The sequence below is a fragment of the Sphingobium sp. TKS genome, assembly GCF_001563265.1.
Classification (GTDB): domain Bacteria; phylum Pseudomonadota; class Alphaproteobacteria; order Sphingomonadales; family Sphingomonadaceae; genus Sphingobium.
In genome coordinates, this window is sequence record NZ_CP005083.1 from 2,825,828 (window position 1) to 2,881,675 (window position 55,848).

The window sequence follows — 55,848 nt, forward strand, 5'->3', positions numbered from 1 at the left end:
CCGCCCCGCCATTCCCATCAGCGTGACATTCAGGCCGTCCAACATCCCCTGGCGCTGAACCAGCGCAATCGCCAAAACGCAAAAAAGCGCGAGAGCCAAAGCTCCCGCGCCTTTTACGACGCCCAAATGCCGATCAGATATGGAGCGCGCGCCCATAAGCGGCCAGCACGCTTTCATGCATGGATTCCGAGATGGTCGGATGCGGGAAGACGGTATGCATCAATTCCGCCTCGGTCGTCTCCAGCGTCTTGCCGACGGTGAAACCCTGAATCATCTCTGTCACTTCCGCGCCAACCATATGCGCGCCCAGCAATTCGCCGGTCTTTGCGTCGAACACTGTCTTGGTGAAGCCCTCGGCCTCGCCCAACGCGATCGCCTTGCCGTTGCCGATGAAGGGGAACATGCCGACCTTCACCTCATAGCCCGCTTCCTTGGCCTTGGCTTCGGTCAGGCCCACAGACGCGATCTGCGGATGGCAATAGGTGCAGCCCGGAATGTTGCGCACGTCCATGGCGTGGGGATGCTTGCCCGCAATCGCCTCGGCCGCGATCACGCCCTCATGGCTCGCCTTGTGCGCCAGCCATGGCGGCGCGGTGACATCGCCAATGGCCCAGATGCCGTCGACATTGGTCTTGCAGGCGGGATCGGTGATGATATGGCCGCGCTCGGTCTTCACGCCCAGCGTCTCCAGTCCGATATTCTCGGTATTGGGGACGATGCCGATGGCGACGATGACATGGCTGTACTCGCCATTGACGATCTTGCCGTCCTTGCCCTTGATCGCGGCCTTGACGCCGTTCGCGCCGACTTCCAGCTTCTCGACGCCAGCGCCGGTCATGATGGTCATGCCCTGCTTCTTGAGCGCCTTTTCAAGGAAGGCGGAAACATCGGCATCCTCGACCGGCACGGCGCGGTCCAGCATCTCCACCACGGTCACATCCGCGCCCATATCATTATAGAAGCTGGCGAACTCGATCCCGATCGCGCCCGAACCGATGACCAGCAGCTTGGTAGGCATTTCCGGCGGGGTCATGGCATGGCGATAGGTCCACACCCGCTTGCCATCCGCCGGGGCGAAGGGCAGGTCGCGGGCGCGGGCGCCGGTGGCGACGATGATGTTCTTCGCCGTCAGTTCCTCGGTCTTGCCGTCCTTGGTGACGCTGAGCTTGCCTTTCGCGACCAGCTTGCCGTCACCCATATGGACGGTGATCTTGTTCTTCTTCATCAGATGCGTGACGCCCTGATTGAGTTGCTTCGCCACGCCGCGCGAACGCTTCACCACCGCCTCGATATCGGCGCTGATCTTCTCGGCGGCCAGGCCATAATCCTTGGCATGCTGCATATAATGGAAGATTTCCGCCGAGCGCAGCAGCGCTTTGGTCGGGATGCAGCCCCAGTTCAGACAGATACCGCCCAGATTCTCGCGCTCAACGATGGCGGTCTTCAGACCCAATTGGGCTGCGCGGATCGCGGCCACATAGCCGCCGGGGCCGGAGCCCAGAACGATGACATCGTAATTCTCAGCCATGATCAAACTCGCTTTTCTTTGAAATATGTCACGCCGCCGGAGGGGTGAAGGGCGGCACGGAACGGGGCTGGCGATCCTCTCCGATCGCCACGAAGGTGAAGGTCGCCTTGGTCACGCGGTAGGACCGGTCATCATGGCGCGCGCGCCGCCAGGCCTCGACGGCAATGCTCATCGACGTCCGCCCGACGGAAACCAGCTTGGCGAAGACCGACACTTCATCGCCCACGACGACGGGACGAAGGAAGGACATGCCTTCCACCGCGATCGTCACGGCGCGCCCATGGCTATGCCGGGCGGCGACGGAACCCGCCGCCGAGTCCATCAGGCTCATCAGCCAGCCACCGAAAATATCCCCATAGGGATTGGTGTCGGAAGGCATGGCGATGACGCGCACCGCCGGGCTGTCCGCCGGCGGCTGCTCGTCCTGTCCAGCCATCAGGCCAGCATGCCGATCGGGTTTTCGACCAGCTCCTTGAAGACCTGCATCAGGCGGGCTCCGTCGGCGCCGTCGATGGCGCGGTGGTCGAAGCTGCCGGTGGCCGACATGACGGTCGCGATCTGGAGGGAGTCATCGATAACGAAGGGCCGCTTCTCGCCCGCGCCGATGGCCAGGATCATGCCCTGCGGCGGGTTGATGACGGCTTCGAACTGCTTGATGCCGAACATGCCCATGTTGGAAAGCGACGCGGTGCCGCCCTGATATTCCTCCGGCTTCAGCTTGCCGTCCTTGGCGCGGCTGGCGAGATCCTTCATCGCGGTCGAAATCGCGGCGACGCCCTTGCTGTCGGCGCCGGTGATGATCGGCGTGATCAGCCCGCCGGGGATCGACACGGCCACCGAAATGTCGGCGCGCTGGAACTGCAGCATCTGGTCGCCGGCGAACTGCACATTGCACTCCGGCACCTGGATCAGCGCGACGCCCAACGCCTTGATCAGCAGATCGTTGACCGACAGCTTGACGGCCCGCGATGCCAGACCCGCGTTGAGTTCGCCACGGAGCCTCAGCAGCTTGTCGAGCTGAACGTCCACGGTCAGGTAGATGTGCGGCACCTGCTGCTTGGATTCGGTCAGGCGGCGTGCAATCGTCTTGCGCATGCCGCTGAGCTTGATGACCTCGTGCGGGATGCCGAAATCCTGCGCGGCTGCCGGGGCGACCACCGGGGCAACGGCCGACGCGGTGGCGGGAGCCGGAACAGCAGCCTTTGCAGAGGGCGCAGCGCCCTCAAGATCGGCCTTCACGATACGGCCATTGGGACCGGAACCCGCCAGAGCGGAGAGATCGAGACCCTTCGCCTCCGCCAGACGGCGGGCGAGCGGACTGGCCTTCACGCGGCTGTCGACGGCCTGGGCAGGCGCGGGATCGGCCTTGACCGCAGGGGCAGGCGCGGCGGCCTCCGCCTTGGCGGGGACGGGATCGGCCTTGGGCGCAGCCGTCGCCTTGGGAGCGGCATCGCCCTTCGCGGCTTGCGACACATCCTCGCCTTCCTCGGCAATGATGGCGATCACGGTGCCGACCTTCACGCCTTCGGACCCTTCGGCCACCAGGATCTTCGCCACGATGCCTTCATCGACGGCTTCGAATTCCATCGTCGCCTTGTCGGTCTCGATCTCGGCCAGCAGATCGCCGGACGAAACCGTATCGCCCTCCTTCACCAGCCACTTCGCCAGCGTCCCTTCTTCCATGGTCGGGGAAAGGGCAGGCATCTGGATCGTTTTGCTCATGGGTGGACGGCCTCTCATTTTTATCGGGCATGGGGCAATGAGGTTCGTTTCGGCGCTTTGGCCGGAACGGTCAAGGCCAAGCCTTGCGTGCAGGCCGATAATCAGCCACATTTCACCAGTCTGGTTCATGGCTAACCATATGGGTTCAGCACAAACCCGTGACGATGAAGACCAAACGGTCGTTACCCTATGAGGACGCAACAGATGCGGACATATCTGGTTGTCGTGGACGAATCGCCCGAGGCGGAAACCGCGCTCCGCTTCGCTGCCCGACGCGCCGCCAAGACGGCGGGCGCCGTCCGCATCCTGGCCCTCATCCCGCCTGCCGAATTCGTCCAATGGGGCGGCGTGCAGGCGACGATGGAGGATGAAGCCCTGCAACGCGCCGAAGCGCTGGTGACGAGCGCGGCGGGTACGCTGACCGACGAGTCCGGCATCCGCCCCAGCATCACCGTGCGCCAGGGCGATCCGGTGACGATCGTGCGCCATACGCTGGAGGAGATGGACGATGTCGCGGCGCTGGTGTTGGGCGCCGCCGCCAGCGGTCATCCGGGCGTTCTCGTCTCCCACTTCGCGGGCGCCGACGCAGGCAAGCTGCCCTGCCCGATCATGGTCATACCCGGCGGCCTGGACGCCGAAGCCATCGACCGGTTGAGTTAGCACGCGCCTATTTTTTGAGGCGGTAGCCCGTCCGGAACATCCAGCCGATGACGCCAAGGCAAAGCGCCAGCATCCCCGCGATGAACAGCAGGCTGAACTCTATCCCCACATCGCCCCGCCCGAAAAAGGTCCAGCGGAAGCCGGAGATCAGATAGACGATCGGGTTGAACAAAGTGATCGTCCGCCACGGCTCCGCCAGCATGTGGATCGAATAGAAGGCGCCGCCCAAAAATGTCATCGGCATGATGATCAGCAGCGGGATCACCTGCAACTGCTCGAAACTCTGCGCCCAGATGCCCAGGATGAAACCGAACAGGCAGAAGCTGATAGCGATCAGCATCATGAAGGCCATCATCGCCAGCGGATGGGCGACATGGATGTCGACGAACAGATGCGCGGTCACGAAGATGATCGTGCCGACGATCAGCGACTTGGTCGCCGCCGCCCCGACATAGGCGATGATCGTTTCGACTGCCGAAACGGGGGCCGACAGCAATTCATAGATGGTGCCGGTGAATTTCGGCATATAGATGCCGAAGCTGGCGTTGAAGATGCTTTCGGTGAACATCGACATCATGATGAGGCCCGGCACGATGAAGGCCGCATAGGGAATCCCGTCGATCTGCGTCATGCGGGAGCCGATCGCGCCGCCGAACACCACGAAATAGAGCGAGGTGGTGATCACCGGCACCAGCAGCCCGGTCAGCAGCGTGCGGCGGAAGCGATGCAGTTCGAAGCTGTAGATCGACCAGATCGCGCGGTGGTTGAAACGGCTTACGCTCTGGGGATTGAAGCCGCTCATGCCACCTTCTCCTGGTGGACCAGGCTAACGAAGATGTCCTCCAGGCTGCTCTGCTCGGTATTGAGATCCTTATAGACTATGCCGAGATCGCCCAGCTTGCGCAGCAGCGACGACACGCCGGTCCGCTCCGCCTGGGTATCGAACACATATTCGATCTCATGACCGTCCGCCTTCAACGCGACCTGCCATTGGGCAAGCTCCGGTGGAACCTCGGCAAGCGGCTCGGCCAGCACGATGGTCAGCGTCTTCTTGCCCAGTTTCTTCATGAGCGCGGTCTTTTCCTCGACCAGCACCAGTTCGCCCTTGTTGATGACGCCGACCCTGTCGGCCATCTCCTCCGCTTCCTCGATATAATGGGTGGTAAGGATGATGGTGACGCCGGTCTGGCGCAGTTCCCCTATCAGCTTCCACATGTCGCGGCGCAGTTCGACATCGACGCCCGCGGTCGGCTCGTCAAGGAACAGAACGCGTGGTTCGTGGGAGAGCGCCTTGGCGATCATCACGCGGCGCTTCATGCCGCCGGATAGTTCCAGTATCTTGCTGTGGCGTTTGTCCCACAGCGACAGGTCGCGCAGAATCTTCTCGATATAGGCGTCGTTGCGCGGCTTGCCGAACAGGCCGCGGGAGAAGGTGACGGTGTCGATCACCCGCTCGAAAGCGTCGGTATGAAGCTCCTGCGGCACCAGCCCGATGGCCGATCGCGACCCGCGATAATCGCGGATGACGTCATGTCCGGCCACGGTGACGCTGCCGCTCGTGGGACGGACATTGCCGCAGATGATGGAGATCATGGTGGTCTTGCCAGCGCCGTTCGGGCCGAGCAGCGCGAATATCTCGCCCTCCTCAATCTTCAGGTCGACGCCCTTGAGCGCCTGAAAACCCGAAGCATAGCTTTTGGTCAGGCCGGAAACGGAAATGATGGACGCCATGCGCGGCAGTGCCCCCTTGTGCTGAGGCGCAAAGATAGGGTGCCGCCCGCGCAGCGCAACCGGCGCTATTCGCTCTTGCGGAAAAAGCGGAAAACCGTGGCAGGCGGGAAGTTGCGGACGGTCTGCCCGGCGCGGACGACATCCAGCGCCAGCGCATCCAGAATTTCCCGGCTGACCGGCGGGCGCAGGGAATAGGTGAACTGAATGAAGACCCCGCCTGGCCGAAGCATGCGGAAGCTTTCGGACAGGATGTCGGCATGCATCTGGCGGTCCATGGCCAGCAGCGGCAGGCCGCTGATGACCGCCTGATATTCCCCCTCCTCGCCCGCCGCCGCCCTGGAGACGATCTGCGCGGGGGTTTCGAGCACCGAGACATGGGGGAAATGACGCCGCAATCCGCGCGCGAAGGCAGGGTTGATCTCCACCACCTCCAGCTTATCGGACGGCAGGCCGGTGCCCAGGATAGCGCGGGTGAAGACACCCGTGCCGCCGCCCAGTTCGATCACGCGGCCATCTTCAGGATTGATATGCTCGACCATCAGCCGGGCGAGATAGCGGCTGCTGGGTACGACCGAAGCCGTCTGGCGCGGCTTTTTCACCCAGGCGGCCAGGAAATCCAGATATTCGGTCGCCCGGGCGCGAAACTCGCCATTAGGCAGGGCGACCGCCCGGCTGCACTTTGATTTATGCTGCATGAGCGAAATGCGACCATTTGCGTGTCATGAAGACTCCCTTAGCGGGCCGGACAAGCGGCGTCGATTGGTTTTAGGAACGCTTTTCGGCCATTTGGCGCAAGGCGCTCACGCTTTCAAGGTTTCGATACGTTCCTGCAACCACAGCGCGACCGCCGCGATCCGGGGCAATTTCTTGAGGTCGCCATGGGTGACGAGCCAGAAACTGCGCATGATCTCCACCTGATCGGCCATAACCGGCACCAGCGTGGTGTCGCCTGCCGCGATGAAATCCGGCAGCACGCCGATCCCCGCCCCTTCCGCGATCATGCGATGCTGCATATTGATGCTGGTGGCGCGCAGGCTGGCTTCCAGCCCCGCCTCCACCTCGTCCAGATAGTCGAGTTCGGGCGAAAAGATGAATTCGGGCACATAGCCCACCAGCACATGGTCGCGCAGCTCGGCGGTGCTGCGGGGGGTGCCGGCCTCCTCCAGATAGGCGGGGGACGCATAAAGGTGCAACCGATAGTCGCCCATGCGCCGGACCGAAAGCCGCCCCCGCTGCGGCCGCGCCAGCATGACCGCCATGTCGGCTTCCCGCTTCGAGGGGTTGAGGAAGCCCGAGGCAGTGATGAGGTCCAGCCGGATGCCGGGATGGCGGCGGCTGAAATCGGAGAGGCCCGGCGCCAGCACCCAGGTCCCGAAGCCCTCGGCCACCGACAGCCGCACCTGGCCGCTCAGATGATGTTCCCGACCGGTCGCCTCCTCCATCGCCGCGAGAGCCGCACTCTCGATGCTTTCGGCATGGCTGAGCAGCGCCTGGCCATGGGCGGTCAGCGTCCGTTCCCCTGCCCCCACCTCAAACAGCTCGGGGCCCAGCGTCCGTTCCAGCCGGGCGAGCCGCCGGGCGATAGTCGTCGCATCGATGCCCAGCGCGCGCGCCGCCGGAGCGATCTTGCGCGTGCGCGCCACCGCCAGAAAGACCCTGAGATCGTCCCAATCGAACATTCGTTGCCCACCAAACTGCAAAATCGCTGCAATGCTATGCAGAACTGCGTTGTTGCGTGCAATTCCGCATTATATCTAGAGGAGAGTTTAAAGTGCACGTCGCAGGAGAGCTTGTGAGCCAGTTCGATCTCACCGAGGACCAGTTGGCCATTCAGGAGATGGCGCGCCGGTTCACCGCCGATGCGATCACGCCCTATGCGGCGGAGTGGGACGAAAAGCATATCTTCCCCCGCGACACCATCCGCGCGGCGGCGGAGTTGGGCTTCGGCGGCATCTATGTGTCGGAGGAAGCGGGCGGCATCGGCCTTGGGCGGCTGGAGGCGGCGCTGATCATGGAGGCGATGGCCTATGGCTGTCCATCGACCAGCGCCTTCATCTCCATCCATAATATGTCCGCCTGGATGATCGATCGTTTCGGCAGCCAGGCGGTGAAGGACAAATATCTGCCATCCATGGTGCCGATGGAGCGGATCGGCAGCTATTGCCTGACCGAAGCGGGATCGGGATCGGATGCGGCTGCGCTCAAGACGCGGGCGGTCCGGGACGGCGACCATTATGTCGTCACCGGCTCCAAGCAGTTCATCTCCGGCGGCGGCGAGAATGAAATCTACGTCGTCATGGTCCGCACCGGCGATGAAGGGCCGAAGGGCATTAGTTGCCTTGTCATCGAGAAGGACATGGCGGGCGTCAGCTTCGGCGCGCAGGAACGCAAGCTCGGCTGGCATTCGCAGCCGACGGCGCAGGTCAATTTCGACGGCGTCCGGGTGCCTGTCGAAAATCTGGTCGGTGGCGAGGGCGAAGGCTTTCGCATCGCGATGATGGGGCTGGATGGTGGGCGGCTCAATATCGGCGCCTGTTCGCTAGGCGGGGCGCAGCGTTGCATCGATGAGGCGCTGACCTACACCAAGGATCGCAAGCAGTTCGACCAGAGCATCGCTGATTTCCAGAACACGCAGTTCATGCTGGCGGACATGGAGACGGAATTGCAGGCGGCGCGCACGCTGCTCTATGCGGCGGCGGTCAAGGTGACGGAGAATGCGCCCGACAAAACGCGCTTCGCCGCCATGGCCAAGCGGCTGGCGACCGACACCGGCTCCTCCGTGGTCGACCGGGCGCTGCAACTGCATGGCGGCTACGGCTATCTGATGGACTATCCGATCGAACGCTTCTGGCGCGATTTGCGCGTGCATTCGATCCTGGAAGGCACCAATCAGGTGATGCGCATGATCATCGCCCGCGACATGCTGCGGCAATGAGCGCGGGAGGCGATATGACTGATCAGGTTCTGATTTCCATAGACAATGGCGTGGGGCGCATCCGGCTCAACCGGCCCAAGGCGATCCATGCGCTGACCACCGAAATGTGCAGCGCCATCATTGATGCGTTGCTGGCGTGGCGGACGGATGACGCCGTTGTGGCGATCATGCTGGATCATGCGGAGGGACGCGGCTTCTGCGCGGGCGGCGACATCGCCATGATCGCCAACAGCGCCAAGGGGGATTGTTCGGAAGCCGAGCAGTTCTTCTTCATCGAATATCGGATGAACCATCTGCTGTTCGTCTATGAAAAGCCGGTCGTCGCCTTCATCGACGGCATCGTCATGGGCGGGGGCGTCGGCATTTCCGACCCGGCGCGCTACCGCGTGGCGACCGAGCGAACCACTTATGCCATGCCGGAAACGGGCATCGGCCTGTTTCCCGATGTCGGCGGCGGCTGGTTCCTGCCGCGCATGCCGGGGCGGACCGGGGCGTGGCTGGCGACGACAGGCGCGCGAATCAAGGGCGCGGATTGCGCCGCCATCGGCATCGCCACCCATTATATGGCCTCTGACAAGCTGGAGGCGGTGAAGGCGCGGATCATTGCCGATCCGGACGGTCTGGCTGAGATATTGGACGAAATGGCCGATGCACCGCCCCCCTCTGCCGTGGCAGCGCATCGGGACCAGATCGACCGCCTGTTCGCCTCGGATCGGTTTGAGGAGATATTGGCGGCGCTGGAGGCGGACGGATCGGACTGGGCGCGGGAGCAGCTTGCCACCCTCGCCACCAAATCGCCGCAGACCATCAAGGTGGCGCTGCGCCAAATGGTGGAGGGCGCGGCCTCTACCGACTTTGCCGACAATATGCGCAACGAATATCGCATCGGCCATCATGTCATCCGCCGCCCCGATTTCATCGAAGGCGTGCGCGCGGTGATCTTCGACAAGGACAATGCGCCACGATGGAATCCGGCGCGGCCGGAGGATGTGACGGACGAACTGGTGGACAGCCTGTTCGCGCCCCTGCCGCCCGAAAAGGAATGGACGCCGCTGCCCGAATTGCGCGGTTGAAGATGCTTGTTTTCCGCGATTTCCGAGCCGTCAGATGGTCCATATGACTTGAAATCGCTCTAGAGGAGTGCCTGAAATGAGCCAGACCATCGCCTTTATCGGCCTGGGCAATATGGGCGGCGGGATGGCCGCCAACCTGCTGAAGAACAGCTTTGCCGTGCGGGCGTTCGACCTGTCGGAAGAGGCTCTGGCCAAGGCCGTCGAGGCAGGCGCCGCGCGCTGCGCAAATGTGGCCGAAGCGGTGGCGGGCGCCGATGCCGTCGTCACCATGCTGCCCGCGGGCAAGCATGTGGAGAGCGTCTATTCGGGCGAGGTCTTCGCTGCGGCCAAGGCGGATGCGCTGTTCCTCGATTGCTCGACCATCGATGTCGCCACGGCGCGCCGTGTTGAGGAGGCTGCCGCCGCCAAGGGCTTCGAGATGGTCGACGCGCCGGTTTCAGGCGGCATCGCCGCCGCCAATGGCGGAACGCTGACCTTCATGGTCGGCGGCACGGACCCGGCTTTCGGCCGGGCCAAGCCGATATTGTCCGCCATGGGCAAGGCGGTGATCCATGCCGGCGGCGCGGGTAATGGGCAGGCCGCCAAGATCTGCAACAACATGCTGCTGGGCGCGACCATGGTGGCGACCTGCGAGACCTTCGCCATGGCGAAGAAGCTCGGCCTCGATCCGCAGACCTTCTACGATATTTCCAGCGTATCGTCAGGGCAGAGCTGGTCGATGACCAGCTATTGCCCGGTGCCGGGCGTCGGGCCGCAAAGCCCTTCGGACAATGGCTATCAGGGCGGGTTCGCCGTGGGACTGATGCTGAAAGACCTGAAACTGGCGAGCGAAGCTGCCGCTTCGGTCGGCGCGAGCGTGCCGATGGGCAATACGGCGGAGTCGCTTTATCAATTGCTCGCCAATCAAGGCGAAGCGGCACGCGACTTTTCGCTGATGATCGAGATGCTGGAGGGGAAGTAAGGGTTTTCCGCTCTTCCCCCACCGTCATGCTGAACTTGTTTCAGCATGACGGTTTTCTTTTCGGGCGACCTTTCCCCTACAAATTGAGGTAGATCGCCCCTAATCTCAGCGCCCCTTCCAGACTCCCGGACGCTTGGCGACGAAGGCTTCCATGCCTTCCTTCTTGTCCTCGGTCGCGGTCAGGATCTGGAACAGGCGGCGTTCGGTCAATATGCCCTGGGCCAGCCCGGTTTCGAACGCCAGATTGACCATTTCCTTGTTCACCATCGCGGCCATGGGCGGCATTCCGGCAATGGCGGCAGCGGTCTTGAGCGCATCGTCCAGCAGCTCGGCCGCCGGGACGATCCGCGCGACCAGGCCAGCGCTTTCCGCTTCCTCGGCGCCCATCATGCGGCCGGTCAGGCACATTTCCATCGCCTTCGCCTTGCCGACGGCGCGGGTCAGCCGCTGCGATCCGCCCATGCCCGGCGCCACGCCCAGCTTGATTTCAGGCTGCCCGAATTTCGCGGTGTCGGCGGCCAGAATGAAGTCCGCCATCATCGCCAACTCGCACCCGCCGCCCAGCGCGAAGCCCGCGACAGCCGCGATCCACGGCTTGCGGGTGGCGACGACGTTGCTCTGCCAGCCGGAAAAGAAATCTTCCAGGAAGAAGTCCGCCGCGTCCTTTTCCACCATTTCCTTGATGTCGGCGCCGGCGGCAAAGGCCTTTTCGCTGCCGGTGAGGACCAGGCAGCGTTGCGACGGATCGGCGTCATAGGCGGCGAAGGCCGCGCTCAGATCCTTGAGCACTTGGCCGTTCAAGGCGTTCAGCGCCTGAGGACGATTGAGCGTGACCAGCGTCACCGCGTCGCGCTGTTCCACCAGGATCGTTTCATAAGCCATTGCCGTCTCCATTCATTCGACCATTTGCGATCCGCTCTATGCAGCGCGACGGCCCTTGACCAGCCCCGGCAAGCCGCATCTTCGCAGCCCCTACCGGCACAGATGCATGAAGTCCCTATCATAGCTGCGCAGATGCGCGCCTCCGTCGATATAGAGCGTCTGCCCGGTAACGGCGTCGGCGCCGGCCAGATACAGGACGGCTTCGGCAATCTGCTCCGCTTGCGGCAGACGCTCCAGCGGCATCATCTCGGCCAGCCGCTCCATCTGGCCATCATCATAATCGGGCGTCGCGATGGTGAGGCCGGGCGCGATGGCATTGACCCGAACCTGCGGCGCCAATGTCGAGGCGGACAGCCGCGTCAGCCCCGCCAGCGCCATTTTCGAAAGCGTATAGGCCAGTTGGTCGCCATGCGGATGGTCGATCCGCTGGTCGAGGATATTGATGATGCACCGATCCCCCGTACCCGCCGGGATGGTGGCAAAGGCCTTGGTGAGCAAGGTGGGCGCAGCGCAATTGACGGCATAGTGACGCATCAATTCATCGGCGCTGACGCTGTCCAGCCGGTCCTGCCCAAAGATCGCGGCGCTGTTGACAAGGACATCGGGCGGACGGCCGAAACGCTCGGCAACCAGGGCCACCAGTTCTTCCGCGCTCTCCGGATCGGTGAAATCGACGGTGAAGCCGTCCCATTCGGTCGCATTCTCCTCCAGCGTCAGCGCCAGATGGGAATCGAGCCGGGTATCGTGGCTGCCATGGATCGCCAGCGAATAGCCTGCCCGGGCAAAGGCGGCTGCGATGATGCCGCCCAGCCGCCGATGACCACCAGTCACCAGCGCAAGCCGCTTTTGCGCCAGAGGCCGCGCACCGGCCTGCTCCGGGCGCTTCCTCGTGCCCCCCAGGGGGCGATAGGCGGGGACTTCCTCTTCGCTCACGCGCCGATCAGCTTCAACACTTCTTCGCGGCTCTTCACATCCTCGCGGAAGACGCCGAGCATGCGGCTGGTCTTCATGACGACATTGGGAGTCCGCACCCCCCGTCCTGTCATGCAGCCATGGGTCGCTTCGATCACCACGGCCACGCCTTCGGGCTTCAGATTTTCCCAGATGCAATTGGCGACTTCCGAAGTCAGCCGCTCCTGCACCTGAAGGCGGTGGGCGAAGGCGTGCAGCACGCGGGCCAGCTTCGATATGCCCACGACATATTGGCCGGGCAGATAGGCAATATGCGCGACGCCGACGATGGGCGCCATATGATGTTCGCAATGCGACTGGAAGGGGATGTCCTTCAACAGCACGACGTCGTCATAGCCGCCGACCTCATGGAAGATACGCGAGAGATGATAGGCCGGATCATCGTCGTAACCGCGGCAATATTCCTTCCACGCGCGCGCAACGCGTTCGGGCGTTTCCAGCAGGCCTTCCCGCTCCGGATCGTCGCCCGACCAGCGAATCAGCGTACGGATCGCGTCGGCAACGTCTTTCGGAACCGGGATCTTGACCGACTCGCCCGCAGCTTCGGCATCGGGATCATATTCCATGGACGGCACCACTCCTTAGTTGCTTGGCGGCATATGGCGACTGATTCGCAGGAACGCCAGCCCCTTCGCCCTGCTGGACACGACAACATAGCGGTGGCACATGGATATCAAACCGGATGAACCGGGTCGCTATCATCATCCACAGGGGAACCATGCGGACCGAACATATCGCCGCCGTCCTCCTTGCAGCGGGCACTTCCTCACGTTTCGGGGAGGAGGACAAGCTGATGGCCGACTGGCGGGGCAAGCCGGTCGCTGTCCACGCGCTGGAAACCATCGCCTCCATGATATTTGCCGAACTGGTGGCGGTCGTACGGCCCATCGCCCAGGCGCCGGTCCTGCATCGCAGGCTGGAGCGGCGCGGCTACACGATTCTGGTCAACGACCGGCCGGAGGACGGCATATCGGGCAGCATCATCCGGGCGGTCGAACATGTCATGCCGATCCGGAAATGCCGTGGCATATTGATCTGCCTGGCCGACATGCCCGATGTGCCGCAGACGCATTACAACCGCATCTGCCTGGCGGCCGAGGACATCCGGTCCGTCGTCGCCAGCACGGACGGTTTTTCCTCTTCGCCCCCGGCCTTTATCGGGCGGAAGCATTTCCCCGAACTGCTGGCGCTGCGCGGGGACCAGGGCGCCCGCGCGCTGCTCAGCCATGGCGTGCAGATAGAAACCATGGGCGCCTGCCTGCGGGACATCGACACGCCGGAGGATCTGGCCGAGCGGCGGCCCGAATAGCAAATTAGCTGGAACGAGTCGGATCGGTCATGGGATCGCCCATCTCGCGCGGGTCGGCAGAGCGTCCCAACGGCAGCGAACCGGTCTGCCGTTCCACCATGCGATGGACGACCGGCGGATGGGGGCCGCGGTGCAGCGCGTTTATGGCTTCGCTGTTCGCCCGGTCGGCCACGGTCCGGCGGCTGTTGTGGCGGACATAGTCCAGCCAGGTCGACACATGATAGCGCTCCACCCATAATTCCGGATCGCCCAGATCGCGCAGCAGCGACCAGCCATGGGCGCCGTCACGACGGCGGATGCGGCGGCGCTCGCTCATCGCCGTCAGGAAGGGAACGACCGATCCGGCGGCTATGCGATATTCTATGGTGACGACCACAGGCCCGCTGCGGGGCTCGATCGGAACCGCCGTCTCGGGCTCCCGCCACAAATTCTGAAGGTCGAGATTTTCCTCGCCCGCCTGCGACAGCGGACGCACATAGCCGATGAGCGCTGAGACGAACTGGACGGCCGCGGCAATATAGAGGGCGACGACGACGCCATGGTCCTCCGCCAATGTGCCGAACAGCCAGGCGCCACCAGCCATGCCCCCAAAGGCGATCATCTGATACATCGCGACCGCGCGGGCCACGACCCAGCGCGGCGCCGACATCTGAACGGAAACGTTGAAGGTCGAAAGCGCGATCACCCAGCCCGCACCAGCCAGCAGGAGCCCCGCCAACGCCACGACCAGCCAGTCGCTGATCGCCATCAGCGCCGTGCCGACCGCGAGCGCCATGGCGGCGCAGCGCACCATGGCCTCGACGGAAAAGCGGCGGCGCAATTGCCCCGTCAACAGCGCGCCCGTCACCGCGCCGATGCCGAAGGCGCCGCTGAGCGCCCCGAAAGTCAGCGCTCCGCCGCCCAATATATCGCGCGCCACCAGCGGCATCATCGCTGAAACAGCGCTTGCGCCAACGCCGAAGGCCGCGCTTCGCAGCAGAACGAGCTGGATATTGGGGGACATGGTGACATAGCGGACCCCGGCCCGCATCGCGACGCCCATGCGTTCGCGCGGCAGAAGCTGGGGAACGCTTTCGGGCCGCCACCGGGCCAGCACCGCGACCAGGCCGATATAGCTGACTGCATTGACCAGAAAGGCGGTCGCCGCGCCGGCGGCAGCCACGATGACGCCGCCCAGCGCCGGGCCGATGCTGCGGGCCATGTTGAAGCCCATGGAATTGAGCGAAACAGCATGGGGCAAGGCCGCTCGCGGGACCATGTCACCCACAGAAGCCTGCCAGGCTGGTCCGTTGATGGCCGTGGCGCAGCCGATCAGAAAGGTGAAGCCCAGCAACGCCCAGGGCGTCACCCATCCCATCCAGGCGAACAATGCCAGCAGGGCGGAGACGGTGAGCATGAACAACTGACAGAGCAGCATCACCACCCGCCGGTCGCTATTGTCCGCCACCGCCCCGGCCCACAGCGACAGCAGCATGATCGGCAGGGTCGTCGCTGCCGGAACCAGCGCGATCATCTGGGGCGAGGCGGAGAGCGAGGTCATCATCCACTGTGCGCCGACCGACTGGATCAGCCCGCCGAAGTTGGACGCAAGGCTGGCCCACCAGATCGCCCGGAAGATCGGGATCGACAGGGGCGATGGCGGCGGAGGGGAATCTGATTCAGACACGAAATGCCATGAAGCCCAATTGGGGCCGAGGGTCAAATCAGCGAATCGGAAAATGGCGCGAATCCATGAATGAAGTAGTGAGTTGCCCATACTCTGGAAGTTGACGTTACGGTCGGGCGGGACTGTCGATTGAGACTTGCACTTTACGTAAACGTAAATACATTTGCGGGCGTATCCGGCGCTCGCATGCGGCGGGCCAGAGAGGAAAAGCCATGGAAGCCTATATTTACGACGCCGTCAGGACGCCCCGGGGCCGGGGCAAGGCCGACGGGTCGCTGCACGAGATCACCCCTATCCAACTGGCGACGCAGATGCTGGAAGCGGTGCGCGACCGGACGGAGATCGACACCGCCGATGTCGACGACGTGATCCTGGGCTGCGTCAGTCCGGTGGGCGAACAGGGTGCCGACATTGCGCGCGTCGCGGTGCTGAACGCCGATTATGCGCAGACCGTGCCCGGCGTGCAGGTCAACCGTTTCTGCGCTTCGGGGCTGGAGGCCGTGAACATGGCCGCCGCGAAGGTCTATTCGGGTGAGGCCGGTCTCGCCATCGGCGGCGGCGTCGAGTCGATGAGCCGGGTGCCCATGGCCTCGGACGGCGGCGCCTGGGCGATGGACCCGGCGGTCGCCTACAAGACCTATTTCGCGCCGCAGGGCATCGGCGCCGACGTGATCGCCACCAAGTTCGGCATCAGCCGCGACGATGTCGACGCCTATGCCGTGGAAAGCCAGAAGCGCGCCAAGGCCGCCTGGGATGAGAAGCGCTTCGCCAGATCGATCGTGCCGGTGAAGGATATCATCGGGCAGGTCGTCCTCGACCATGACGAGCATATGCGGCCGGATGCGACGATGCAGTCCCTGGCCGCGCTCAAGCCGAGTTTCACGGCGCTGGGTGAGGACATGCCGGGCTTCGACACCATCGCCCTCCTCCGCTATCCCGAACTGGAAAAGGTCAATCACGTCCACCATGCCGGCAACAGCAGCGGCATTGTCGACGGCGCTGCGGCAGTGTTGGTCGGCAATCGGGAGATGGGCGAGAAATATGGGCTGAAGCCCCGCGCCCGGATCAAGGCCATGGCCTCCATCGGGTCGGAGCCGCTGATCATGCTGACCGGGCCGGAATTCGTGGCGGGCAAGCTGCTGAACCGGGCGGGCATGAGCAGGTCCGACATCGACCTGTGGGAACTCAACGAAGCCTTCGCCAGCGTGGTGCTGCGCTACATGCAGGCGATGGACCTCGATCATGGCAAGATCAACGTCAATGGCGGCGCGATCGCCATGGGCCATCCGCTGGGCGCGACCGGGGCAATGGTGCTGGGCACGGCGCTGGATGAGCTGGAACGCACCGGCAAGGGCACGGCGCTCATCAACCTGTGCGTCGGTGCGGGCATGGGCACGGGCATCATCATCGAGCGCGTTTGAACATTGGAGCCGTTCGTCCTGAGTAGCCATTGAGCCCGTCGAAATGGCGTATCGAAGGATCAATGCTTCGATACGGGTCTTCGACAAGCTCAGCCCCTACTCAGCACGTACGGAGGTAGGAAAGGTTGCCTCAAATGCAGACCATCAATTTCGACATCGACGCCGACGGCGTCGCCACGCTGACCATCGACGTGCCCGATCAGTCGATGAACGTCATCGGCCCGGATTTCCTGGCCGATCTGGACGCCGCGATCACGCGCATTTCTTCCGAGGACGCCATCAAGGGCGCGGTCATTGCATCGGGCAAGGACAGCGGCTTCATGGCGGGCATGGACCTTAAATATTTCGGCTCCATGCTGGTGAGCGAGAATGGCCAAAAGGACAATGCGCACCCCTCCCCCGCCGAAATATTCGACAAGGTTTTCGTGCTGAACCAGTTGTTCCGCAGGCTCGAAACCTGCGGCAAGCCGGTCGCCTGCGCCATTGAGGGCACCTGTGTCGGCGGCGGGTTCGAACTGGCGCTGGCCTGTCATCGGCGGATCGTGGGCGACAGCCCCAAGACCCAGCTTGGCCTGCCCGAAATCCTGATCGGCCTGTTCCCCGGCGGCGGCGGTTCGCAGCGTCTGCCGCGCATCATGGGCGTGCAGGCGTCGCTCATGTACATGTTGCAGGGCAAGCTGTTCCGCCCGGCTGAGGCTGCGATGATGAAGGTCGTGGACGAGGTGGTGCCGCAGGGAACTGCGGTGGCGAAGGCTAGGGAGTGGGTGAAGGCCAATCCGTCCGCCTCCGTGCAACCATGGGACCAGAAGGGCTTCAAATTCCCCGGTGGCGCGGGCGGGTTCAATCCGGCCTTCGTGCAGACCATGGCGGGCGCGCTGCCGATGACGCTCAAGCAGACGCAGCGGAACATGAACGCGCCGATCGCGCTGCTCTCGGCGGTCTATGAGGGCGCTTTCCTGCCCATCGACCGGGCGATCCGGGTCGAGAGCAAATATTTCGCCAAGGTCGCCGCCGATCCACAGGCGGCGAACATGATCCGCAGCCTGTTCGTCAACAAGCAGGCGGCGGAACGCGGTGCGCGGCGGCCCAAGGGTGAGGCCAGGGCGCCGACGAAGAAGCTCGCCATGCTGGGCGCGGGCATGATGGGCGCGGGCATCGCCACCGTGGCGGCGCAAGCGGGCATCGAGGTCGTTCTGTTCGACCGCGATCAGGCCTATGCCGAAAAGGGCAAGGCGCATGTCGAGGACGTGCTGAAGAAGCGGCTGGGCCGGGGCATGACGCCCGAGAAGATGGCGGAGACGCTGGCCCGCGTGACGCCGACGACCGACTATGCCGCGCTGGCTGGAGCGGACTTCGTAATCGAGGCGGTGTTCGAGGATGTCGCGATCAAGGCGGAGGTGACCAAGAAGGTCGAGGAAGTGCTGGGCGCGGACAAGATTTTCGGGTCCAACACCTCCACCTTGCCGATCACCAAACTCGCCAAGGCGTGGAGCAAGCCGGAGAATTTCATCGGCATCCACTTCTTCTCGCCGGTCGAGAAAATGCCGCTGGTCGAGATCATCCTCGGCAAGCAAACCGGGCCTGCGGCGATCGCCAAGGCGCTGGATTTCGTGAGCCAGATCAAGAAGACGCCCATCGTCGTCAATGATTCGCGTGGCTTCTACACCTCGCGCTGCTTCGGCACCTATGTGCAGGAAGGCGTGGAGATGGTGGCGGAGGGGATCAACCCCGCACTTATCGAAAATGCCGGGCGGCAATTGGGGATGCCGGTGGGGCCGCTGGCCGTAGGCGATGAGGTGTCCATCGAACTGGGCCACAAGATCGTTGTCGCCGCGCAGAAGGAACTGGGCGACGCCTATGTCGCGCAGCCGTCCGACGCGGTGATGGCGCAGATGATCGAACTGGGACGCCTTGGCCGCAAGAGCGCCAAGGGCTGGTACGACTATCCCGAAGGCGGAAAGAAGCATCTGTGGCCGGGGCTGGAGGAGATGTTCCCCCGCGCCGCCGTGCAGCCCGATGTCGAGGAAGTGAAGGAGCGGCTGCTTTATCGCCAGCTCGTCGAATGCGCCCGATGCTTCGAGGAAGGCGTGCTGGAGACGCCGGAGGATGGCGATATCGGCGCGATCTTCGGCTGGGGCTTCGCGCCCTATACCGGCGGGCCGTTCAGCCATATGGACACGGTCGGCATCGGTCATGTGGTGGCCGTGCTGGAGCGGCTGGCGGCAACGCATGGCGACCGTTTCGCGCCGACCGTGCAGTTGCAGGACATGGCGGCGAGCGGCGCGACTTTCTATCGCCCCGTTTCGTCCCGCGCCGCGGCATGAATGGGGTGTAAATCGTTGGATTAGTGGTTTAGGCCTTCCCGAACATTTCCGGGGAGGCCTTTTTTTTGAGGGTCTCCTGTCGAAAATGAATAACGTGCTCCTGCGAAGGCAGGAGCCCAGTTCAGACGGCGGGACTGGACTCCTGCCTTCGCAGGAGCACGTTGCAGCTAAGACAGACAGGGCGAAATATATGAGCGAAAAGCCGACGGTTCTGGTGACGGGTGGGGCCGGCTATATTGGCAGCCACGCCGTTCTGGCGCTGCGGGATGCGGGCTATGGCGTCGTGGTGATCGACAATCTGGTGACGGGCTTTCGCTGGGCGGTGCCGGACGATGTGGCGTTCGTTCAGGGCGATATTGCCGATCAGCCATTGGTGCAGCAGACTTTGCGCGACCATGGGGTGAAGGCCGTCATGCATTTCGCCGGATCGGTGGTGGTGCCGGAATCGGTCGAGAATCCGCTGAAATATTATCATAACAACAGCGCCAAGACCCGCGACCTGATCGAGAGCGTCGTGACGGTCGGCGTGCCGCATTTCATCTTTTCCTCGACAGCGGCGACCTATGGCATTCCGGAGGAAAGCCCGGTCAAGGAAACGACGCCGCAGCGGCCGATCAATCCCTATGGCATGTCGAAGCTGATGACCGAATATATGCTGCGCGACGTGAGCGCGGCGCATGCGATGAATTTCTGCGCGCTGCGTTATTTCAACGTGGCGGGCGCCGATCCGGCGGGGCGGACCGGGCAGTCGACGGCGGGCGCGACGCATCTGATCAAGGTCGCGGTCGAGGCCGCATTGGGCAAGCGGAGCCATGTTTCGGTGTTCGGCGCCGACTTCGACACGCCCGATGGAACCGGCGTGCGCGATTATATCCATGTCACCGATCTGGCGGCGGCCCATGTACTGGCGCTGGAGGCGCTGATGGCGAAGCCGGAGCAGAATTATCTGCTCAATTGCGGCTATGGCCGCGGTTTTTCCGTGCTGGAGGTGCTGGACGCGGTGGACCGGGTGACGAACCTGAAGATCGACCGGCGGATGGAAGGGCGGCGCGCGGGCGATCCGGATGCGCTGATCTCCGACAATCGGGCGATCATGGGGGAATTTCCCTGGAAGCCGCAATATGCCGATCTGGACCAGATCGTGACCCACGCCCTCGCCTGGGAACGCAAGCTGACGGAGATTCGGGGCGAATGAGCGCGGAGTCCGTTCGGGCCTTTTTCTCCACCCATGCGCCGGATGTCGCCATCATCGACCAGGGGGTGAGCACCGCCACGGTCAATGAGGCCGCGGAGGCTTTGGGCGTGGTTCCCGCCCGGATCGCCAAGACCCTGTCGCTGCGTGTAGGGGATGAGGTCGCGCTGGTGGTGGCGCGGGGCGATGCGCGGTTGCATAATGGCAAGGCCAAGGCCGCGCTGGGAGCCAAGCCGCGCATGCTGGGGCTGGAGGAGGTCGAGGGATTGACGGGCCATCCGGTCGGCGGCGTGTGCCCCTTTGGATTGGCGGCGCCGCTGCCCATCTATTGCGACGTATCGTTGCGCGATTTCGACACCGTGTTTCCGGCGGCGGGATCGCGGACGACTTCGGTGGAACTGACGCCGGAGCGGCTGGCCGAACTGACCTGCGCGCGGTGGATCGATATTTGCACCCTTCCGGAAGGGAATTAAACGCTCATGCCTACCGAACATCTTTTCGTCGATGGCGCGCTGGCGGCGGCGGACATGGCGCGGCGGATCGCCATGATCCTGGGCGACGCCATCGCGGCGCGGGGCGTGGCGACGATCGCGCTTTCGGGCGGGCGATCGCCAAGGCCCGTTCTGGAGGCGCTATCGGACGTGGCGCTCGATTGGGACAAGGTGATCGTGACGCTGGTCGATGAGCGATGGGTCGCGCCCGACCATGCCGACAGCAATGAGCGGTTGGTTCGCGAAACGCTGTTGCAGGGGAAGGCTGCGGCGGCGCGCTTCGTGCCGATGAAGAATGACGCGGCGGACGCCTATGCCGGGCAGGCCGGATGCGAGGCGGCTTTTGCGGCCCTGCCCTGGCCGCTCGACATCGTGCTGCTGGGTATGGGCGAGGATGGGCATACCGCCTCGCTGTTTCCGGCGGCGAAGGAACTGGCCGAGGGGCTTTCGACCGAAGCCTTGACGCTGGCGGTCACGCCGCCTGCCGCGCCGCATCAGCGCATGTCGCTGAGTGCGAAGGCGATCCTGGCGAGCAGGCATGTGTTCCTGCAAATCGGCGGGGCGGCGAAGAAGGCGGTTTATGATCGGGCGCTGGCGGACGGGCCTGTCGAGGAACTGCCGATCCGGGTGGCGCTTTGCCAGCATGCGGTGTCGGTCGAGGTCTGGATTTCGGAGTGAGTTTTCAATCGCGGGGTTTCTGTTTCGAGAAGAGATAGCGCCATACGCCGACCAGATTGATCGCAAGCAGCGCGATGTTCTGAAAGCCTATGCCCTCGCTGTCCTTGGCGAGGAAACCCCAGCCGATCAGCGCGATCGAGGATGTCACGAACAACACGAACGCCCAGCCGGTGATGCGGCGGCCCAGGTTCAGCGATACGATCAGGGCGGCGATGGTGGCGGCGGCGGCGCCATAATATTGCAGCGCGTCGAGGATGGTTTCGTTCACGTCTTTCCCAACGCGGCGATTGTGACAAGGTTGCGGGGCGGGTAAGAGGCGGCGCATGGTTGCCAACATCGATCCTTTTCACGCCATCGCCATCAGCCGGGAAGCGCACAAGCTGGAGGCCGAGGGGCGATCCATCCTGCATATGGAGTTCGGCCAGCCTTCGACCGGGGCGCCGTCCGCCGCCATTGCCGAGGCCCATGCCGTGCTGGACAGCGACCCCATGGGCTATTGGGAAAGCCCGGCGCTGAAGGAACGGATCGCGCTGCATTATCGCGAACGCTATGGCGTGGCGGTGGAGGCGGAGCAGATATTGCTCACCTGCGGCGCGTCGCCGGGGCTGGTGCTGGCGCTGACCAGCCTGTTCGCGCCGGGTGCCAGGGTGGCGACGGCGCGGCCGGGCTATGTGGCGTATCGCAACACGCTGAAGGCGCTTTATCTGGAACCGCTGGAGGTCGATTGCGGGCCGGCGGAGCGCTATCAGATCAGTGCGGCGGCGCTGGAGGCTTTGGAGCCGGCGCCCGACGGGGCCATCATCGCCAGCCCGGCCAATCCCACCGGGACTATCATTCCGGCGGAGGAAATGGCGCGAATCGCGGAAGTTTGCCGGGCACGCGGCATCAGGATCGTGTCGGACGAGATTTATCATGGCCTGAGTTACGGCGAGCCGGCGCGGTCGATGCTGGAATTCGCGCCGGACGCGGTCATCGTGAACAGCTTTTCCAAATATTTTTCCATGGCCGGGTGGCGGCTGGGCTGGGTGGTGTTTCCACCGGAGCTGATCGACACGGCGCGGGCGCGGATGGGCAATTTGTTCCTGACGCCGCCTTCCCTTGCGCAGCATGCGGGTCTGAAAGCCTTTGACTGCATCGATGAGCTGGAGCGGCATGTCGCGACCTACCGGCGGAATCGGGAGCTGCTGCTGGCGGCCCTGCCCGCGCTGGGATTGAAGGAGATCGCGCCGCCGGATGGTGCCTTCTACATTTATGCGGATGTCGGGCATCTGACCAATGACAGCCTGTCCTTCTGCCAGAAATTGCTGCGCGAAACCGGCGTGGCGACGGCGCCGGGGATCGATTTCGATCCGGTCGACGGGCATCGGCACATCCGTTTCAGCTTCGCCGTTTCGACCGATCGGGTGGAGGACGCCATTGCCCGCATGATTCCCTGGTTCGATGCACAGGGCGCGGCAAGAGATTGATCCATTCCCAATAAGAATGAAAATTTATCTGGTATAATAATGATTTGCGGTTAATCGCTGCGGCGCGACCCGAAGCTTTTACATTGTGAAAGCTCACCTGCCCGGCAGCCACGGCTGTCGGGCTCTTTTTGCTCGCCAGTGCGCAAAACAACGAACCCTTTAGGGTTCGCAAGGCCGAACGGCCGCCCGAGCTTATGCGAGGATAGCCAAGCCGACGGATGTCGGCGCCGGCGCCCGAGGCCTAAAAAATATGGTGCGGGCGGTCGGAATCGAACCGACACTCCTTTCGGAACCGGATTTTGAGTCCGGCGCGTCTACCAGTTTCACCACGCCCGCGTGCCCTTTACCGCGTTTTCTTAAGCCAGAAGATGATTCCATCATCCTTGAAAACGCTAGGGTGGAGCGCCAATGGCAAAATCGGCGGCCAGCGTCCAGCCAAAAATCAACGGTTTCATCTTCTCGCGGTTGCGAGATGAACCTCGCGGCGATAGCCTGCTTGCGTAACGAGCGCCGCAGGGTATAAAGGCGGCATCGTGCAGACCTGAAAACATCGGACAACCGGCCCAATTGCATTGGACCGGCCTGTCCGGTTCTTTGTCACCGCGATTTCCGGCCAGCGGGCATCCGCCCTCTTGGAAATCGCTCAAGCGGAAAAGGGACAACCTTTGACCGAACCGTCTGCCACGTTTCTGTTGTTCGGCGCCACCGGCGATCTGGCCCACAGGATGATCTTTCCCTCGCTCTACAATCTGCTGGCCGATGGCCTGCTTCCGCAAGATTTCCTGATTATCGCTTCAGGCCGATCCGAATTCACCGACGAGCAATTCCGCGCCGATATCGACAAGGCCTTGCGAAAATTCCTCGCCGCCGACCGCTATGATGCCGACATGGCCGAGCGGCTGTGCGACATCATCGTCTATCAGCCGGTCGAGGCGGGCAATGCCACGCAGTTCAAGGCGCTGGCGGAGCGGCTGGATGGCCGACTCGACAAGGGCGTGTCCGTCTATCTTTCGACGCCCCCTTCCCTCTTCGCCCCCACCGCGCAGGGGCTGGCCGAAGCGGGCCTGATCACGCCCAAGACGCGAATCGCCATGGAAAAGCCGATCGGGAAAGATCTGGCATCTTCCAAAGAAGTGAATGACGGCATCGGCGCCCTGTTCGCGGAGGGCCAGATTTTCCGCGTCGACCATTATCTGGGCAAGGAAACGGTCCAGAATCTGCTGGCCCTGCGTTTCGGCAATGTGATGTTCGAGCCGCTGTGGAACGCGACCGCCATCGATCATGTGCAGATCACGGTGGGCGAGACGGTGGGCCTGGAAGGCCGCGTATCCTATTATGACGGCGTGGGCGCGCTGCGCGACATGGTGCAGAACCACGTCCTCCAGATCCTGTCGATCATCGCGATGGAGCCGCCCGCGCGGATGGACCCGACCGCCGTGCGCGACGAGAAGGTCAAGGCGCTGCGTTCGCTCCGCCCAATGACGGCGGAGACCGTGAAGACGCATAGCGTGCGCGGCCAATATACGCCGGGTGCGGTCGGCGGGCAGATCGTGACCGGCTATGCCGACGAACTGGGCAAGCCGTCCGAAACCGAAACCTTCGTGGCGCTGAAAGCCTATATCGACAATTGGCGCTGGCAGGGCGTGCCCTTCTACCTACGGACCGGCAAGCGGCTGCCCGCGCGCCAGTCGGAGATTTTGATCCAATTCAAGCCGGTCCGCCATTCGATCTTCGGGCGGAATGGCGGGTCGGGGCTGGAGCCGAATACGCTCATCATCCGCCTGCAACCGGAAGAATTTATCCGCCTGCTCATCATGAGCAAAAGGCCGGGGCTGGAGCGCGACGTGCATCTGGAGGAGGTGACGCTGGACGTGTCGCTGACCGCCGCCTTTGCCGGGCAGCGCCGCCGCATCGCCTATGAGCGGCTGATCCTCGATCTGCTGGCGGGCGACGCTACTCTGTTCGTGCGCCGCGACGAGGTCGAAGCTCAATGGACCTGGATCGATTCGATCATCGAGGGGTGGAAACAGGCGGGCGTGAAGCCTTCGCCCTATTCTTCAGGGAACTGGGGGCCGTCCTCAGCCATTGCCCTTATCGAACGTGACGGAGCAAGCTGGAATGACTGATCTTCATCCGGTGATCGCCAAGGTCACCGAACGCATCGTGAAGCGCAGCGCCGCTTCGCGTCTCAAATATCTAAGCCTGATCGAGCGCGGGCGGGACGCGGGGACCAACCGCGATCAGCTTTCGTGCGGGAACCTTGCCCATGGCTTTGCCGCGAGCGGCGAAGACAAGGCTGTCATCCGCACCGGCGCGGCGATGAATTTCGGCATCGTCACGGCCTATAACGACATGCTTTCGGCCCATCAGCCCTATGGCCGCTATCCCGAGCAGGTCAAGCTGGCGGCGCGCGAGGTCGGCTGCACCGCGCAGGTCGCGGGCGGCGTACCGGCGATGTGCGACGGCGTGACCCAGGGTCAGGCGGGCATGGACCTGTCGCTTTTTTCCCGCGACACCATTGCCTTGTCGACGGCGGTTTCGCTGTCCCACGCGATGTTCGAGGGCGCGCTGCTGCTGGGCATTTGCGACAAGATCGTGCCGGGGCTGCTGATCGGCGCGCTGCGTTTCGGGCATCTGCCGACCATCCTGATCCCCGCCGGGCCGATGCCTTCGGGCCTTGCCAACAAGGAGAAGGTGCGCATCCGCCAGCTCTATGCCGAGGGCAAGGTGGGCAGGCAGGAACTGCTGGAATCGGAGAGCGCCAGCTATCATGGCGCGGGCACCTGCACCTTCTACGGCACGGCCAACAGCAACCAGATGATGATGGAGATGATGGGGCTGCACATGCCCGCCGCCTCCTTCGTCCATCCGGGCACGAAGTTGCGGCAAGAACTGACGCGGGCGGCGGTGCACCAGCTTTCACGCATCGGCTGGAACGGCGATGACTATCGGCCTTTGGGGCATTGCGTCGATGAGAAGGCGATCGTCAACGCCATCATCGGCCTGATGGCGACCGGCGGGTCGACCAACCATGCCATCCACCTGCCCGCCATTGCGCGGGCGGCGGGAATCCATATCGACTGGACTGATTTCGCGGAGATTTCCGATGTCGTGCCGCTGCTGGCGCGGGTCTATCCCAACGGTTCGGGCGATGTGAACAATTTCCATGCGGCGGGTGGCGTGAGCTATGTGATCCGGGAATTGCTGGGCAACGGCTTGCTGCATGGCGATATTCCGACCGTGGCGCGCCGGGGGCTGGCCGATTATGGGCAGGAGCCGGTGCTGGAAAATGACGCGCTGGTCTGGAAGGATGTGCCGGAATCGCGGGATCGGGCGATCCTGCGTCCCGTGTCCGATCCGTTCAGCCCGGATGGGGGGATGAAACTGCTCTCCGGCAATCTGGGGCGCTGCGTCATAAAGGTAAGCGCGGTCGACAAGGAACGCTGGACCATAGAGGCGCCAGCGGCGGTGTTCCACGATCAGGACGATGTGCTGCGCGCCTTCAAGGCGGGCGAGCTGGAGCGCGATGTCGTCGTCGTGGTGCGGTTCCAGGGGCCGCGTGCCAACGGAATGCCGGAATTGCACAAGCTGACCCCGGCGCTGGGCGTGTTGCAGGATCGGGGGTTCCGCGTGGCGCTGGTCACGGACGGGCGCATGTCGGGCGCGTCGGGCAAGGTGCCCGCGGCGATTCACCTCTCGCCCGAGGCTTTGGGCGGTGGTCCCATCGGCAAGCTGCGCGATGGCGATGTCGTCCGGGTCTGCGCGGAGACGGGAGAGATCACGGCGCTGGTCGACGCGGCGGAGTGGGACGTGCGGGAGGTTCCAACGCCCCCCCCTGCTCCCTATGACACCGGCCGCGAGTTGTTCGCTCTGTTCCGCCATCATAGCGACCTAGCGGAAAGCGGCGCCTCGCCCATTCTCGCGGCGATGGAGACCGAACTGTGACGCAGTGGTTGTACCCCATTTTGGTCATTCCCGCGAAGGCGGGAATCCATCTCCCGACTTAGCAGTTGGGACAATGGCAGGAGATGGATCCCCGCCTTCGCGGGAATGACGTATCTATATACCCAAGGTACCAAATATGACCGAAATCATCGCAGCCGATATCGGCGGCACCAACGCCCGTTTCGCCCGCGCAAAGCTGGATGCGCGGGGTGTGCCGACGCTCGGCAAGGTGCGCAAATATAAGGTTGCGGATTATCCCAGCCTTCAGGCCTGCTGGGCCGCATTCGTCGAGGATGAAGGGGGTGATCTGCCCACCTCCGCCTCAATCGCCTTCGCCACCGCCATCGGGCGCGAGGTCATCAAGCTGACCAACAGCGCCTGGGTGATCCGGCCCTATACGCTGGACGAGGAATTGGGCCTCAAACATTTGCGGCTGGTCAATGATTTCGAGGCGGTGGCCCATGCCGTGGCGCGTCTGCCGCAGGAAAATCTGCCGCTGCTGTTCGGGGAGGACAAGCCCTTTCCGCGTGACGGCGGGGTGACGATATTGGGGCCGGGCACAGGGCTGGGCGTCGCGATGATCGCCTTCGACGATGGGCAGCCGCATGTCATCGCCACCGAGGGCGGGCATCTGGACTTCGCGCCGCTCGATCCGCTGGAGGAGAAGATCCTCGCCTATCTGCGGGACAAATTCCTGCGCGTGTCGACCGAGCGGATCGTGTCGGGGCCGGGCCTCAACAATATCTACAAGGCAATGGCGACCATCGGCCATGATCGGGTCGTGTTGATGGAAGATGCCGAGCTTTGGCAGGCGGCCATTGATGGCACGGACGAATTTGCGCGGGCGGCGTTCGACCGTTTCTGCATGTCCTATGGATCGGTCGCGGGTGACTTGGCGCTGGCGCAGGGGCCGCATGCGGTGGTGCTGGCGGGCGGGCTGACGCAGCGGATGCGCGGATTGCTGCCGCAGAGCGGGTTTCATCAGCGCTTCACCGCCAAGGGACGGTTCGAGAGCCTGATGAAATCCGTGCCGATCCGCCTCGCATTGCATGACGAAATCGGGCTGTACGGCGCCGCCGCGGCCTTTCGGGAGAAGAAATAATGTCCTTGAGCGTGGAACAGGTGATGGAACTGGCGCCGGTGATCCCGGTGCTGGTGATCGATCGGGTCGAGGATGCGTTGCCGATTGCGCAGGCGCTGGTGAAGGGCGGGCTACCCGCGCTGGAAGTGACGTTGCGGACGCCGGCTGCTCTGGATGTGATCCGGGAAATGGCGAAGGTCGAGGGCGCGGTGGTGGGTGCGGGGACCGTGCTCAATCCCGCGCAACTCGATGCCGCGATGGAGGCGGGGGCGCGCTTCATCGTCAGTCCCGGTCTCACCGAACCATTGGGCAAGGCGGCGATTGCGGCGGGGATTCCCTTCCTGCCCGGCACCGCGACGGCGGGCGACATCATGCGCGGGCTGGATATGGGCCTTTCGCATTTCAAATTCTTTCCGGCGGAAACTTCGGGCGGTTTGCCTGCGCTCAAGGCTCTGGCGGCGCCCTTGCACACGGCGCGTTTCTGCCCGACCGGCGGGATCACGGCGGAAAGCGCGCCGAAATGGCTGGCCGAGCCCTTCATCAAATGCGTCGGCGGCAGTTGGGTCGTGCCCAAGGGGCCGGTCGATCCGATGAAGATCGAGGCGCTCGCCCGCGAAGCCGCATCGCTTCCGCGCTAAGCTTGCCTCCGCGCCAACGCCATCCTAGATGCGTTTCATGAACCTGCGTCGGCTGCTTCCATCCCTGGCCCTGTTCCTGTCCGGTTGCGCCAGCACCTTTCAGGGCTATCCCTCACTCGCCAAGCGGGCGATCGAGGGTGCGCCCATTGCCGAGGCGGCGCCCCAACCCTCGCCGGTCGCGCCGGAACCGGAGCTGGTCCAGAATGTGGAGCGGCTGACGGCGCAGGCTCAGACGGGCGGATCGGCTTTCGACAAGGCCTGGCCCGCGGCGGACAGGGCGACGCGGGCGGCTTCCGGATCGGCGGTTTCCAGCGAGGCCTGGGTGGCGGCGCAGACGGCGTTGAGCGCGCTCGAATCGGCGCGCAACGACAGCGTGTCGGCGCTGGCGAGCCTGGACGTGCTCTATGTCGAGCGCAGCAATGCGGTGTCCGAAGGCAAGGCCAGCGGCGGGATCGAGGCGATCGATGCTGCGCGCGGGGTGGCGCTGGCGATCGTCGACGGGCAGAATGACCGGCTGGACGTGCTCAAGGGCCGGTTGGCTCAGCCTTGATCCTGAGCATTTCGCATTTCGTGCTCCTGCCTTCGCAGGAGCAGGATTCATATAAACCTTAGGCTGCTTCAATCCGACGCGAACGCCGCCTTGACCGCGCCCTTATGCGCCTTGCCGTTATGGACATAATGTTCGACGCCTTCGCGCATGTCGATCAGCACTTCGTCGGATAGATCACGCATATATTTGGCGGGGCGGCCTGCCCAAAGCTGGCGGTGCGGCACCGTCTTCCCCGGCGAAAGCAGCGCGCCCGCCGCGAGCATGGCGTCGCTTTCCACCGTGCACCCGCTCATGACGATGGCGCCAAGACCTACGAAAGCCCGGTCCTTCAGGATACAGCCATGGACCATCGCCATATGGCCGATCAGCACATCTTCCCCGATGACGGTCGGCCAGCCTTCGGACGGGCGGCCGTCGATATGGTCGCCGGGGCTGTCGCAATGGACCACCGTGCCGTCCTGGATATTCGTCCGCGCGCCGATATGGATGAAATTCACATCCGCCCGGATCACGCAATTATACCAGATGCTGACATCGGGACCGATCTCCACATCCCCGATGATCCGGCAGCCGGGCGCGATGAAGGCGCTGGGGTGGATCTTCGGCGTCTTGCCGTTGAAGGGGATGATGGAGGCTTCGGGGTGATCGGTCATTTCAGGCTCCCAGCAGGCGGGCGGCGTGAAGCGCGTGATAGGTGAGAACGCCCGAGCAACCGGCCCGCTTGAACGCCATCAGCGTTTCCAGCACCAGCGCGTCGCGATCCCCCGCCCCTACGGCGGCGGCGGCCTCCAGCATCGCATATTCGCCCGACACCTGATAGGCGAAGACGGGCACTTCGAACCGATCCTTCACTCGGGCGATGATGTCGAGATAGGGCAGGCCCGGCTTCACCATCACGCTGTCCGCGCCTTCGGCAATGTCTAGGGCGACTTCGCGCAGCGCTTCCTCGCTGTTGGCGGGGTCCATCTGATAGGTCTTCTTATTGCCTTTCAGGAGGCCGCTGGAGCCGACCGCATCGCGGAACGGGCCGTAAAAGGCGCTCGCATATTTGGCGGCATAGGCCATGATCTGCACATTGGCATGGCCTTCCTCCTCCAGCGCCTCGCGTATCGCGCCGACGCGGCCATCCATCATGTCGCTAGGCGCGATGATGTCCGCGCCCGCCGCCGCCTGATTGAGCGACTGGCCGATCAGCACGTCGATGGTGGCGTCGTTGACGACATAGCCCGCTTCATCCAGCAGGCCGTCCTGGCCATGGGCGGTATAGGGATCGAGCGCCACGTCGGTCAGGATGCCGATCTCCGGCACCGCGTCCTTGATCGCCCGGATGGCCCGGCACATCAGATTATCGGGATTGAGCGCCTCTTCACCATCGTCGCTGCGCCGTTCGGGCTGGGTGTTGGGAAAGAGGGCGAGGCAGGGAATGCCCACCGCCTGCGCTTCCCGTGCGCGTTCCACCATCAGGTCCACCGACCAGCGGGAGACGCCGGGGAGCGACTTGATGGGTTCTTCCACCCCCTGCCCTTCGGTGACGAACAGCGGCCAGATGAAGTCGCTGGGGCTGAGGCGATTTTCGGCGTGCATCGCCCGGCTCCAGGCCGAGGCGCGGGTGCGGCGCAGGCGAAGCGCCGGATAGGAGGCGTGAGTCATGGCCGGCTGTGTAGGCCGCCCGGACGGGGGGATCAAGGTTCCGGCGATGCGACCGCTATGATAGGGCGCGGGCATGCGTGCCATCCATCATATCGCGATCATCTGTTCCGACTATGCGCGGTCCAGAGCCTTTTATGTCGACATTCTGGGCTTTGGCGTGATCCGCGAAGTGTGGCGCGACGAGCGGCAATCGTGGAAATGCGATCTGGACGCGGGCAATGCCCAGATCGAACTTTTCTCCTTTCCCGCGCCCCCGCCCCGTCCGACCCGGCCGGAAGCCTGCGGCCTGCGTCACCTCGCCTTCACGGTCGACGATCTGGACGGGGAAGTCGCGCGGCTGGCGGCGGCGGGGATCGCCTGCGAGGAGGTCCGGATCGATCCTTACACCGGACAGCGCTTCACCTTTTTCGCTGATCCGGACGGGCTGCCGCTGGAATTTTATGAGGCATGATCCCTATTGGGCTCAGATCCTATTTCACAAAGCGGCGGAAGAAGCTGTCCCCGTTCCATTGCGGCCGTCCCGGCGCATTGGCGACGCGCAGAGTCACGGCGGCGACATAGTCGTTGAGCTTCACCGATTCCGCCGGCATCACCGGCTGGTTCGCATCGTCCCTGGGCGAATGGTAGATATTGGCGCGCCAGGCCTTTTCAACCGCCGCCTCCGGCGTGTCCGCCTTGAAGCCATATTTGAAGAATAGCGCGGGGATGCCCGTGCGGATGAAGCTATATTGGTCGGAGCGGATGAAGACGTTCCGGTCGGGGAAGGGATCGGGCGTGATCGGCAGGTTCATCTGCGCGCTCACCGCTTCGGCATCCTTCCCCAAGCTGCTCTGATCGTAGCCGATCGGCGTAACGCTGGTCAGCGGGAAGATCGGCAACGCCATGTCGAAATTCAGGTCCGCCACCATCGCCTTGTGCGGCACGGTCGGCCGCCGGGCGAAATAGGTGGAGCCGAGCAGCCCCTTTTCCTCCGCCGTCACGAAGGCGAACAGGATCGATCGCCTGGGCTTCACCTTGCTCTCGCGCAGGGTGCGGGCGATTTCGAGCAGGCTGGCCACGCCGGAGGCATTGTCGATCGCGCCATTATAGATCGCATCGCCCTTGATCGGCGTGCCGACGCCATAGCCGTCGAGATGGGCGGACAGGATGACATATTCCTTTCGCAGCGCCGGGTCCGTTCCGGGCATGAGCGCGATGATGTTGGGCGATGAGATGTCCGAGCGTCTGGCCGCCACCTTCGCGTCCAGTCGCCGGGCAAGCGGGAAAGAAGGCACGGGCGCGGATTTGTCGGCGGCGGCGGCGATCTCCGTGAAATCATGACCGGAGCCCGCAAAAAGCAGCGCGGATTTGGCGGGATCGAACTGCGCGCTCAGGAAAGGCGCGGCAGTCTCTCGCAAGGCCTGGTCGCGGAAGAACAGAGCGGGTTGGCTGGCCAGGGCCATGCGGCGGTCCCAGGGAATCTCGACCTGCTTGGGCGTGACCAACTGGATCAGGCCGAGCGCGCCCTGTTTGGCCAGCCATGCGGCGCGTTCCGAGCGTGCATGGGATTTGAGCGCGCCGGAAATGGTCGAGGGGCCGCCGGAAACGACCACCACGATCTTGCCCTTAAGGTCGAGCCCGGCGAAATCGTCATGGTTCACTTCGGGCAGATGCAGGCCATAGCCCGCGAAGACCAGCGGCGCGCTGACGGTTGGCGGAACGGGGCCGCCGCCACCCGAGAAAATGATGTCGGCGGGCACGGCAAGCGCCGTTTCGCCCTCCGCTCCGGTCAGGCTGGCGCTGCTGTCCTGCGACAGGATCACCTGCTCCGTGAAGGCGATGGGCTGTTTATAGCCATGCGTGCCCGCTGGCTGGAGGCCGAGCGCCTGAAGCTGAGCGATCACATAGTCGGCTGCCTTGTCATAGCCCGGTTTGCCGGTGCCTCGTCCTTCATAAGCGTCGCCGGCAAGGGTGCGGACGTGGCTCCACCAGGCTTCCGCCCTATTGTCAGGTGCAGCCAGGGCCGTCGTGCTGATCAAACCCAGAAGAAGTCCGGAAAATAGTTTGCGCATCAGCCACATGCCCTCTTTTGGAAACCTGACGATCTTGCCCGATCCGGTGCGACGAACAAGGGGGCTTGGAACCGCTACGCCCTATTCGTATCAGGATCGCGATAGAGGTTGGGAGACCGTCATGCCGCTTCCCCGTTTTCTTGTTCTTCTGACCGTGACGATAGCGGGATTGGCGGCTCCCGCAGGGGCGGCGACGCGGGGCTTCACCCTCTCCAGCTTCGATGCGATCCGGGTGGATGCGCCGATAGAGGTCGTGATTACCACGGGCGCCGGAGCTTCGGCGCGGGCGGAGGGTGATCAGGCTGTGCTGGACCGGCTGAAGCTGGACCTGTCCGGACGCCTGCTGGCGGTGACGATGGAGCGAGCGCAGCCGGGCGAGAAATCCGGCGGGCGGGCGGTGCTGCGGCTGTCGACCGGCGATCTGGGCCGTGTCGTGCTGACCGGGGGTGGATCGGTTTCGATCAGCCGGATGAAGGGGCTGCGCGGGGAGATCGTGCTGGGCGGCAATGGCGACGTCAGCGTGGCGGCGGTGGATCTGGAGCAGCTCCATCTGGGCGTGGTGGGGGCCGGGCGGGCGAATCTGGCCGGGCGGGTCGGTGTCGCGACCGTGCGGGTTACTGGTCCGGGCGCGGTGGCGGCGGAGGGACTGCGGGCGCGGCAGGCCGTGGTCGCGAATGACGGGCCGGGGAATGTGGCGCTGACGGCGGAGGTGACCGCCAAGGTGACGGCTTCCGGGTCGGGCGACGTGACGGTGGCGGGAAAAGCGGCGTGCAGCGTCGACAATCGCGGGACGGGGCGGATCAGTTGCGGGGGTGCGGCTTATTAGGATGGGATTGGAGGCAGGCTCCCTGATATATCAGGTTAGGCAAGTCTTTACTTCGCATGCGTTACGACGGGCCGAATTCTGGCTGGATTGTTTGATGCGTCGTCTGCTTGCCCTTCTTCTTCTTTCCGCGCTGATCGCGCCCGAAACCGCGATGGCGCAGGTCGCCGTGGCGGATAGCGGCGATACGGCGTGGATGATCCTGTGCGGCGTGCTGGTGCTGCTGGCGGCTTTGCCGGGACTGATGTTGCGTCATGCGGGATTGGTCCATGCGCGCAGCGCCCTGTCGGTGGGCATGCAAGGGCTGGTGGTGGCCGCAGGGATTTCGCTGCTCTGGGGGATCATCGGTTACAGCCTCGCCTATGCGCCGGGAAGCGGCTGGCTGGGCGGGCGGGCGCATATATTGCTCGCCAATCTGGGGGCGTTGCGGGATGGGCTGACCGTGCCGGAATCGGCCTTCGCGCTGTTCCAGATGGGGCTGGCCGTCTTCGCCGCCTGCCTGTTGCCCGGTGCGGTGGCGGAGCGGGTGCGTCTGGGATGGATGACGGCCTTTGCCCTGCTCTGGCTGTTGCTGGTCTATGCGCCGGTGGTGCATTGGGTCTGGGGTGGCGGATGGCTGGCAGGCCTGGGCGTCATGGATTTTGCGGGCGCGCTGGTCGTGCATCTCTGCGCGGGTTTTTCGGCGCTGGCGCTGGTGCTGATCGTGGGCAAGCGACGGGCGGTTTCCGGGGGGCATGCGCCGCTTCTGAGCCTTGCAGGTGGCGTGCTGCTGTGGATCGGCTGGGCGGGGATTGTGGGTGGCTGGGCCTTTGGCGCGACGGACAATGCCGCGACGGCCATTCTCAACGCCCATTTCGCGGCCTGCGCGGGCGCTTTCGGCTGGATGCTGGTGGAGCGGATCGATCTTGGCCGGGTGACGACGACCGGAGCCGTGTCGGGAGCGTTGGCCGGGCTGGTGGCGATTTCCGCTTCGGTGGCCCTGGTCGGACCGGGCGGGGCGATGATGATCGGGCTGATCGCCGCGCTGCTTTGCCGGGTGGCCAAGGCGCTGCTGGGTGCGCGGATCGACGATGCGGCGGATGTGTTCCTGATCCACGGGCTGGGTGGGCTGATCGGGGTGTTGCTGCTGGTTCCCTTCGTGCTCCCGGCGCTGGGCGGAGTCGGCTTCGCGGCGGGGATCAGCCTTGGCGGCGCCATCGTCGCGCAGGTCATCGGCATAGTGGTGGTGGCGCTGTGGGCGATGGCCGGATCAGCGATCATCGCCCTGATGCTGTCGGTGATCGTGCCAGCCCGGATCGGCGCGCGGGAGGAGGAGGAAGGCCTCGATCTGACGCAGCATAAGCAGCAGAGCTGGGATTTTCGCTAAAGGTGGGCATCGCCGTCGGCATATTCGCGCATCAGGAGGAACGGCGGATCGGGCTGTGCCTGGCGTCCCTGCCGCTGGACCGGGCGGACATCGTCTTTCATGTGCTGGTGAACGGGTCGACGGACGCCACTGCGGCGCGGGCGCGGGAGGCGAGCGGCGGACGAGCGAATGTTATCGTCCATGACATGGCCGCCGGTGGCAAGGCGCGGACATGGAATCATTTCGTCCACGACCTGCTCCGCGGCGATGAGGATGCCGTCATCTTCATGGATGGCGATGCCGAAATCGTCGCCGGGTCGATCGACGCGCTGACGGCGGCGTTGGCGGCACGGCCCGATGCCAATGCGGCTGCGGGGATGCCGGTCAATGGGCGGTCGGTCGAGGTCTATCGCCAGAGCCTGCGGGATGAACGGGGGCTGTTCGGTGATCTTTATGCGCTGTCCGGACGGTTCGTCGCAGCAGTCCGGGCGCGAGGCTTGCGCTTGCCAGAGGATCTGGTGGGAGACGATGGGCTGGTGGCCGCCTGGGCGCATACCGATCTGGGGCGTGATGCCGATTGGGATCGGGAGCGGGTGCTGGCGTGCGAGGATGCGGGCTTTCGCTGCGAGGCGGTGAGCCTGCTGCGGCCCTCCACGCTTCACATGCAATATCGGCGGATGATCAATTATTCGCTGCGCTATTTCCAGAACCGGATCATTTCCGACATCATGGCACGTGACGGAGTATCGGGGTTGCCGGTTCGCATGGATGCGCTTTACGGCGAATGGTTGCCGCGTTTTCGGCCCCGGCCCTTGCCGACAGGATGGTTCGATCGCAGGGCTTTGGCGCGAATGAGGGGGAAGCGATAAGGCCTCCCCCCTTTCCTTCTCAGCGGTCGCGGGCCGCCAGTTCCTTGTTGACGTAGAGCGCCACCATGGTCGCCACCGCGCCCGAGAGCAGGTAGATGCCCGAGGCGGCCAGACCGAACTTCACCGACAGCAGCAACGCCACCAGCGGAGCGAAGCCCGCGCCGACCAGCCATGCAAGGTCGGAGGTCAGCGCCGATCCGGTATAGCGCGCTTCGGTGGCGAAGTTGGACGCGACCACGCCGGAGGACTGGCCGAAAGCCAGGCCCAGCAGCATGAAGCCCAGGATCATGAAGGCGACCTCGCCCAGATCCCCGCCATTCAAGAGCAACGGCGCCATGACGCTGAAGATCGCGATGCCGAGCGCCGACCATGCCAGTAGCGAGCGGCGCCCGATCTGGTCCGCGACGAAGCCCGAGACGACGATGGCGAGCAGGCCGACCGACGCGCCGATCATCTCGATGATCAGGAAGCGTTCCAGCGGCTGCTTCGTGAACAGCGCGACCCAGCTCAGCGGGAAGACCGTCACCATGTGGAACAGCGCGAAGCTGGCCAGCGGGGCGAAGGCGCCGATGATGATGTTGCGCCCTTCCGCCTTGACGGTGGGCAGCACTTCGGAGGGTTGCAGATCCTTCTGTTCGAACAGGCGCTCGAACTCATGGGTCACGACGATCCGCAGGCGGGCGAACAGGGCCACGACGTTGATCGCGAAGGCGACGAAGAAGGGATAGCGCCAGCCCCAGTCGAGGAAATCCGCGCGAGACAGCGTCATCAGGAAGAAGGCGAACAGACCGCTCGCCACCAGCAGCGCCAGCGGTGCGCCCAATTGCGGCACCATCGCATACCAGCCGCGCTGATGCTGCGGCGCGTTCAGCGACAGGAGCGAGGCGAGGCCGTCCCAGGTTCCGCCGAGCGCGATCCCCTGCGCGGCGCGCAAAATGACCAATACGACCGCTGCATAGTGGCCAATGGTCTCATATCCCGGCATGAAAGCGATCGACGCGGTCGATCCGCCCAGCAGGAACAAGGCCACGGTCAGTTTCGTGCCCCGACCGAAATGGCGGTCGATGGCCATGAAGATCAGCGAGCCGATGGGCCGCGTGATGAAGGCGACGGAAAAGATCGCGAAGGAATAAAGCGTGCCGGTCAGGGCATCCACATAAGGGAAGACCAGGTGCGGGAAAACGATGACCGAAGCGATGGCATAGACGAAGAAATCGAAGAATTCGGAGGTGCGACCGATGATGACTCCGATGGAAATATCACCCGGCGCGATCTTGTGGTCCCGCGCATTGATCAGGCGCGCATCATCCTCCAGCGACCGGGAGGTGAAGGTCATGGCCTGTGAACTCATAGGCATCCGCTCCTTGGCTTAAGCCACCGGAACCCTTTTTCTGTTCTGCCGGCGGCCACGAACAGGCAACATAACAGAAAACCCGCAGAGTCTAAGCAGTATCCCGCAATCCAAGCATTTTTTGCACCTGCGCACTATGGGACAAATTGCCCACTGTTCGACTCCCTGTGGACGGGTTAGCGCGCGCTCATGCCACACCCCCTCTTCCCCAACTGGACCCGAATTTTCCGCTGGTCCGCTCCGATTCTGGCGCTGCCGCTGACGGCATGCAACTGGGTCGTGATGAACCCGTCGGGCGATATTGCGGTGCAGCAGCGCGACCTGATCCTGATCTCGACCGCGCTGATGCTGCTGATCGTCATTCCCGTCATGGCGCTGGTCGTCTTTTTCGCCTGGCGTTACCGCTCTGCGAACGAGGCGGCGGAAAAGGAATATGATCCGGATTGGGATCATTCGACCAAGCTGGAGCTGCTGATCTGGTCCGCGCCGCTGCTGATCATCATCTGCCTGGGCGCGCTGACCTGGGTGAGCACGCACAAGCTGGACCCCTATCGGCCGCTGGACCGGATCGACGCGCAGACCCCCATCGACCCCAAGGTGAAGCCGCTGACTGTCGAGGTCGTCGCGCTCGACTGGAAATGGCTGTTCATCTATCCGGAGCTGGGCATCGCCACGGTCAATGAGCTGGCGGTCCCGACCAATGTGCCGGTGCGTTTCGACATCACCGCCTCGACGGTCATGAACAGCTTCTACATTCCTGAACTGGCGGGGCAGATCTATGCGATGCCGGGCATGAAGACGCAGTTGCATGCGGTCGCCAACAAGGCGGTCGGTGGCGTGGGCTTTTCCGCCAACTATTCGGGCGCGGGCTTCAGCCATATGCGCTTTGCTTACAAGGCGCTGGACCGGGCCGGTTTCGACGGCTGGGTGGCGAAGGTGAAGGCTGGTGACGTCAATCTGGACCGCAATGTCTACCTGACGCTCGCCAAGCCCAGCGAGAAGGCGCCGGTCGCCTATTTCTCCGCCGTCGATCCCAAGCTGTTCGACGCGGTCGTGAACCTTTGCCCCAAGCCCGGCCAGCGCTGCATGGGCGAGCTGATGCACATCAACATGATGGGCGGCGCGGGCAAGGAATCGGCGCATGAGACCGAAGGCCTTCGCTACGACTTCCCCAACAGCCATGTGATCGACCAGACCGAGCGCAATAAAGGCGTGCAGACCGCGCCGGACGCTCCGGGGGCCACCGAGGCTCCAGCCGATCACTCCTCCCATAGCGGCGCTGACGCGCACGCGCAGCATCGGTAAGGCCCATGACTGGCACAATGACAACAGCACAGATGATCTTCGGTCGTCTGACATGGGACAGCTTCCCATGGCATGAGCCCATCATTGTCGCGACCTTCGCGGCGGTGGTGCTGGGCGGCGCGGCGCTGGTCGCGGCGCTCACTTATTTCAAGCTCTGGGGCTATCTCTGGAAGGAGTGGTTCACCAGCGTCGATCACAAGAAGATCGGCATCATGTATATGGTGCTGGGCCTCATCATGTTCCTGCGCGGCTTTGCCGACGCGATCATGATGCGCTTACAGCAGGCGCTCGCCTTCAACGGGTCGGAGGGCTATCTCAACGCCCACCATTATGATCAGGTGTTCACGGCCCATGGCGTCATCATGATCTTCTTCGTGGCGATGCCGTTCATCACCGGTTTGATGAACTATATCGTCCCGTTGCAGATCGGTGCGCGCGACGTCAGCTTCCCCTTCCTGAACAATTTCTCGTTCTGGATGACCACGGGCGGCGCGGTGTTGGTGATGATGTCGCTGTTCCTGGGTGAGTTCGCCCAGACCGGCTGGCTCGCCTATCCGCCGCTTTCGGGGATCGCCTACAGCCCGGCCACGGGTGTCGATTATTATATCTGGGCGCTACAGGTGGCCGGTATCGGCACGACCCTGTCCGGCATCAACCTGATCGCGACCATCGTGAAGATGCGCGCGCCGGGCATGTCCCTCATGAAGATGCCGGTGTTCACCTGGACCTCGCTCTGCGCGAACATCCTGATCGTCGCGTCCTTTCCCATCCTGACCGCCACGCTCGTCCTGCTCTCGCTCGACCGCTATCTGGGCACCGCCTTCTTCACCAATGATTTCGGTGGCAATCCGATGATGTATGTCAACCTCATCTGGATCTGGGGCCACCCGGAAGTCTACATCCTCATCCTGCCGCTGTTCGGTGTTTTCTCCGAAGTCACCTCGACCTTCTCGGGCAAGCGTCTCTTCGGCTACACCTCCATGGTCTATGCGACCTGCTGCATCATGGTGCTGTCCTACCTCGTGTGGCTGCACCACTTCTTCACCATGGGGTCGGGCGCCAGCGTCAACAGCTTCTTCGGCATCACGACAATGATCATCTCGATCCCGACGGGGGCCAAGCTGTTCAACTGGCTGTTCACCATGTATCGCGGCAAGATCCGTTTCGAGCTGCCGATGATGTGGACCGTCGCCTTCATGCTGACCTTCACGATCGGCGGCATGACCGGCGTGTTGCTCGCCGTTCCGCCCGCGGACTTCGTGCTGCACAACTCGCTGTTCCTGATCGCGCACTTCCATAATGTGATCATTGGCGGCGTGCTGTTCGGCCTGTTCGCAGCGATCAATTACTGGTGGCCCAAGGCGTTCGGCTTCAAGCTGAACGTCTTCTGGGGCAAGGTGAGCTTCTGGTGCTGGCAGATCGGTTTCTGGATGGCCTTCACCCCGCTCTACATCCTGGGCCTGATGGGCGTCACCCGCCGCATGCGCGTGTTCGACGATCCGTCGATCCACATCTGGTTCATCATCGCCGCCGTCGGCGCTGCGATCATCGCGGCGGGCATCGGCGCCATGCTGGTCCAGTTCGCAGTCTCCATCTGGAAGCGCGAGGAACTGAAGGACGAGACGGGCGATCCGTGGAACGGCCGCACGCTGGAATGGGCGACGTCGTCGCCGCCGCCGGAGTATAATTTCGCCTTCACGCCGGTCGTCTACGACACCGACACATGGGCGGACATGAAGCGGAACAATTATCAGCGTCCGCTCTCCGGCTACCAGCCGATCCATATGCCGAGCAGCACCGGCGCGGGCGTGATCCTCGCGGGTCTGGCGACGCTCTGCGGCTTTGCGCTGATCTGGTACATCTGGTGGCTCGCGGGTCTCAGCTTCGTCGGGATCGTCGCGGTCGCGATCGGCCACACCTTCAACTACAAGCGCGACTTCCACATCCCGCAGGATGTCGTGACGCGCACCGAGGAAGAGCGCACGCGCACCCTCGCGGCGGCAGGAGCCTGACACTCATGACTAGCGCAACTGCAATGGCGCATCGGGAAGAGCGGGCCTACCACCTGCCCGAGGAGCCGCACCTCCACGAAGGCCACAGCACCAATCTGGGCTTCTGGATGTATCTGATGAGCGACTGCCTCATCTTCGCCATCCTCTTCGCCACCTATGCGGTGCTGGGCGGCAGCTATGCCGGCGGGCCGGGGCCGAAGGATCTGTTCGACTTGCCGCTCGTCGCGCTCAACACCGCGATGCTGCTGTTCTCGTCGATCACCTATGGCTTTGCCATGCTGGCGATGGAGAAGAACAGGGTCAGCGCCACGCAGGGCTGGCTGGTCGTCACGCTGCTGTTCGGCGGGGCGTTCCTGTTCATCGAACTCTACGAATTCGCGCATCTCATCCATGAGGGCGCGGGTCCGCAGCGTTCGGCGTTCCTGTCCTCCTTCTTCACGCTGGTCGGCACGCACGGGCTGCACGTCACCTTCGGTTCGATCTGGCTGATCACGCTGATGGTGCAGGTCGCGAAAAAAGGTCTGATCCCGGCCAACAAGCGCCGGCTGATGTGCCTTTCCATGTTCTGGCACTTCCTCGACGTCATCTGGATCGGCGTCTTCACCTTTGTCTATCTGATGGGAGTCCTGCGGTGAGCAACGCTGTCCATCCTCATGGTGGCCACGGCCACCATCATGACGATCATCATGAAGAAGGCTCGCACGGCAGCTACGGCAGCTACATGATCGGCTTTGGTCTGTCGGTGATCCTGACGGCCATCCCCTTCTGGCTGGTGATGAGCGGCGTGCTGCACGATCCGCAGCTGACCGGCGTGGTCATCATGGGCTTTGCCGCGGTGCAGGTGATCGTCCACATGATCTACTTCCTGCACATGAACACCCGCGTCGAAGGCGGCTGGTCGTTCATGGCGATGATGCTGACCATCGTTCTGGTCGTTATCGTCCTGTCGGGATCGCTGTGGGTCATGTATCATCTGAACGCCAATATGATGCCGCATGCGGACATGGACATGAGCGCCATGCACGACATGTCAACGATGCAGAATATGAGCGAAATGCCGTGAAAACGGCCCAAGACGGGGGGCGCTCCAGGCGCTCCCCGGCCTTTCTGATCGGCCTGACGCTGATCGCCCTTCTGTTTTTTGCCGGTTTCTGCGCGCTCGGCGCCTGGCAGGTCCAGCGCCTGAGCTGGAAGCGCGACCTGATCGCCCGCGTCGATGCGCGAATCCACGCCCGCCCCATCCCCGCTCCCCGTGCCGCCGCAAGGGCCGATGAATATCGCCGGGTGAGGATTTCGGGCCATTTCCTTCATGGCAAGACTGCGCTCGTACAGGCGGTGACCGTGCGCGGCCCCGGTTTCTGGGTGCTGACGCCGCTCGTCACTGACCAGGGCTTCACCTTGATCGTCAATCGCGGCTTCGTGCCGCCGGACAGGCGCCGGGATTATGCCCGGCCCCAGGGCGAAGTGCATGTCGCGGGGCTGTTGCGCCTGAGCGAACCGGGCGGCGGTTTCCTGCGCTCCAACGATCCGGCGACGGATCGCTGGTATTCGCGTGACGTGGCCGCGATCGCCGCCGCTCGCGGGATCGATGGGCCGACCGCCGATTATTTCATCGACGCCGATGCAGCGAGCGGTCCCGACAGCCTGCCGGTCGGCGGTCTCACGGTCATCAAATTCCCCAACAGCCATCTGCAATATGCGATCACATGGTTCGTGCTGGCGGCGATGGTCGCGGGCGCGTACATGTTCGTCATGCGTCAGGAGCGGAAAGACCGCCGGGGATGAACCGGAACCTGCCGATCAGCACCCTCTGGCAGCCCAGCCAGTGGCCGGCCGATGCTGCGGGCCGCAAGAATCTGGCGCTGCTGGTGCAATTGCGCTGGCTGGCGATTGCGGGCCAGCTCATCACCATATTGGCGGTGCATTTCGTCATGGGCATCCGTCTGCCCATCGCCCCGATGCTGCTGGTCGCGGGCATGGCGATATTGATGAATGGCCTGAGCTTCGGCGTTCTGCGCAAGCGGACGGACGTGTCCCATGCCGAACTGTTCCTCTCGCTGCTGTTCGACGTGCTGCTGCTGACGGCGCAGCTTTATCTTTCCGGCGGGGCGACCAATCCCTTCATCTCGCTCTATCTGGTGCAGGTGGCGCTGGGCGCGGTGCTGCTCGACCGCTGGAGCATCTGGGGGATCGTCTTCGTTTCGACGCTCTGCGCGGGACTGCTGGCGCTGCATTATCGGCCGCTGGACCTGAATGGCGTGCTGGAAGGCCATTTGTTCGACCTGCATATCATCGGCGCCTGGATCTGCCTGACCATGATCGCGGTGCTGCTGGTGCTGTTCGTGCTGCCGGTGACACGCAACCTCCAGGTGCGGGACGCCTATCTGGCGAAACTGCGGCAACAGGCGGCGGAGGAGGAGCATATCATCCGGATGGGCCTGTTGGCGTCGGGCGCGGCGCATGAACTGGGCACGCCCCTGTCGCAGCTTGCGGTGGTGCTGGGCGACTGGAAGCATATGCCGGAGATCACCGGCCATCCCGACCTGGTGGAAGAAGTGGAGGAGATGCAGGCGGCAGTGCAGCGCTGCAAGGCGATCGTGACCGGCATCCTGCTGTCTTCCGGCGAGGCGCGGGGCGAAGCGCCGGAAGTCACCAATGTGCGCGATTTCATCGACGGCATCGCCATGGAGTGGCGCAGAGCCAATCCGGGCATGCCGCTGCGCTGCGATTTCGGGCCGCATGACTATCCGCGCATCATTGCCGATCCGGTGATCCGGCAGGCGATCGGCAATCTGCTCGACAATGCGCGGGAGGCAGGCGCGACCTATATCGACCTGCTGGTCGGGCGCGACAGCAGCTCGCTCAACATCGCGGTGCGCGACAATGGCAGCGGCTTTTCCGAGGCCATGCTGGAGGATTTCGGCAAACCCTACCGATCGAGCAAGGGCAAGGAAGGTCACGGCCTGGGCCTCTTCCTGGTCGTCAATGTCGTACGCAAGCTGGGCGGCAGCGTCAGCGCAAGCAATGGCGCGGATAGCGGGGCGCTGATCCTGTTGCGCCTGCCGCTGGGCACCGTGGCGATGGAAGAGGAAAATGCCGATGTCTGAGCGCGTGCTGGTGATCGTCGAGGATGATGAGGCATTTGCCAAGACGCTCAAGCGCTCCTTCGAGCGGCGCGGCTATGTGGTGCTGACGGCGGACAGCCATGCGGCACTGGAAATGGTGCTGACGGGCAGCAAGCCGGGCTTTGCGGTGGTCGACCTGAAGCTGGGCGCGGAGTCCGGGCTTGTCTGCGTGCAGACATTGCATGCCCATGATCCGGCGATGGTGATCGTCGTGCTGACCGGCTTTGCCAGCATCGCGACGGCGGTCGAAGCGATCAAGCTGGGCGCTTCCAACTATCTCGCCAAGCCGTCCAACACCGATGATATAGAGGCGGCGTTTGCGCGCTCCACTGGCGACCCATCCACGCCGCTGGCGCCCCGTCCGACATCGATCAAGACGCTGGAATGGGAGCATATCCATGAAGTGCTGAAAGACAGCGACTTCAATATTTCCGAAGCGGCGCGGCGCCTGGGGATGCACCGGCGGACGCTGGCGAGGAAGCTCGCCAAGCGGCAGGTGGGCTGAACCTAAGTTTCAGATGGAGCGGGTGAAGGGAATCGAACCCTCGTCGTAAGCTTGGGAAGCTTCTGCTCTGCCATTGAGCTACACCCGCCTGCCTGCGCGGCTTAGCCGTTGATCCGAATGGCGTCAACGACATCGCGGCGGAGAATTTCAGAGGGGATGGCGCCATGGCGGCCGATATTCCAGCCGGCAAGGCGATGGCCCGCCAGCCCGGCGCCCGCGAACAATCGCTTTCGGAAGCGGAACGTCCGGCACGCAGAAGCGTTGTTCAGGGCGAACAAGATAATCCACGGGGACCCACATGAGCACGGCGGCACCGGAAGGATCTGGAAACCGCTTCGAGTTGCTGGTCCAGAACGTCACTGACTATGCGATCTACATGCTGTCGCCCAACGGCATCATCGTCAGTTGGAATCCCGGCGCGCGCCGCTTCAAGGGCTATGAGGCCGAAGAAATCATCGGTGAGCATTTTTCCCGATTCTATACGCCGGAGGATCAGGCGGCAGGCATTCCCGCGCTGGCGCTGGAAACGGCGGAGCATGAGGGCCGGTTCGAGGCCGAGGGATGGCGCGTTCGCAAGGACGGTTCGCGTTTCTGGGCCCATGTCGTCATCGATCCCATTCGCGAACCCGGCGGCCAGTTGATCGGCTTTGCCAAGGTCACGCGCGACCTGACCGAACGCCGCGCAGCCGAAGAGGAATTGCGGCGCAGCGAGGAACGATTCCGCCTGCTGGTGCAGGGCGTGACGGACTATGCCATCTACATGCTCGACCCGGTGGGGACGATCACAAGCTGGAATCCGGGGGCCGAACGGTTCAAGGGCTATAAGGCCGAAGAGATATTGGGCCAGAATTTCGCCCGCTTCTATTCGGAGGAGGACCGCATGGCCGGCCTGCCCTCACGGGCGCTGGAAACAGCGGCCAGGGAAGGACGGTTCGAAGCTGAGGGATGGCGCATCCGCAAGGATGGATCGCGCTTCTGGGCGCATGTCATCATCGACGCGATCCGGGAAGCCGATGGCGAACTGATCGGCTTTGCCAAGATCACCCGCGACCTCACCGAACGGCGCGAGACGCAATTGGCGCTGGACGAAGCGCGGGAAGCAATCTTCCAGGCGCAGAAGATGGAGGCCATCGGCAAGCTGACCGGGGGCGTCGCCCATGATTTCAACAATCTGCTGGCGGTGATCGTCGGCAGCCTGGACCTGGCCAGGCTGCGGCTGGCGACTGGGGCCGACATATCCCGCTATATCGACAACGCCATGACCGCGGCCGAGCGCGGAGCGACGCTGACGCAACGGATGTTGGCCTTTGCCCGCAAGCAGGAGTTGAAGCTGCAAAGCGTCGATTGCGTCGCCCTGGTGCGGAACATGGCCGATCTGCTGAAGACGACGCTGGGCACCGGAGTCTCCATCGAAACGCGCTTTCCCCTGCATCTGAGCGCCGCCCATGCCGATCCGGCGCAACTGGAACTGGCGCTGCTGAACCTGGCGGTGAATGCGCGGGACGCGATGCCGGGCGGCGGGCGGATCATCATCGAGGGCGCCGAAGCGACGCTGTCGAAAGCGCAACGGCCCGATCTGGACGGCCGACGCTATGTGCGCCTGTCGATCATCGATGAGGGCGAAGGCATGAACGCGGCCACGCTGGATCGGGCGCGCGAACCCTTTTTCACCACCAAGGGGATCGGCAAGGGCACGGGCCTGGGCCTGTCCATGGCGCATGGCTTTGCCGAACAATGCGGCGGATCGCTGACCATCGTCAGCGAGCAGGGACATGGGACCACCGTGTCGCTATGGCTGCCCGTCGCACCCGCAGGCATGGTGGCGGACGAGCCGGTCGTGACGTCCGACATAATGGCTGCCGCGTTTGTGGAACCGCTGGTCATTCTGGCGGTGGACGATGACGATCTGGTGCTGACCAACACCGCCGGCATGCTGGAGGAATTGGGGCATACCGTGTTCCAGGCGACATCGGGGCTGGATGCGCTGCGGGTGCTGGAGCAGGGCAGCGTCGATCTGGTGATCACCGATTATGCCATGCCGGGCATGACCGGCACGCAACTGGCGGACGAGATAGAGGAACGGTTGCCCGGCCTGCCCGTCGTCATCATCACCGGCTTTGCCGAATTGCCGCCGAACATGACCAGGCGGCCAAGGCTGGACAAGCCGTTCAAGCAGGCCGAACTGGCCCGAATGGTGACGTCGGTGACGCAAGGGGGGCAGAAGCTCGTCAAGCTGGCCGCCCATTCGGACGATCTGTAACGCGATCTTTACCAAGCTGGGCGAAACATACGTAAAACATAGATTTTTCGGTCTTCACCCCTTGCATGCAGTGGGGAGTTCGCCAAAGAGACATGAACATCGTCCGCCCCTTTTCCACCAGTTCGCAGGATCGCATGAACACGCCAGCCGCGCCGACTTCGCATTTCTACACGTCGCTGCGCATGCGCCTGCATTATCTGGACTGGGGCAACAGCGCGGCGCCGACGCTGATCCTGGTGCATGGCGGGTTCGATCATGCGCGGAGCTGGGACTGGACGGCGCGGGCGCTGGCGAGGGATTATCATGTCATCGCGCTCGACCTGCGCGGCCATGGCGACAGCGCCTGGTCGGCCGAAGGTTCCTATATGATGGCGAACTATGTCTACGACCTGGCGCAGTTGGTCGAACAATTGGGCCGGGGTCCGGTGATATTGGTCGGCCATTCGCTGGGCGGTTCGATCGCGCTGCGCTATGCCGGACTGTTCCCGGAAAAGGTCGCCAAGATCGTCGCCATAGAGGGGCTGGGCCTATCGCCCAGCCGGATCCAGGAACATGCGGCGAAACCGGCGCCCGAACAATGGCTGCAATGGATAGAAAAGCGGCGGACGCGGGCGCGGCAGACGCGTCGGCATTACCCGACCATAGAGGCGGCAGTCGCGCGCATGCGGGAACGCAACGACCATCTGTCAGTCGAGCAGGCGATGCACCTCACCATCCACGGCGTCAATCGCAATGAGGATGGCAGTTACCGCTGGAAATTCGATCCCTATCTGCACGACCCGGCGCCGCAGGCCTGGAACGACATGGACCTGCCCGAATTCTGGAGCCGGATCGCTTGTCCGACCCTGTTGTGCCTAGGGCTGGATAGCTGGGCGTCCAATCCGGTGAAGGACGGACGCGCCGCGCATTTTCAGGATGCCCGGCTGGTCGAATTCGCGGATGCGGGCCACTGGCTGCACCATGACCAGTTCGACCGCTTCATCGCGGAATTGCGCGGATTCCTGTGATTCGACCTTCCTGAGAGTAGCTATGCTCCAAAGGCGGCAACGGCAGCCTGATATTCCGCTTTAAGTTGCGCGATGAAGGCCGTGGCGGACTGGATTTGGCGGATGGCGCCAATCCCCTGCCCCGCGCCCCAGACGTCGCGCCAGGCCTTTTTATCGCCGCCCGCTATGCTGGAAAAATCCATGTCCGACGCCTTGGGCAGCTTGTCGGCGTCCAGCCCGGCGGCGGCGATGCTGGGGCGCAGATAATTGCCGAGCACGCCGGTGAAATAGTCGGAATAGACGATGTCGCCCGCGCCGCTATCGACGATCATCTGCTTGTAGGCCGGTTCGGCATTGGCTTCCTCGGTCGCGATGAAGGGGGAACCCATATAGGCGAAGTCCGCCCCCATCATCCGCGCCGCCGCGATCGATCGTCCCGTGGCGATCGCGCCCGACAGGGCCAGCGGCCCATCGAACCAGGCGCGGATTTCCTCCACCAGCGCGAAGGGCGACAGCGTGCCTGCATGGCCGCCCGCCCCCGCCGCCACGGCGATCAGCCCATCGGCGCCCTTCTCGATCGCTTTGCGCGCGAAGCCATTGTTGATGACGTCATGCAGGACGATGCCGCCAGAGCTATGCACCGCCTTGTTCACATCCTCCCGCGCGCCGAGCGAGGTGATCACGATGGGCACGCGATATTTGACGCAGAGGGCGAGATCCTCCTCCAGCCGGCTGTTGGTCTTGTGCACGATCAGGTTGACGGCGAAGGGCGCATCCTTGTCTGTCAGAGCCTCTCCCAAATGTTGCAGCCATTGTTCGAACACGCCCGAAGGCCGGGCATTGAGCGAGGGAAAGGCGCCGATGATCCCGGCGCGGCACTGGGCGATCACGAGCGTTGGCTGCGACACGATGAACATCGGTGAGCCGATCAGCGGCAGGGACAAACGGCCTTCTAAAAATGCCGGCAAGCTCATGGACGGGTGCCTCTCCTTTGATGTGGCACCGCGCTATCATCGGACAAGCCGCAGAAAAAGGCGAAATTCACCCCAGCACTCAGCTTTGGCAGGGACGCGGGCAGAAACGGCCGTTCGCCGTAACGACGGCGACAGGGAAATTATTCACCGACGATCTTGAGCAGGCGCCGCTCGACCGGCGCGAGAATTCCCTGAAGCTCGGTTCCGCGCTTCAGCACATGGCCCGCCTCCCCGATCAGCGCCCACATGCCCTGCCGGTGGCGCAGGGAAGGCCGTTTTTCGATTCGGAATTCCGGGCGTTCGGCCGATCGGCGGAAGGCGGAGAAGATAGCGGCTTCGCGGCCCATGTCGATCGCATAGTCACGCCAATGACCGGCGGCGACCATGCGGCCGTACAAATCCATGATCCGCTGAAGTTCGAGACGATCGAAACCGGTCTGACCGGCTGCCCTTGCGCCCTGGGCTGCTTGCGACGGGAACGGCGTCACATTGCTCATCAGGCGCGGCCACGCTCCTTGAACAGGGGAATGTCATCACCCGGCGCATCACTGGGCACATTGCCGCGTTCCGCGATCAGTTCGGCCAGGCGCTTCTGCAATTGCTCGACCTCGCACTGAAGCAGTTCCAGCTTCTGCTTTTCCGGATCGAAACAGTCCGTGCAGGGCGTGCCATAGGGCAGGAATTCGCGCTGATAGGCGGTCACGTCGACCAGCATGGCGCGGGCGGGAATGCCGACCATGGTGGCGCCTTCCTTCACATCCTTGGTCACGACGGCATTGGCTCCCACGCGGGCTCGGGCGCCGACGCGCACCGGACCCAGAACCTGCGCGCCGGACCCGACGATGACGCCGTCCTCCAGCGTGGGATGCCGCTTGCCGGCGATGCCGTTCGCAGGGTCGGTGCCACCCAGCGTCACATTCTGGTAGAGAGTGACGTCATCACCGATCTCCGCCGTTTCCCCGACGACCGTGAAGCCATGGTCGATGAAGAAGCGCTTGCCGATTCGGGCGCCTGGATGAATGTCGTTGCCGGTCAGGAATCGCGAGAAATGATTCACCGCCCGGGCCAGGAAATAGAGCCGGGCGCGATAGAGGCGATGCGCCACGCGATGGAAGGCCAGCGACCAGACGCCCGGATAGAGCAGGATTTCGGCGCGCGAGCGCGGAGCAGGGTCACGGGATTTGACCGAGTCCAGATAAGCAATAAAATTGCGCAGCATGCAGCGCCCCTGATGAAACCGACCAACTGGTACATAAGCGCAAAAGGATGAATTTTCCAGATGGCAGGCTATTTCGGCTTCGCCCGATAAAACAGAAAGTTTCTTGGCGGCCCGTGATATACCAATCAAGGCGGTAGACAATCATAACAGGGACCATTGAATGATCGACACCTTTATCGCCCATTTCGGCGAAATTCTGCCTTTCATTCTTATCGGTTTCGGCGCCCAGATGATCGACGGCGCCCTAGGCATGGCCTATGGCGTCATTTCCAGCACGCTGCTGCTGGCGCTCGGCGTGCCGCCCAGCAGGGCTTCGGCCAGCGTGCATGCGGCGGAAACCTTCACCACCGGCGTATCCGCGATCAGCCATATCGCCCATCGCAACGTCGACTGGCGGCTGTTCGCGCGGCTCATCATTCCAGGCGTGATCGGCGGCGTCACGGGCGCCTATCTGCTGTCCCATGTCGACGGCGCCGTCATCAAGCCGTTCGTGCAATTCTACCTGACGGCGATCGGCGTCTATCTGGTCTGGCGCGGTTTCCATTACCCGCCCCAGGCGCGCGATCCCAAATGGGTGGGGCCACTGGGCCTTGTCGGCGGCTTCATGGACGCGACCGGCGGCGGGGGCTGGGGGCCGGTGGTGACATCGAACCTGCTGATCCAGGGATCGAGCCCGCGGCACACCATCGGCACGGTCAACAGCGTCGAATTCATCCTGACCCTGTCGATCAGCATCACCTTCCTGCTGCATCTGGGATGGGAAACCTTCACCACCTACACGATCGGCCTGCTGATCGGCGGCGTGATTGCGGCGCCCTTCGGTGCGAAGTTGGCCCGGCACGTCTCGCCACGGACGCTGTTCATCGCCGTGGGATCGATCCTGACGCTGACATCGCTGTTCGGCGTGGCCAAATGGCTTGGATATATCGGCTAAACCACTTATATTGCACCTTCCAATCGAGGAAGGCGATCAATGTCGAGCTACATGCCCACGCTCAAGCAGCTACAATATCTTGTGGCGCTGAAGGAGCATGGCCATTTCGGCAAGGCGGCGGACAGTTGTTTCGTGACCCAGTCGACGCTTTCGGCGGGCATTCGCGAGCTGGAGTCGCTGGTCGGCATCACGCTGGTCGAGCGGACCCGCCGGGTGGTGCGCTTCACCGCGCTGGGCGACCGCATCGTCGAGAAGGCGCATCGCGTGCTGCGCGAGGCGGAGGAACTGGCCGCCATTGCGGAAGCTTCGGGCAAGCCGCTGACCGGCGAATTGCGCATGAGCGTCATTCCCACCATCGCGCCCTTTCTGCTGCCCCGCCTGCTGCCCAAACTGCGCAACGAGCGGCCGGAACTGAAGCTTTACCTGCGCGAGGAAACGACGCAGGCGGCGATCGAATCCCTGCGGCATGGCAATGTGGATTGCGTGCTGCTGGCCCTGCCCTTTCCGACCGGGGAACTGGACAGCGAAATATTGTTCCAGGACCGGCTCTATGTCGCCTTCCCGCGCGATGATCCGCGCGATCCGCCCGAATGGATCACGCCCGAGATGATCGACGAGACCAAGCTGCTGCTGCTGGAGGACGGTCATTGCCTGAAGGACCATGCGCTGGCTGCGTGCAACCGGCCGGAAATCCGGGCGAGCGCGATGATGATGGGGACTTCGCTGCATACGCTGGTGCAGATGGTGGATAACGGCCTGGGCATGACCATCATGCCGGAAATGGCGATCGCCAGCGGACTGCTGGACCATACGCAGATCACCGCCCGGCCGCTGCGGTCGGAACGGGCGCATCGCGACATCGCGCTGGTGTGGCGCAAGAACAGCCCCCGGGACAAGGAATTCCGGTTGTTGGCGGAGCTGCTGCGCGATGCGGCGGATTTGCCGGAGGTCAGCCGGGCGGCTTAGACAACGAGCGTTGCCTTGGACGAAGAATCACCGTGCTCCTGCGCAGGCAGGAGTCCAGTTCAGACGGCGGGACTGGGCTCCTGCCTGCGCAGGAGCACGGAGGTTTGGCAGCGTAAGTCAGAGCGCGTTACCGCTTCCAACTATCAGCCTTCACATCATCCTCGGCGCGGGCTTCGACCCAGGCGGTGCGGTCATCGAAATGCTCCTTCTTCCAGAAGGGCGCCTGCGATTTCAGCCAGTCGATGAGGAACGCGCAGGCCTCCAACGCAGCCGTGCGGTGGCGTGAGGCGGTGCCGACGAAGACGATCCGCTCGCCCGGCTCAAGCCGCCCGAAGCGATGGATCACCCGCACGCCAAGCAACGGCCAGCGTTCGCTTGCCTCGGCAACGATGCGTTCGACCTGCGCCGTCGTCATCGCCGGATAATGTTCGAGTTCGAGCGCGATCAGCCCGCCATCCCCCCGCACGATGCCGGTGAAGCTGGCGACGCCGCCGCCGCCGCTTGCCTCCAGCACGGCGAGTTCCGTCGCCGGGTCGAAATCCCCGGTCTGGATGGAAACGCTGCTCATCCGCCCGTGACCGGCGGAAAGATCGCCAGTTCCTTCGCTTCCCCGATCGGGCTGTCGAGCGGCACGAAGCGCTGGTCGAGCGCCGCGCGCAGCTTGTCCGGTCGCGCAAAGGCCTCGGCATAGCCGCCGCCCCGCGCCGCCAGCGTGGCGATAAGCGCGCCGATGGTGACATCGGCGGCGGGCCGCTCGACCTGCTCCTCATCCCGGCCGATGGCTTCGCGGACCCAGGCGAAATAGACGAGGCTAAGCCGTGCCATCGCTCAATCCATATGCTTGATGCCGACGCGCAGATAATCCCAGCCCGTGACCAGGGTCAGGATCGCCGCCGCCCAGAGAGTGGCGATGCCGACCAGTTGCACGAAGGGGAATTGCGGGACAGCGCCTGCGAGAATCAGCGCACCCAGGGCGATGAGCTGAAAGGTGGTCTTCCATTTGGCGAGGCGGGACACCGGCACGGACACCTGGAGCCCCGCCAGAAATTCGCGCAGGCCCGACACGGCGATCTCCCGCAGCAGGATGATCATCGCCGCGGCGATATGGATGCCCGAAATGTCGCGGGTGGCCGACAGCATCAGGATCACCGCGCCGACCATGATCTTGTCGGCAATGGGATCGAGGAAAATGCCCAGTCTCGACACCGCGCCCTGCGCCCGGGCGAGATAGCCGTCGAAATAATCGGTGATCCCCATCAGGCAATAGAGCGCGAAGGCCAGCATATAGCCCGTGGTCCAGCGCGCGCCGATTTCGGCGGGCCAGAGCAGGGCGACCAGCAGGGGTACGGTCAATATACGCGAAAGCGTCAGCAAATTGGGCAGCGTCAGCATGGCGGCGGACTGCCACAGTCAGCGCCGGTGCACAAGCGGTCGCACGAGCAAGGCGACACGCCTTCGCGCACGGGAGGATTGGACAGACCAGTCATCTATGGCTAGACCCCGCCACGCTCATCCACAGCGAAGAAGACCCCCTCGCCCATGCAAGCCTCTCTCAGGCTCCTCAACAAGCGACGTTTTCTGCCGCTTTTCATCACCCAGCTCCTCGGCGCCTTCAACGACAATCTGTTCAAGAATGCGATGGTGCTGTTCGTCGTCTACACCGTCTACAATGACGAGAAATCCGAAACCTGGTTCAGCGCGCTGGCGACGGGCGTGTTCATCCTGCCCTTTTTCCTGCTGTCCGCCCTCTCCGGACAATTGGCGGATCAACGGGACAAGGCGACCATCATCCGCATCGTCAAGGCCGCCGAAATCGTCATCATGACCGTCGGCGCGGCCGGGCTGGCGCTGATCTGGAGCGGGATCGCGGTCCATACGCTCGCCATTCCGCTGCTGCTGGTCGCGCTGTTCGCCATGGGGGTGCATTCGACCTTCTTCGGGCCGATCAAATATGCGATTCTGCCGCAGCATCTGCATGATGAGGAAGTGCTGGGCGGAACCGGACTGGTCGAGGCGGGAACCTATATCGCGATTCTCGCCGGGACCATATTGGCCGGGGTCATCCCGGTGCAGGCGGCGGCGGTCGGCATCATCCTGACCGCCGTGATCGGCTGGCTCGCCGGCCGCAAGGTGCCGCCCGCCCCATCGCTGCTGGAGCGGCAGCCGATCGATTTTCACATCATCCGATCCTCGATAACGCTGGTGCGGGGAACGATGCATATCAGGCGGCTTTACCTTGCCATCATGGCGATCAGCTTCTTCTGGGCCGTGGGCACCGTGCTGTTCATCCAGTTCCCGCCGCTGGTCAAGAATGTGCTGAGCGCCGACAAGTCGGTCGCCAGCCTGTTCCTGGGCATTTTTTCGATCGGCATCGCCATCGGATCTGTCGCGATCAACCGGATGCTGGGGGGGCATGTGTCGGCCAAATATGCCCCGGCTTCCGTGATCGGCATGGGAATCAGCATCATCGCCTTCCATATCGTGTGCGATCTCTGGATGGCGGGGTCCGACGGGCGGATGCTTTCGCTGGCGGGATTTCTGTCCCATCCACTGGCGATTCCGCTGTCGATCTGCCTGCTATGCGTGGCGACCTTCGGCGGCATGTTCGTGGTGCCGCTCTATGCCTTCCTCACCACCACGGTCGAGAAATGCGAGGCGGCGCGGACGGTCGCGGCGAACAATATCGTCAATTCGGGCGCGATGGTGATCGGATCGCTGATCACCATCAGCCTCAGCATCGCCGGGCTATCGGTGGTGAACCAGTTGCTGCTGGTGGCGGCGCTGTGCCTGCCCTGTGCGTGGATCGCATGGACGCTGCACAAGGCCTGCGATTGAGGCAGCGGCGGCTCCTAAAAAATGAAGCTGTAGAAGGCAGTGAAGAAGGCGCCGAAGCTTAGCATGAACAGCTTCCAGTCATTGTCGTCGGATGGCTGCGCACGGGGACGACTGGCCGCTTCATCGGCCAGGCGCAGCACGTGGCGCGGCAGCCGCTGGCGGAACGGATGGCGGGCCGACTCGCTCGTCAGGACTAGAGGTCTCGTTCTCATGAGCGACAAGTTAAGAGATTCTTTACCATTTGGAACATCGCGATTCACGGTTAATCCGGGGCTGTCCCGCGACGGGACATGCTTGACTGTATCAGGCAAATAACACAGCATGACCGAAGCGATGAAAGACCCCCAGCCGACTCCGGAGCCCGAAACCCTGCCGCCCCGCGTCTTCGGCGCCGGCCCGCCAAGCGCCTTTGCGCCGCCAAGACCCTGGAGGCGCCGGGTGCAGATCGCCGGATGGGTGGTCGCGGCCCTGCTGGCGCTGCTGATGATCATCATCGCCTGGCTTGCGGTGACGGCGCCGATGTCGCGTTCCTTGAAGCCCATCGCGCCGCCCAGCATCAGTCTGATGTCGGCGGACAGCCATCTGATCGCGCGGCGCGGCGCGATCATCGACAGGCCGGTGACGGTCGCCGCGCTGCCCAAACATGTGCCGCAGGCCTTCATGGCGATCGAGGACCGGCGATTCTACGATCATTGGGGCGTCGACCCTCGCGGCGTGGCGCGGGCGGCCTGGCATAATCTCTGGTCCAGCGGCTCGTCCCAGGGCGGCAGCACGATCACCCAGCAGCTCGCCAAAGGCGTGTTCCTCTCCAGCGACCGGACTTTCGGCCGCAAGGCGCGGGAGGCGCTGATCGCCTTCTGGCTGGAAGCGTGGCTGACCAAGGACCAGATCATGGAGCGCTACCTCTCCAACGTCTATTTCGGAGACAATGTCTACGGCCTGCGGGCCGCGTCGCTGCATTATTTCAACCGCCAGCCCGAACGGCTGACCATCCCGCAGGCGGCGATGCTCGCCGGGTTGCTGAAGGCGCCCTCCCGGCTTGCGCCGACCGCCAATCTGAAAGGTGCGCGGGACCGGGCGGCGCTGGTGACTCAGGCGATGGTCGAAGCGGGCTATATCAGCAAGGCGCAGCGCGATGCCCTGCCCCCCGCGCGGCTCAATGTGCATGAGGCGCCCGATCCGACCAGCGGCACTTATTTCGCGGATTGGGTTCTGCCCCAGGCGCGGGATCGGGCGGGCGCGGTCTATGGCGCGCAAAATGTGACGACCACGCTGGATTGGCGCATTCAAAGGCTGGCGGAAGCCGCGATCCGCCGCGCACCGTTGGGCAAGGCGGAAGCGGCGCTAGTGGCGATGAAGCCCGATGGCAGCGTCGTCGCCATGGTGGGCGGCAAGGATTATGGCAAAAGCGCC

The 55,848-nt window shown here is 63.7% G+C and carries 57 protein-coding genes and 2 tRNA genes (2 of these 59 only partly in view); 33 read left to right on the forward strand and 26 right to left on the reverse strand.

Going from position 1 to position 55,848, the window contains the following annotated elements; genetic code table 11:
• The 4 genes in view from K426_RS30350 to K426_RS14050 are tightly spaced (at most 28 nt apart) and all read right to left on the reverse strand, a layout consistent with a single transcriptional unit that may run on beyond the window.
• Positions 1-156 carry the 5' portion of a phosphatase PAP2 family protein gene (locus K426_RS30350; RefSeq protein ID WP_145907513.1) on the reverse strand. 576 nt of this gene lie to the left of the window's left edge, so only the first 156 of its 732 coding nucleotides appear in the window; its start codon is at positions 154-156; the stop codon falls past the left edge of the window.
• Entirely contained in the window at positions 134-1,528 is a 1,395-nt protein-coding gene (lpdA, locus tag K426_RS14040) for a dihydrolipoyl dehydrogenase (protein ID WP_066558208.1), read from the reverse strand. The genes K426_RS30350 and lpdA overlap by 23 nt, the downstream gene beginning before the upstream one ends.
• Before the next feature lie 28 nt (positions 1,529-1,556).
• Entirely contained in the window at positions 1,557-1,964 is a 408-nt protein-coding gene (locus K426_RS14045) for an acyl-CoA thioesterase (protein WP_066558213.1), read from the reverse strand.
• A complete protein-coding gene (locus K426_RS14050) occupies positions 1,964-3,250 on the reverse strand; it encodes a pyruvate dehydrogenase complex dihydrolipoamide acetyltransferase (RefSeq protein ID WP_066558216.1) in 1,287 nt (428 codons plus the stop codon). Before K426_RS14050 ends, K426_RS14045 begins: the two co-directional genes overlap by 1 nt.
• Before the next feature lie 204 nt (positions 3,251-3,454).
• Here K426_RS14050 and K426_RS14055 point away from each other — a divergent pair, with 204 nt between their 5' ends.
• The gene (locus K426_RS14055; protein WP_066561800.1) at positions 3,455-3,910 is read left to right on the forward strand and encodes a universal stress protein; all 456 of its coding nucleotides are present in this window, start codon (positions 3,455-3,457) and stop codon (positions 3,908-3,910) included.
• A 7-nt stretch (positions 3,911-3,917) separates the two neighbouring features.
• Here K426_RS14055 and K426_RS14060 read toward each other — a convergent pair whose 3' ends face one another.
• The 4 genes from K426_RS14060 to K426_RS14075 form a co-directional block, all read right to left on the reverse strand.
• Positions 3,918-4,712 (reverse strand): ABC transporter permease, encoded by a 795-nt coding sequence (locus K426_RS14060; RefSeq protein ID WP_066558219.1) that lies wholly within the window; start codon positions 4,710-4,712, stop codon positions 3,918-3,920.
• A complete protein-coding gene (locus tag K426_RS14065; protein WP_066558222.1) occupies positions 4,709-5,641 on the reverse strand; it encodes an ABC transporter ATP-binding protein in 933 nt (310 codons plus the stop codon). The genes K426_RS14060 and K426_RS14065 overlap by 4 nt, the downstream gene beginning before the upstream one ends.
• 65 nt (positions 5,642-5,706) lie before the next feature.
• The gene (locus K426_RS14070) at positions 5,707-6,336 is read right to left on the reverse strand and encodes a class I SAM-dependent methyltransferase (protein WP_066558225.1); all 630 of its coding nucleotides are present in this window, start codon (positions 6,334-6,336) and stop codon (positions 5,707-5,709) included.
• Between the two features lie 105 nt (positions 6,337-6,441).
• Positions 6,442-7,320, reverse strand: a complete 879-nt coding sequence (locus tag K426_RS14075) for a LysR family transcriptional regulator (RefSeq protein ID WP_066558228.1) — start codon at positions 7,318-7,320, stop codon at positions 6,442-6,444.
• A 113-nt stretch (positions 7,321-7,433) separates the two neighbouring features.
• Between K426_RS14075 and K426_RS14080 the strand changes: the two genes are divergently transcribed.
• The 3 genes from K426_RS14080 (at position 7,434) to mmsB (ending at position 10,610) form a co-directional block, all read left to right on the forward strand.
• A complete protein-coding gene (locus tag K426_RS14080; protein ID WP_082748599.1) occupies positions 7,434-8,576 on the forward strand; it encodes an acyl-CoA dehydrogenase family protein in 1,143 nt (380 codons plus the stop codon).
• 14 nt (positions 8,577-8,590) lie between these two features.
• On the forward strand, positions 8,591-9,649 hold the full coding sequence (locus K426_RS14085; protein WP_066561804.1) for an enoyl-CoA hydratase/isomerase family protein: 1,059 nt from the start codon (positions 8,591-8,593) through the stop codon (positions 9,647-9,649).
• 76 nt (positions 9,650-9,725) lie between these two features.
• The gene (gene mmsB / locus K426_RS14090; protein ID WP_066558229.1) at positions 9,726-10,610 is read left to right on the forward strand and encodes a 3-hydroxyisobutyrate dehydrogenase; all 885 of its coding nucleotides are present in this window, start codon (positions 9,726-9,728) and stop codon (positions 10,608-10,610) included.
• A gap of 105 nt (positions 10,611-10,715) precedes the next feature.
• Here the strand turns inward: mmsB and K426_RS14095 are convergent, their stop codons facing one another.
• From K426_RS14095 to folE, 3 genes are all read right to left on the reverse strand, one after another.
• Positions 10,716-11,492: an enoyl-CoA hydratase-related protein gene (locus tag K426_RS14095; RefSeq protein ID WP_066561807.1), complete on the reverse strand. Its 777-nt coding sequence runs from the start codon at positions 11,490-11,492 to the stop codon at positions 10,716-10,718.
• A gap of 90 nt (positions 11,493-11,582) precedes the next feature.
• Complete coding sequence (locus K426_RS14100) at positions 11,583-12,425, reverse strand: SDR family oxidoreductase (RefSeq protein ID WP_066558230.1); 843 nt, start codon at positions 12,423-12,425, stop codon at positions 11,583-11,585.
• Positions 12,422-13,030: a GTP cyclohydrolase I FolE gene (gene folE / locus K426_RS14105; protein WP_066558231.1), complete on the reverse strand. Its 609-nt coding sequence runs from the start codon at positions 13,028-13,030 to the stop codon at positions 12,422-12,424. The genes K426_RS14100 and folE overlap by 4 nt, the downstream gene beginning before the upstream one ends.
• A 152-nt stretch (positions 13,031-13,182) precedes the next feature.
• Here folE and K426_RS14110 point away from each other — a divergent pair, with 152 nt between their 5' ends.
• The gene (locus K426_RS14110) at positions 13,183-13,773 is read left to right on the forward strand and encodes a nucleotidyltransferase family protein (protein ID WP_066561809.1); all 591 of its coding nucleotides are present in this window, start codon (positions 13,183-13,185) and stop codon (positions 13,771-13,773) included.
• 4 nt (positions 13,774-13,777) lie between these two features.
• Here K426_RS14110 and K426_RS14115 read toward each other — a convergent pair whose 3' ends face one another.
• Positions 13,778-15,439 carry an MFS transporter gene (locus K426_RS14115; protein WP_066561811.1) on the reverse strand — a complete coding sequence of 554 codons (1,662 nt, stop codon included), beginning with the start codon at positions 15,437-15,439 and terminating at the stop codon, positions 13,778-13,780.
• Positions 15,440-15,651: 212 nt separating this feature from the next.
• Here K426_RS14115 and K426_RS14120 point away from each other — a divergent pair, with 212 nt between their 5' ends.
• The 5 genes from K426_RS14120 to pgl all read left to right on the forward strand — a co-directional run bounded on the left by K426_RS14120 (position 15,652) and on the right by pgl (position 21,545).
• Positions 15,652-16,860: an acetyl-CoA C-acetyltransferase gene (locus K426_RS14120; RefSeq protein ID WP_066558232.1), complete on the forward strand. Its 1,209-nt coding sequence runs from the start codon at positions 15,652-15,654 to the stop codon at positions 16,858-16,860.
• Between the two features lie 134 nt (positions 16,861-16,994).
• Entirely contained in the window at positions 16,995-19,184 is a 2,190-nt protein-coding gene (locus K426_RS14125) for a 3-hydroxyacyl-CoA dehydrogenase NAD-binding domain-containing protein (RefSeq protein WP_066558236.1), read from the forward strand.
• A gap of 190 nt (positions 19,185-19,374) precedes the next feature.
• Entirely contained in the window at positions 19,375-20,379 is a 1,005-nt protein-coding gene (gene galE / locus K426_RS14130) for a UDP-glucose 4-epimerase GalE (RefSeq protein ID WP_066558238.1), read from the forward strand.
• A complete protein-coding gene (locus K426_RS14135) occupies positions 20,376-20,849 on the forward strand; it encodes a YbaK/EbsC family protein (RefSeq protein ID WP_066558240.1) in 474 nt (157 codons plus the stop codon). Before galE ends, K426_RS14135 begins: the two co-directional genes overlap by 4 nt.
• A gap of 6 nt (positions 20,850-20,855) precedes the next feature.
• Positions 20,856-21,545 (forward strand): 6-phosphogluconolactonase, encoded by a 690-nt coding sequence (gene pgl / locus K426_RS14140; RefSeq protein WP_066558243.1) that lies wholly within the window; start codon positions 20,856-20,858, stop codon positions 21,543-21,545.
• A gap of 4 nt (positions 21,546-21,549) precedes the next feature.
• Here the strand turns inward: pgl and K426_RS14145 are convergent, their stop codons facing one another.
• Positions 21,550-21,813 carry a hypothetical protein gene (locus tag K426_RS14145; protein ID WP_066558247.1) on the reverse strand — a complete coding sequence of 88 codons (264 nt, stop codon included), beginning with the start codon at positions 21,811-21,813 and terminating at the stop codon, positions 21,550-21,552.
• A gap of 55 nt (positions 21,814-21,868) precedes the next feature.
• Between K426_RS14145 and K426_RS14150 the strand changes: the two genes are divergently transcribed.
• Entirely contained in the window at positions 21,869-23,011 is a 1,143-nt protein-coding gene (locus tag K426_RS14150; protein ID WP_066558252.1) for an aminotransferase class I/II-fold pyridoxal phosphate-dependent enzyme, read from the forward strand.
• Positions 23,012-23,262: 251 nt separating this feature from the next.
• Here K426_RS14150 and K426_RS14155 read toward each other — a convergent pair.
• Positions 23,263-23,347 (reverse strand) — tRNA-Leu (locus tag K426_RS14155).
• A gap of 329 nt (positions 23,348-23,676) precedes the next feature.
• Between K426_RS14155 and zwf the strand changes: the two genes are divergently transcribed.
• The 5 genes from zwf to K426_RS14180 all read left to right on the forward strand — a co-directional run bounded on the left by zwf (position 23,677) and on the right by K426_RS14180 (position 29,225).
• Positions 23,677-25,137: a glucose-6-phosphate dehydrogenase gene (gene zwf / locus K426_RS14160; protein WP_066561813.1), complete on the forward strand. Its 1,461-nt coding sequence runs from the start codon at positions 23,677-23,679 to the stop codon at positions 25,135-25,137.
• A complete protein-coding gene (gene edd / locus K426_RS14165) occupies positions 25,130-26,956 on the forward strand; it encodes a phosphogluconate dehydratase (protein ID WP_066558255.1) in 1,827 nt (608 codons plus the stop codon). Before zwf ends, edd begins: the two co-directional genes overlap by 8 nt.
• Positions 26,957-27,092: 136 nt before the next feature.
• A complete protein-coding gene (gene glk, locus K426_RS14170) occupies positions 27,093-28,058 on the forward strand; it encodes a glucokinase (RefSeq protein ID WP_066558257.1) in 966 nt (321 codons plus the stop codon).
• Positions 28,058-28,675, forward strand: a complete 618-nt coding sequence (gene eda / locus K426_RS14175) for a bifunctional 4-hydroxy-2-oxoglutarate aldolase/2-dehydro-3-deoxy-phosphogluconate aldolase (RefSeq protein ID WP_066558260.1) — start codon at positions 28,058-28,060, stop codon at positions 28,673-28,675. The genes glk and eda overlap by 1 nt, the downstream gene beginning before the upstream one ends.
• A gap of 37 nt (positions 28,676-28,712) precedes the next feature.
• Positions 28,713-29,225, forward strand: coding sequence for a hypothetical protein (locus K426_RS14180; protein ID WP_066561815.1), 513 nt, complete (start codon positions 28,713-28,715; stop codon positions 29,223-29,225).
• Positions 29,226-29,293: 68 nt separating this feature from the next.
• On the opposite strand, the gene K426_RS14185 is transcribed toward K426_RS14180, so the two are convergent.
• Together K426_RS14185 and hemB are read right to left on the reverse strand one after the other, a co-directional pair.
• Positions 29,294-29,878 (reverse strand): gamma carbonic anhydrase family protein, encoded by a 585-nt coding sequence (locus K426_RS14185; RefSeq protein WP_066558262.1) that lies wholly within the window; start codon positions 29,876-29,878, stop codon positions 29,294-29,296.
• 1 nt (position 29,879) lies between these two features.
• The gene (hemB, locus tag K426_RS14190) at positions 29,880-30,875 is read right to left on the reverse strand and encodes a porphobilinogen synthase (protein ID WP_066558264.1); all 996 of its coding nucleotides are present in this window, start codon (positions 30,873-30,875) and stop codon (positions 29,880-29,882) included.
• Positions 30,876-30,948: 73 nt separating this feature from the next.
• Here hemB and gloA2 point away from each other — a divergent pair, with 73 nt between their 5' ends.
• Positions 30,949-31,326: an SMU1112c/YaeR family gloxylase I-like metalloprotein gene (gene gloA2, locus K426_RS14195; protein ID WP_066558271.1), complete on the forward strand. Its 378-nt coding sequence runs from the start codon at positions 30,949-30,951 to the stop codon at positions 31,324-31,326.
• A 19-nt stretch (positions 31,327-31,345) separates the two neighbouring features.
• Here gloA2 and K426_RS14200 read toward each other — a convergent pair whose 3' ends face one another.
• On the reverse strand, positions 31,346-32,926 hold the full coding sequence (locus K426_RS14200) for a M28 family metallopeptidase (protein ID WP_066561817.1): 1,581 nt from the start codon (positions 32,924-32,926) through the stop codon (positions 31,346-31,348).
• Between the two features lie 121 nt (positions 32,927-33,047).
• Between K426_RS14200 and K426_RS14205 the strand changes: the two genes are divergently transcribed.
• The 3 genes from K426_RS14205 to K426_RS14215 all read left to right on the forward strand — a co-directional run bounded on the left by K426_RS14205 (position 33,048) and on the right by K426_RS14215 (position 35,963).
• Positions 33,048-33,752, forward strand: coding sequence for a GIN domain-containing protein (locus tag K426_RS14205; RefSeq protein WP_066558274.1), 705 nt, complete (start codon positions 33,048-33,050; stop codon positions 33,750-33,752).
• Positions 33,753-33,846: 94 nt separating this feature from the next.
• The gene (locus tag K426_RS14210) at positions 33,847-35,115 is read left to right on the forward strand and encodes an ammonium transporter (RefSeq protein ID WP_066558276.1); all 1,269 of its coding nucleotides are present in this window, start codon (positions 33,847-33,849) and stop codon (positions 35,113-35,115) included.
• A 2-nt stretch (positions 35,116-35,117) separates the two neighbouring features.
• On the forward strand, positions 35,118-35,963 hold the full coding sequence (locus K426_RS14215; RefSeq protein WP_066558279.1) for a glycosyltransferase: 846 nt from the start codon (positions 35,118-35,120) through the stop codon (positions 35,961-35,963).
• A 19-nt stretch (positions 35,964-35,982) separates the two neighbouring features.
• Here K426_RS14215 and K426_RS14220 read toward each other — a convergent pair whose 3' ends face one another.
• The gene (locus K426_RS14220; protein ID WP_066558281.1) at positions 35,983-37,314 is read right to left on the reverse strand and encodes an MFS transporter; all 1,332 of its coding nucleotides are present in this window, start codon (positions 37,312-37,314) and stop codon (positions 35,983-35,985) included.
• A gap of 189 nt (positions 37,315-37,503) precedes the next feature.
• On the opposite strand from K426_RS14220, the gene cyoA reads away from it, so the two are divergent.
• Genes cyoA through K426_RS14255 form a run of 7 tightly spaced genes read left to right on the forward strand, consistent with a single transcriptional unit; the run spans position 37,504 to position 44,261 of the window.
• Positions 37,504-38,619 (forward strand): ubiquinol oxidase subunit II, encoded by a 1,116-nt coding sequence (cyoA, locus tag K426_RS14225; protein ID WP_082748600.1) that lies wholly within the window; start codon positions 37,504-37,506, stop codon positions 38,617-38,619.
• Between the two features lie 5 nt (positions 38,620-38,624).
• Positions 38,625-40,631, forward strand: a complete 2,007-nt coding sequence (gene cyoB / locus K426_RS14230; RefSeq protein WP_066558287.1) for a cytochrome o ubiquinol oxidase subunit I — start codon at positions 38,625-38,627, stop codon at positions 40,629-40,631.
• Between the two features lie 5 nt (positions 40,632-40,636).
• A complete protein-coding gene (cyoC, locus tag K426_RS14235; RefSeq protein WP_066558292.1) occupies positions 40,637-41,266 on the forward strand; it encodes a cytochrome o ubiquinol oxidase subunit III in 630 nt (209 codons plus the stop codon).
• Positions 41,263-41,694, forward strand: coding sequence for a cytochrome o ubiquinol oxidase subunit IV (cyoD, locus tag K426_RS14240; protein WP_066558295.1), 432 nt, complete (start codon positions 41,263-41,265; stop codon positions 41,692-41,694). Before cyoC ends, cyoD begins: the two co-directional genes overlap by 4 nt.
• Positions 41,691-42,416 carry an SURF1 family protein gene (locus tag K426_RS14245; RefSeq protein WP_066558297.1) on the forward strand — a complete coding sequence of 242 codons (726 nt, stop codon included), beginning with the start codon at positions 41,691-41,693 and terminating at the stop codon, positions 42,414-42,416. Before cyoD ends, K426_RS14245 begins: the two co-directional genes overlap by 4 nt.
• Positions 42,413-43,738: an ATP-binding protein gene (locus K426_RS14250; protein WP_066558299.1), complete on the forward strand. Its 1,326-nt coding sequence runs from the start codon at positions 42,413-42,415 to the stop codon at positions 43,736-43,738. Before K426_RS14245 ends, K426_RS14250 begins: the two co-directional genes overlap by 4 nt.
• The gene (locus K426_RS14255; protein WP_066558302.1) at positions 43,731-44,261 is read left to right on the forward strand and encodes a response regulator transcription factor; all 531 of its coding nucleotides are present in this window, start codon (positions 43,731-43,733) and stop codon (positions 44,259-44,261) included. The genes K426_RS14250 and K426_RS14255 overlap by 8 nt, the downstream gene beginning before the upstream one ends.
• A 14-nt stretch (positions 44,262-44,275) precedes the next feature.
• Here the strand turns inward: K426_RS14255 and K426_RS14260 are convergent.
• Positions 44,276-44,349, reverse strand: a tRNA-Gly gene (locus tag K426_RS14260).
• Between the two features lie 210 nt (positions 44,350-44,559).
• Here K426_RS14260 and K426_RS14265 point away from each other — a divergent pair.
• Together K426_RS14265 and K426_RS14270 are read left to right on the forward strand one after the other, a co-directional pair.
• Entirely contained in the window at positions 44,560-46,521 is a 1,962-nt protein-coding gene (locus K426_RS14265; RefSeq protein ID WP_066558307.1) for a hybrid sensor histidine kinase/response regulator, read from the forward strand.
• A gap of 134 nt (positions 46,522-46,655) precedes the next feature.
• Positions 46,656-47,528, forward strand: a complete 873-nt coding sequence (locus K426_RS14270) for an alpha/beta fold hydrolase (protein WP_066561819.1) — start codon at positions 46,656-46,658, stop codon at positions 47,526-47,528.
• Positions 47,529-47,548: 20 nt separating this feature from the next.
• On the opposite strand, the gene K426_RS14275 is transcribed toward K426_RS14270, so the two are convergent.
• The 3 genes from K426_RS14275 to epsC form a co-directional block, all read right to left on the reverse strand.
• Positions 47,549-48,481 (reverse strand): NAD(P)H-dependent flavin oxidoreductase, encoded by a 933-nt coding sequence (locus K426_RS14275; protein ID WP_066558310.1) that lies wholly within the window; start codon positions 48,479-48,481, stop codon positions 47,549-47,551.
• Between the two features lie 140 nt (positions 48,482-48,621).
• A complete protein-coding gene (locus K426_RS14280; RefSeq protein ID WP_066558315.1) occupies positions 48,622-48,978 on the reverse strand; it encodes a DUF2794 domain-containing protein in 357 nt (118 codons plus the stop codon).
• Entirely contained in the window at positions 48,978-49,700 is a 723-nt protein-coding gene (gene epsC / locus K426_RS14285) for a serine O-acetyltransferase EpsC (RefSeq protein WP_066558319.1), read from the reverse strand. The genes K426_RS14280 and epsC overlap by 1 nt, the downstream gene beginning before the upstream one ends.
• A 160-nt stretch (positions 49,701-49,860) precedes the next feature.
• Between epsC and K426_RS14290 the strand changes: the two genes are divergently transcribed.
• Positions 49,861-50,634, forward strand: a complete 774-nt coding sequence (locus K426_RS14290) for a sulfite exporter TauE/SafE family protein (RefSeq protein ID WP_066558326.1) — start codon at positions 49,861-49,863, stop codon at positions 50,632-50,634.
• Between the two features lie 39 nt (positions 50,635-50,673).
• Positions 50,674-51,600, forward strand: coding sequence for a hydrogen peroxide-inducible genes activator (locus tag K426_RS14295; protein WP_066558331.1), 927 nt, complete (start codon positions 50,674-50,676; stop codon positions 51,598-51,600).
• Positions 51,601-51,727: 127 nt separating this feature from the next.
• Here the strand turns inward: K426_RS14295 and K426_RS14300 are convergent, their stop codons facing one another.
• From K426_RS14300 to pgsA, 3 genes are read right to left on the reverse strand one after another with little or no spacing between them, the layout of a single operon-like run.
• A complete protein-coding gene (locus K426_RS14300) occupies positions 51,728-52,168 on the reverse strand; it encodes a molybdenum cofactor biosynthesis protein MoaE (protein ID WP_066558337.1) in 441 nt (146 codons plus the stop codon).
• Positions 52,165-52,425, reverse strand: a complete 261-nt coding sequence (locus K426_RS14305) for a MoaD/ThiS family protein (RefSeq protein WP_066558339.1) — start codon at positions 52,423-52,425, stop codon at positions 52,165-52,167. Before K426_RS14305 ends, K426_RS14300 begins: the two co-directional genes overlap by 4 nt.
• Positions 52,426-52,428: 3 nt before the next feature.
• Complete coding sequence (gene pgsA / locus K426_RS14310) at positions 52,429-52,992, reverse strand: CDP-diacylglycerol--glycerol-3-phosphate 3-phosphatidyltransferase (RefSeq protein WP_066558340.1); 564 nt, start codon at positions 52,990-52,992, stop codon at positions 52,429-52,431.
• 147 nt (positions 52,993-53,139) lie between these two features.
• Between pgsA and K426_RS14315 the strand changes: the two genes are divergently transcribed.
• Positions 53,140-54,435, forward strand: a complete 1,296-nt coding sequence (locus tag K426_RS14315; protein WP_066558341.1) for an MFS transporter — start codon at positions 53,140-53,142, stop codon at positions 54,433-54,435.
• A gap of 14 nt (positions 54,436-54,449) precedes the next feature.
• On the opposite strand, the gene K426_RS14320 is transcribed toward K426_RS14315, so the two are convergent.
• Positions 54,450-54,647, reverse strand: coding sequence for a hypothetical protein (locus K426_RS14320; RefSeq protein ID WP_066558343.1), 198 nt, complete (start codon positions 54,645-54,647; stop codon positions 54,450-54,452).
• Positions 54,648-54,756: 109 nt separating this feature from the next.
• Between K426_RS14320 and K426_RS14325 the strand changes: the two genes are divergently transcribed.
• A protein-coding gene (locus K426_RS14325; RefSeq protein WP_066558345.1) for a transglycosylase domain-containing protein crosses the window boundary here: on the forward strand, positions 54,757-55,848 show its 5' portion. Its footprint extends 987 nt past the window's final position; the window shows 1,092 of its 2,079 coding nt (coding positions 1-1,092); its start codon is at positions 54,757-54,759; the stop codon falls past the right edge of the window.

Bases quoted from the DNA above. Each gene is read 5' to 3' on its own strand.
- lpdA (WP_066558208.1), bottom strand. From the start codon at position 1,528: ATGGCTGAGAATTACGATGTCATCGTTCTGGGCTCCGGCCCCGGCGGC.
- K426_RS14045 (WP_066558213.1), bottom strand. From the start codon at position 1,964: ATGGCTGGACAGGACGAGCAGCCGCCGGCGGACAGCCCGGCGGTGCGC.
- K426_RS14050 (WP_066558216.1), bottom strand. From the start codon at position 3,250: ATGAGCAAAACGATCCAGATGCCTGCCCTTTCCCCGACCATGGAAGAA.
- K426_RS14055 (WP_066561800.1), top strand. From the start codon at position 3,455: ATGCGGACATATCTGGTTGTCGTGGACGAATCGCCCGAGGCGGAAACC.
- K426_RS14060 (WP_066558219.1), bottom strand. From the start codon at position 4,712: ATGAGCGGCTTCAATCCCCAGAGCGTAAGCCGTTTCAACCACCGCGCG.
- K426_RS14065 (WP_066558222.1), bottom strand. From the start codon at position 5,641: ATGGCGTCCATCATTTCCGTTTCCGGCCTGACCAAAAGCTATGCTTCG.
- K426_RS14070 (WP_066558225.1), bottom strand. From the start codon at position 6,336: ATGCAGCATAAATCAAAGTGCAGCCGGGCGGTCGCCCTGCCTAATGGC.
- K426_RS14075 (WP_066558228.1), bottom strand. From the start codon at position 7,320: ATGTTCGATTGGGACGATCTCAGGGTCTTTCTGGCGGTGGCGCGCACG.
- K426_RS14085 (WP_066561804.1), top strand. From the start codon at position 8,591: ATGACTGATCAGGTTCTGATTTCCATAGACAATGGCGTGGGGCGCATC.
- mmsB (WP_066558229.1), top strand. From the start codon at position 9,726: ATGAGCCAGACCATCGCCTTTATCGGCCTGGGCAATATGGGCGGCGGG.
- K426_RS14095 (WP_066561807.1), bottom strand. From the start codon at position 11,492: ATGGCTTATGAAACGATCCTGGTGGAACAGCGCGACGCGGTGACGCTG.
- folE (WP_066558231.1), bottom strand. From the start codon at position 13,030: ATGGAATATGATCCCGATGCCGAAGCTGCGGGCGAGTCGGTCAAGATC.
- K426_RS14110 (WP_066561809.1), top strand. From the start codon at position 13,183: ATGCGGACCGAACATATCGCCGCCGTCCTCCTTGCAGCGGGCACTTCC.
- K426_RS14120 (WP_066558232.1), top strand. From the start codon at position 15,652: ATGGAAGCCTATATTTACGACGCCGTCAGGACGCCCCGGGGCCGGGGC.
- K426_RS14125 (WP_066558236.1), top strand. From the start codon at position 16,995: ATGCAGACCATCAATTTCGACATCGACGCCGACGGCGTCGCCACGCTG.
- galE (WP_066558238.1), top strand. From the start codon at position 19,375: ATGAGCGAAAAGCCGACGGTTCTGGTGACGGGTGGGGCCGGCTATATT.
- K426_RS14135 (WP_066558240.1), top strand. From the start codon at position 20,376: ATGAGCGCGGAGTCCGTTCGGGCCTTTTTCTCCACCCATGCGCCGGAT.
- pgl (WP_066558243.1), top strand. From the start codon at position 20,856: ATGCCTACCGAACATCTTTTCGTCGATGGCGCGCTGGCGGCGGCGGAC.
- K426_RS14150 (WP_066558252.1), top strand. From the start codon at position 21,869: ATGGTTGCCAACATCGATCCTTTTCACGCCATCGCCATCAGCCGGGAA.
- edd (WP_066558255.1), top strand. From the start codon at position 25,130: ATGACTGATCTTCATCCGGTGATCGCCAAGGTCACCGAACGCATCGTG.
- glk (WP_066558257.1), top strand. From the start codon at position 27,093: ATGACCGAAATCATCGCAGCCGATATCGGCGGCACCAACGCCCGTTTC.
- eda (WP_066558260.1), top strand. From the start codon at position 28,058: ATGTCCTTGAGCGTGGAACAGGTGATGGAACTGGCGCCGGTGATCCCG.
- K426_RS14180 (WP_066561815.1), top strand. From the start codon at position 28,713: ATGAACCTGCGTCGGCTGCTTCCATCCCTGGCCCTGTTCCTGTCCGGT.
- K426_RS14185 (WP_066558262.1), bottom strand. From the start codon at position 29,878: ATGACCGATCACCCCGAAGCCTCCATCATCCCCTTCAACGGCAAGACG.
- hemB (WP_066558264.1), bottom strand. From the start codon at position 30,875: ATGACTCACGCCTCCTATCCGGCGCTTCGCCTGCGCCGCACCCGCGCC.
- gloA2 (WP_066558271.1), top strand. From the start codon at position 30,949: ATGCGTGCCATCCATCATATCGCGATCATCTGTTCCGACTATGCGCGG.
- K426_RS14200 (WP_066561817.1), bottom strand. From the start codon at position 32,926: ATGCGCAAACTATTTTCCGGACTTCTTCTGGGTTTGATCAGCACGACG.
- K426_RS14205 (WP_066558274.1), top strand. From the start codon at position 33,048: ATGCCGCTTCCCCGTTTTCTTGTTCTTCTGACCGTGACGATAGCGGGA.
- K426_RS14210 (WP_066558276.1), top strand. From the start codon at position 33,847: ATGCGTCGTCTGCTTGCCCTTCTTCTTCTTTCCGCGCTGATCGCGCCC.
- K426_RS14220 (WP_066558281.1), bottom strand. From the start codon at position 37,314: ATGAGTTCACAGGCCATGACCTTCACCTCCCGGTCGCTGGAGGATGAT.
- cyoA (WP_082748600.1), top strand. From the start codon at position 37,504: ATGCCACACCCCCTCTTCCCCAACTGGACCCGAATTTTCCGCTGGTCC.
- cyoB (WP_066558287.1), top strand. From the start codon at position 38,625: ATGACTGGCACAATGACAACAGCACAGATGATCTTCGGTCGTCTGACA.
- cyoC (WP_066558292.1), top strand. From the start codon at position 40,637: ATGACTAGCGCAACTGCAATGGCGCATCGGGAAGAGCGGGCCTACCAC.
- K426_RS14250 (WP_066558299.1), top strand. From the start codon at position 42,413: ATGAACCGGAACCTGCCGATCAGCACCCTCTGGCAGCCCAGCCAGTGG.
- K426_RS14255 (WP_066558302.1), top strand. From the start codon at position 43,731: ATGTCTGAGCGCGTGCTGGTGATCGTCGAGGATGATGAGGCATTTGCC.
- K426_RS14265 (WP_066558307.1), top strand. From the start codon at position 44,560: ATGAGCACGGCGGCACCGGAAGGATCTGGAAACCGCTTCGAGTTGCTG.
- K426_RS14270 (WP_066561819.1), top strand. From the start codon at position 46,656: ATGAACACGCCAGCCGCGCCGACTTCGCATTTCTACACGTCGCTGCGC.
- K426_RS14275 (WP_066558310.1), bottom strand. From the start codon at position 48,481: ATGAGCTTGCCGGCATTTTTAGAAGGCCGTTTGTCCCTGCCGCTGATC.
- K426_RS14280 (WP_066558315.1), bottom strand. From the start codon at position 48,978: ATGAGCAATGTGACGCCGTTCCCGTCGCAAGCAGCCCAGGGCGCAAGG.
- epsC (WP_066558319.1), bottom strand. From the start codon at position 49,700: ATGCTGCGCAATTTTATTGCTTATCTGGACTCGGTCAAATCCCGTGAC.
- K426_RS14290 (WP_066558326.1), top strand. From the start codon at position 49,861: ATGATCGACACCTTTATCGCCCATTTCGGCGAAATTCTGCCTTTCATT.
- K426_RS14295 (WP_066558331.1), top strand. From the start codon at position 50,674: ATGTCGAGCTACATGCCCACGCTCAAGCAGCTACAATATCTTGTGGCG.
- K426_RS14300 (WP_066558337.1), bottom strand. From the start codon at position 52,168: ATGAGCAGCGTTTCCATCCAGACCGGGGATTTCGACCCGGCGACGGAA.
- K426_RS14305 (WP_066558339.1), bottom strand. From the start codon at position 52,425: ATGGCACGGCTTAGCCTCGTCTATTTCGCCTGGGTCCGCGAAGCCATC.
- pgsA (WP_066558340.1), bottom strand. From the start codon at position 52,992: ATGCTGACGCTGCCCAATTTGCTGACGCTTTCGCGTATATTGACCGTA.
- K426_RS14315 (WP_066558341.1), top strand. From the start codon at position 53,140: ATGCAAGCCTCTCTCAGGCTCCTCAACAAGCGACGTTTTCTGCCGCTT.
- K426_RS14320 (WP_066558343.1), bottom strand. From the start codon at position 54,647: ATGAGAACGAGACCTCTAGTCCTGACGAGCGAGTCGGCCCGCCATCCG.